Here is a 54,596-nt window from a genome sequence, read left to right on the forward strand (position 1 = left end):
TCATGGGGATGACGGCGGTGGAGACCGTCGTCGTCGGGGCGCTCGGCGCGGTCACCGGCATCGCCGGCGGCTACCTCGTGCTGCGCTGGATGACGGCGACCACCATCGCCGAGGTGATGCCGGAGATCGGGGTCAGCGCGACCCTCTCGAGCACGACGCTGCTCGCCGCGCTCGGCCTCGGGGTCGTCACGGTTGCGCTGGCTCCGGTCTTCACGCTGCGCCGGATGCTGCGCACCGACATCCCGGCCGCGCTGCGCGTCATGGAGTGAGGGCGCGCGGCAGGGTGCAGGATGCGATCAGCGGCTGTCGGGCGCCCGCCCGAACCGGCGTACCTCCTGTGGCCACCCGCACGCCTCGGCGATCCGGCCGGCCCACTTCCTGGCGGTCGCCTGGTCGGGCACGTCCACCACGGTGAGCCCGCCCAGCCACTCCTTGGTCTCGGAGAACGGCCCGTCGGTGAAGATGACCGTGCCGCTGGTCGCGTCGGCGCTGAACGCCGGCTCGGTCTCCTCGAGGCCGCCGGCGAAGACGTACTGACCCGCCGCCTTGATCTCGTCGATGACCGCCATCGCGAGCGGTGCGCGCGAATGGAACCACTCCTCGGAGTGGTCGCCCACCCACTGCTGGTTGAAGTAGATGAGGTACTCGGTCACGGCTGCTCCTCGCCTCGGCGGCGGACCCGGCGCCCGCCTCGCCTACGCTACGAACGGCGCACGCCGGATGCGACACGGTCGAGCCACGAACCTCGCACGCGCGTGCGCGGCACGAGCCTGGAGGAGGCGCCATGACTGCGGACCGGAGCCGGCACTGGGACGCCGTCTACACCAGCAAGGCGGACGTCGAGACGAGCTGGTACCGGCCCCGTGCGCGGACCTCCGTGCGGTTGCTGGCGCAGGCCGTCGCCGCGACCGGCGCCGTCCCGGGGGCGGTGGTCGACGTCGGCGCCGGCACCTCCACCCTGGTCGAGGAGCTCCTCGACGACGGCTGGTCGCCCGTCACGGCGCTCGACGTGTCCGAGGCGGCGCTCGAGCGGACTCGCGCCAGGGTGGCGGAGCGTGCGGACCGGGCGGACGTCCGCTTCGTGGTGTCCGACGTCCTGGAGTGGCGCCCGGCCGGTGGCTTCGACGCCTGGCACGACCGGGCCGTCTTCCACTTCCTCACCGAACCCGGCCAGCAGGCGCGGTACGTCGCCACGGCCGCGCGGGCCGTGCGCACCAACGGGGTGCTGGTCATCGGCACGTTCGGCCCGGAGGGGCCCGAGCAGTGTTCGGGCCTGCCGGTCGCGCGTCACGACGTCGCGGCGATCCAGGAGCTCTTCGCGCCCGACTTCGAGCTGCTGAGCGGCGAGACCGAGGTGCACCGCACGCCGTGGGGTGCCGAACAGCAGTTCACCTGGGCGAGCCTGCGGCGAGGCTGACTCGCCGCTCCCGCGTGGGTCACGCGTCGCCGAAGAGGCGTGCGATGAAGGCCATCGAGTCCTCGATGGCGGCGTAGGGGACGTCGAGGTGCCCGGTGTCGGCGTAGAAGTGGTACTCGACGGTGTTGCCGGCGTCCCGCAGGGCCTCGGCCAGGCGCTGCCCGGTGCCGGGGACGCAGAACTCGTCGGCCCCACCCTCGGCGAGGAAGAGCGGGCGGTCGTAGTGTCCCCGGGGGACCTCGAGGGCGTGGAAGTCCACGGTGGCGGCCAACCGGGCGGCGGCCTCGGCATCACTGGCCTCGCCACGACCCAGCGCGAGCAGCGGCTTCCCGATGAGCTCTGCGAAGACGGCGAGGACGGTGCCTGGTTCGTGGAGGTAGCTGGTGCGCCAGGCGTCCAGGAGGACCCGGCCGTCGGCGTTGAGCCAACCCTCGATCTCCACGTCGGGGTCGTGGTAGCTGGCGGCGTGGAGGACGAGCGGGGTGAGGATGCGTCCGAAGTCGCTCGTGGCCGCAGAGAGCGTGTCCCACTCGGTAGGCGGGGCGGTGGCCACGGCGCCGCGGTAGTCCAGCTCGGGTGCGACGCCGGTGGCCTCGGCGGCGGTGAACAGGGTCGCGAGGCCGCCCTCCGACTGTCCGACGGCCACCCAGGTCGCGGAGCACTCGGGGTGCGTCTCCCGGGCCGCGCGGACCGCGTCGATCTGGCTGGCCGCGAGGCTGGGGCCGTGCAGGTAGGGGTGGGGTCCGGCTGCCCCCAGGCCTTCGTAGTCGGTGCACACCACGGCGTAGCCCGCGTCGAGGAACCGCGGGGTGCTGCCGCACACCGGGTGACCCAGCACCTCGGCCATCGGCCGCAGCGACGGCGCCGCCTCGGGGATGATCCCCACGGTGCCGTGAGCGTAGGAGACCACGGGCCACCCCGTCGCGGGCGCCGCACCGGCGGGCAGGTACAGCACGCCGCTGACCGCCACCGGCCGGCCGTCGTGCCCGACGGTGGCGTAGAGCAGGCGGACCGCGCGATGCGCACCGGGGACCCCGAGGGCGCCCTCCAGCGGCTCGGACCTCAAGACCGAGCCACGCGGCGTCTCGCCCAGGTCGTCGTCCCAGGCGTAGAAGTCGCTGGCGGGGGGCAGGTGCTGGTCCCTCATGGATCTCCCTGTCTCGGTCGCGCTGGGCGGCTGGTTGTACAAGCGTACAAGACGGTCGGCGCGAGCGTTGTACGTATGTACAACGACCTGCCTATGGTGGAGTCGAGCCCTGGCCGCGGAAGGAGGAGCCGGTGACCGGAGTGCACGAGGCGAGCGGCCGGAGCAAGCGCCGAGATGCCCTGCTGGACGCCGCCGTCGACCACGTCATCGATCACGGTCTCGCGGGGCTGTCCATCCGCAACCTCGCCGACGCGCTCGGCGTCGCTCACAACACGCTGACCTACCACTTCGGCAGCCGCGCGGAGCTGCTCCAGGCACTGTTCAGTCGGCTGGCCCAGCGGATCCGGCGCACGAGCGCCGTGGGCGGCAGCGACCCTGCCCACCTCGACGCGGTCGCCCGCTCCGAGATCACCGCAACCTGGCAGTGGCTCAGCGCCGACGAGCGCCGCGGCATGTGGACCACGTTCTTCGAGGTCTTCGTCCTCGCCATCCGTGAACCCGACACCTACCGCGGCGTCCTCGACCACCTCGCCGAGGACTGGGTGAACCCCCTGGCGGACCAGATGCGTGCCGCCGGCTTCGCCGACGACGCCGCACGTGCCCGCGCCACCCTCGTCGTCGCGGCCGTACGGGGTCTCGTCCTCGAGCTCCAGTCCACGACACCGGACCAACACGACCGCGTCGACGGGGCGATCGACGCCCTCCTCGACGTGGTCGGCGGGTGGGTCAGCGAGCTCGGCCCCTCCGAGAGCGGGTGACCGGGTCGGCGTACCCGTGAGCGGCTGCGCGTGGCCCGCGCCGGCGGCGGGGCCCGTCGCTGCAGGTCAGGCGGTCTCGGGGAACTTGATCCCGGTGTTCGCGTGGCAGCGGTAGCCGTTGGGGTTCTTCGCGAGGTACTGCTGGTGCACGTCCTCGGCGTAGTAGTACGTCGGGGCCTCGCGGATCTCGGTGGTGACGTCCCCGAGGCGGCGGCGGCGCAGCTCCGCGCCGTACACCTCGGTGAGCTCGCGGGCGACCCGCTCCTGCTCCGGGGTGGTGAAGTAGATCGCGGAGCGGTACTGGGTGCCGACGTCGTTGCCCTGGCGGAAGCCCTGGGTCGGGTCGTGCACCTCGAAGAACGTCTTGACCAGGTCGGCGAAGGAGACCCGCGCCGGGTCGAAGACGATCCGCACGGCCTCGGTGTGGTTGGTCGCGCCGGTGCAGACCTCCTCGTACGACGGGTTCGGGGTCGTGCCGCCGGCGTAGCCGACCGAGGTGGACCACACGCCGGGGACCTGCCAGTAGATCTCCTCGGCGCCCCAGAAGCAGCCCAGGCCGAACAGCGCGACCTCGTAGCCCGCAGGGATCTCCTCGGTGAAGACCGGCGCGTCCAGGACGCGGTGCCGCTCCGGGAGCGCGAAGGTGCGCTCGCTGCGGCCGGGAAGGGCCTGGTCGGGGGTGACCAGCTGGGCCTTGCGGGTGAGGAACACGGGCTCTCCTTCTGTCGGAGTGACGATCCACAGTCTCCAACACCGGCCGAGTCCGTGGCGTTCCCGGTCAGCCGTGCTCCGCGCAGTAGGCATCGCGGGTCGAGGGGTCGGTGCCGGCGAACATCGCCCGGATCATCAGCGCCTGGCTCGCGGCGTACGCCTCGATCTGCTGCTCGACGGCCTGGCGCTGCTGCCGGGTGCGCGCGGTCACCAGCTCCTCCGCGTGCCGCCACACCCCCTCCCGCCAGCCGCGCATGATGACCCCCGCCGCGGTCTCGTCGAACGGCCCGGCGTCGATGTCGTCGAAGGCCGGGTCGAAGCGCCGGGCCTCCTCGGCGAAGACCGGCGCGTAGAGCGAGTCGAGCCGCGCGTTGTAGGCGTCGTGGTCGGGCTTGTGCGTGGTTCCGTCGGCGGCGGTCAGGCCGGTGCGGGCCAGGACGTAGGCGAAGTCGCGGTTGATGTGGGCGTTCATCGCGAGCATGAAGTTGCCGAGCCCGGTCATCGCGTGGTCGTCCTCGGCCCGCAGCGCGATCTGCCACGCCAGCGGCACGCGGTCGGTGTCGCCGGCCTCCCACGCGTCGAGCGTGCGGAAGTAGAGGTGGGCGAAGACCGCGTCGACCTGGGCCAGCCAGACCCGGTCGTCGAACCAGCCGGTGTCGATCGCGTCGCGCACGTTCTGCGTCACCCGCAGGTAGCCAGGCTGAAGACCGCCCGGTGGGAGCAGGACGCCGCGTAGTCGTGCAGCCGCGCCCGCATCCGGGCGATGGTGTGGTCGATGCACCGGGGCGAGCCGTCGGCGCAGATCCGCCCGGCGTACGGCGTGTGCGGCACGGGGTACGCCGGCAGCGCCGCGATCACCGGGTCCAGCGGCTGTGGCCCGACCGGCGGCACCGGGTCCGCCAGGGCCCGCGCCGGCAGCAGGAGGAGGACGACCAGGAGCAGCACCGAGACGGGTCGCATACCCGCCCAACGACCCCGCCCGGGTCGGGCTACTGACTTCGCTAGCCTCGGGACCATGAGCAGCCAGCAGCACCGGACCAAGTCCGGCTTCGAGACGCGTGCGATCCACGCGGGGTACGAGCCCGACGCCGCGACCGGAGCGGTCATCCCGCCGATCTACGCGACCAGCACCTTCAAGCAGGACGGGGTGGGCGGCCTGCGCGGCGGGTACGAGTACAGCCGCTCCGCCAACCCCACCCGCACCGCGCTCGAGGCGAACATCGCGGCGTTGGAGGAGGGGGAGCGCGGCTTCGCGTTCGCCTCCGGCCTGGCGGCCGAGGACACCCTGGTGCGGGCGCTGTGCCGACCCGGTGACCACGTGGTGATCCCCGACGACGCGTACGGCGGCACCTTCCGCCTCTTCGACAAGGTCGAGCAGGTCTGGGGCCTGGCGCACAGCCCAGCGCCGGTCTCCGACGCAGAGGCGGTCGCCGCGGCGATCCGGCCCGGGGAGACGCGGCTCGTCTGGGTCGAGACCCCGACCAACCCGCTGCTGAACATCGGCGACCTCGAGGCGCTCGCCGCCGTCGCCCACGACGCGGGGGCGCTGCTGGTCGTGGACAACACCTTCGCCTCGCCGTACCTCCAGCAGCCGCTGACCCTGGGCGCGGACGTCGTCGTACACTCGACCACCAAGTACTGCGGCGGGCACTCCGACGTCGTCGGCGGCGCCCTCGTGGTCAAGGACCTCGACCTCGCCGAGCGGGTCGGCTTCCACCAGAACGCGATGGGCGCGGTCGCGGGGCCCTTCGACGCCTGGCTGACCCTGCGCGGCCTGAAGACGCTCGCGCTGCGCATGGAGCGGCACTGCGACAACGCCGAGCGGGTCGTCGACTTCCTCACCAGCCACCCCGCGGTCGGCGACGTGATCTACCCCGGCCTGGAGACCCACCCCGGCCACGAGGTCGCACAGCGGCAGATGCGCCGCTTCGGCGGCATGGTGTCCTTCCGCGTGCACGGCGGGGAGGAGCAGGCGCTCGCGGTGTGCGACCGCACCGAGATCTTCACGCTGGGCGAGTCGCTCGGCGGCGTCGAGTCGCTGATCGAGCACCCCGGCCGGATGACCCACGCCAGCGTCGCCGGCACCGACCTGGAGGTCCCGCCGGACCTGGTCCGGCTCAGCGTCGGCATCGAGACCGCCGATGACCTGGTCGCCGACCTCGAGCGCGCGCTTGGCTGAGCGCGACGAGGTCGCGCTCTGCGTGGACTTCGGGTCCACGTTCACCAAGGCCGGCCTCGTCGACCTCCGGTGCGGGCGGATCGTCGCGCGGGCCGAGCACGCCACCACGCTCCCCGGGCCCGACGGGACCGGCGACATCTTGGACGGGTACGACGCGTGCGTGGCCGCCCTCGCCGACGCAGATCCCCGGGCGCTGGCCGCCGAGGTGCTGGCCTGCTCCAGCGCCGGCGGCGGCCTGCGGATCGCCGTGGTCGGCAACGAGGAGCTGGTGACCGCCGAGGCCGGCCGCCGGGTCGCGCTCTCCAGCGGCGGCAAGGTCGTCGCGGTGCTGGCCGCCGCGAGCCGTGCGGCCGACAGTGCGGCCTGGCGCACCCTGAGCCACACGACCCGGCCGGACGTCGTGCTGCTCACCGGCGGCACCGACGGCGGCAACAGCGAGGTCCTGCTCGAGGCGGCCCGCGGACTGGTCGCGGGCGGCTGGACCGGCCCCGTGGTGGTCGCCGGCAACGTCGACGCGCGGGCCGAGGTGGGTGCGATCCTCGGCGCCGTGCCGCACGTGCTGGCGGACAACGTGGTGCCGCAGATCGGGGTGCTCGCCCCGGAGTCGGCGCGGACCGCCGTGCGGGAGATGTTCCTGGCCCACGTGATCGGCGGCAAGCACCTGAGCGCCCGGTCCGACTTCGCCGGCATGGTGCGCGGCGCCACGCCCGACGTGGTGCTCACCGGCGTCGAGGTGCTCGCCACCGGGGTGGGTGACGTCGTGGTGGTCGACGTCGGCGGCGCCACCACCGACGTGCACTCGGTGGTCGAGCTCGACCCGGACTCGGTGGGCCGGGAGGTGGTCGCCACCACCCGGGTCACCCGCACGGTCGAGGGCGACCTGGGGATGCGCTGGTCCGCGCTGAGCACCGTCACGGACCTGCCGGAGCTCGCGGACGCCGCCCGGCGGCGTCACGACGACCCGGCGTTCCTGCCGGACACCGACGCGGAGCGCGACGCCGACGAGCAGATCGCCCGAGCCGCCGTCGGGCTCGCCCTGCGGCGCCACGCCGGGCGCTCGAAGGTGGTGCTGAGCCCGGAGGGGCGGGTCGTCGAGCGCACCGGCAAGGACCTGCGCCGGGTCGGGCTGCTGGTCGGCTCCGGCGGCGTGCTGCGCCACGGCCGGCCCGGCGTGGCCGGCCGGGTGCTCGCCGGGAGCACGGGTGACGTCGGCGGCGGCTGGCAGCTGCCCAGCCACCCGCGGGTGGTCGTCGACGACGACTACGTCCTGGCCGCGGCCGGGCTGCTCGCGGCGGCGCACCCGGAGGCGGCGTACCGCCTCGCGATGACGCTCACCGGGCCCGACGCTGGATAGCCTGTCGCCGTGAGCAACGACGCTGACGGCCCCGCGGTGCCGGACCGGCCCGCGGCCCGCCCCCAGGGCCGGCGTCGACTGCCCTCGATCAGCCTGCGGCCGCGACCCGCCGAGGACCCCGAGGGCACCGAGGAGGGCATCGCCTCCCGGATCGCCCACCAATGGGCCACGATGCGCGACGAGCGGCGCGCGCAGCCGGCGCCGATCGTCACCGGGCCGTCGAACTTCAGCCGCGCCCAGGTGCCCTGGGGGATCGACCTCGCCGCGGCGTGGGCGTGGCGGTTCCTGGTGATCGCCGCAGCCGCCTACGTGCTGCTGTGGCTGGTCGCCTTCTTCGCCGTGGTGACGATCCCGCTGATCGTCGCGCTGCTGATCGCGGCGCTCGTGGTGCCGGTGGTCGACGGCCTGCACCGGGTCGGGCTGCCGCGCGGGCTCGCCGCGCTGCTCGTCGTGCTCGCCGGGATCGCGTTCGTCGTCGCGTTGCTCACCTTCGCGGGCCAACAGGTCGCGACCGGCGCCCAGGACCTGGCCGACCAGTCCGCCAAGGGCCTCGGCGAGATCAAGGACTGGCTGCGCGACGGGCCGCTGCACGCCAGCGACTCGCAGATCAACGACTACATCCAGCGGGCTCAGGACGGGCTGGAGAACACCGGCAAGGGGATCGACCTCGGCAGTGTCACCGAGGTCGGCACCGCGGTCGGGCACATCTTCGCGGGCCTCTTCATCGTGTTGTTCTCGACCTACTTCTTCCTCGCCGACGGGGAGCGGATCTGGGCCTGGATGGTGCGGTTGGCGCCGCGGGCCGCCCGGCAGCACGTCGACAGCTCGGGCCGGGTGGCGTGGATCTCGCTCACCCAGTTCGTGCGCGCGACGGTGATCGTCGCGGCCGTGGACGCGCTGGGCATCATGGTGGTCGCCGGCATCCTGGGGTTGCCCTTCGTGCTCGCGCTCGGGGTGCTGGTCTTCCTCGGCGCGTTCGTGCCGATGGTCGGTGCCACCGTGGCCGGCACCGTCGCGGTGCTCGTCGCCCTGGTCGACCAGGGGCCGATCACCGCGCTGTTCATGCTCGGCGGGGTGATCCTCGTGCAGCAGCTCGAGGGGCACGTGCTGCAGCCGTTCCTCATGGGCCGCTGGGTCTCGCTGCACCCGCTGGGCGTGATCGTCGCGATCGGCTGCGGTGTGCTGGTCGCGGGGATCGCCGGTGCGCTGGTCGCCGTACCCCTGGCGGCGGCACTGAACGCCGTCGTCCAGCACCTGGCCGTCAGCACCGACATCGGGGAGGACGACCCGGTCGAGGAGCTCGAGGAGGACTACGAGGAGATGGGCGCGTCCGCGGACGTCCCGGAGGAGGACGGGCGTGATGACTGAGGTCCCGACGGTCGGGCTGGCCGACATCGAGGAGGCCCGCCGGGTCCTGGCCGGCGTCGCGATCCAGACCCCGATGGAGGAGTCCCGCTGGCTCTCGGCGATCGCCGGCGGGCCGGTGTGGCTCAAGTGCGAGAACCTCCAGCGCACCGGGTCCTTCAAGCCCCGCGGCGCCTACGTGCGCATCTCCCGGCTCACCCCCGAGGAGCGGGCCCGCGGGGTCGTGGCGGCCTCGGCGGGCAACCACGCGCAGGGCGTGGCGCTGGCCGCGCAGCTGCTCGGCATCAAGGCCACCGTCTTCATGCCCGAGGGGGCGCCGATCCCCAAGGAGAAGGCGACCCGCGGGTACGGCGCGGAGGTGCTCTTCCACGGCCGGTACCTCGAGGACGCGCTGGCCGAGGCGACCGTGTTCGCCGAGCGCACCGGCGCGGTGCTGATCCACCCCTTCGACCACGCCGACGTCGTCGCCGGCCAGGGCACGGCCGGCCTCGAGATCCTCGAGCAGGCGCCCGACCTGCAGACGGTGCTGGTCCCCACCGGCGGTGGTGGGCTGCTGGCGGGGGTCGCGATCGCGGTGAAGGCGCGGCGCCCCGACGTCCGGGTGATCGGGGTGCAGGCGGCCGGCGCCGCGGCGTACCCCGGCTCGCTCGCCGAGGGGCACCCCGTCGCCCTGACCTCGATGAAGACGATGGCCGACGGCATCGCCGTGGGCCTCCCGGGGCAGGTCACCTTCGCGGCGGTGCGCGACCACGTCGACGAGATCGTCACGGTCTCCGAGAACTCGCTGTCCCGCTCGGTGCTGGCCGTGCTGGAGCGCGCGAAGATGCTGGTCGAGCCCGCCGGAGCGGCCGCGGTCGCCGCCGTGCTGGACCGGCCGGACATCTTCGCGACCCCCGCGGTGGTCGTGCTCTCGGGCGGCAACATCGACCCCCTGCTGCTCGGCAAGGTGATCCGGCACGGCATGGCGGCCGCCGGCCGCTACCTGAACCTACGGGTCTGCATCCCCGACCTGCCGGGCGGGCTCGCGCAGCTGCTCACCGACATCTCCGCGGTCGGAGCGAACGTGCTCGAGGTCGCGCACGAGCGGATCTCACCCACGCTGAACCTCGACGAGGTCGAGGTGCACGTCCAGCTCGAGACCCGCGGGGAGCCGCACACCGCGCAGGTGCTGGCGCGCCTGCGCGAGCGCGGCTACCGCGTGTACGAGTAGCCGAGGTCGCTCACCCCTCGTAGGGGACGGCGTCGACGATGACGACCTGGAGCTCCTTGCCGTTGGGCGCGAGGTAGCTGACGGTGTCGCCCTTCGCCTTGCCGTTGATGGCCGAGCCGAGCGGGGACTGGGGGGAGTAGACGGTGAGCCCCTCGGGCTCGATCTCGCGAGCGCCGAGCAGGAAGGTCTCGACCTCGTCCTCGGCGTCGCCGACGAACCGGTAGGTGACGACCATCCCGGGCTCGACGACGCCGTCGTTCGGCGGGGTCTCGCCGACCTCGGCGCGGCGCAGCACGTCCTCGAGCTGGCGGATCCGCCCCTCGACCTTGCCCTGCTCCTCGCGGGCGGCGTGGTAGGCGCCGTTCTCCTTCAGGTCGCCCTCGTCGCGAGCGGAGCTGATGCGCGCGATGATCTCCTGGCGGACCGGGCCCTTGAGGCTCTCCAGCTCGGCGCGCAGCTTGTCGTAGGCGTCCTGGGTCAGCCAGACGGTGCCCGGCTGTGCTGCCTGTGTCATCGGGTACTCCTGCTTGCTTCGAGGTACGACGGACCAGCTCGTCCGCCGGGTCAGGGGATGTCCCCCCGGAACGTCCGGGTGTGGGCGTGTGCGAATACGCGCGGGGGCCTCTCCCTGGACGGCCCTGCGGGACATCAGGTCGTCGAGTCTAACAACGGACCCGTGAGTTCGCAGGTCGACGACCCGGTCGAGGGCTCAGCGCGGCCGGTTCTGGCCGGGTGCGGTGCACCCGACCAGCTCGACCGAGGTCGCCCGCCGCTCGGTGCGCACGGTCTGCTCGGTGCGCCCGCTCGTGGCCGGGGTGAACGACAGCTCACCGACGACAGTGTGGTCCTCCGCGAAGGCGCGCAGCAGGCACGTCGCCTCGACGTCGTCGTCGGCCAGGGAGATGCGCACGGTCGCCGCGACCTCGTGCTCGCCGACCACGTCGTAGCCGACCATCGCGGACTCGACCTCCGGGGTCGACTGGGCCCAGATGGTCCACCCCAGCCAGCCGAGGAACGCCGCCGCCAGCGCCACGCTGGCGCCGAGCAGGACCCGCCGCCGCCAGGGTGCGGGCGCGCCGTACCGGTCGGCGAGGTCGGTCGGGGCGCTCACCCCCGAATCGTCCCACCCTAGGATTGCCGGGTGACGCAGCACCCCACCCACCACCAGGCTCACCGCCCGGCACGACCGCCCGACGGCCCCCGCGCCGGCCTCCGCCTGATGCACGTCCACGCCCACCCCGACGACGAGTCGTCCAAGGGCGCCGCGACGACGGCGCGCTACGTCGCGGAGGGGGTCGACGTCCACGTCGCGACGTGCACCGGCGGTGAGCGCGGCTCGATCCTGAACCCGAAGATGGACCGGCCCGACATCCTGGCGAACATCACCGAGATCCGCCGCCAGGAGATGGAACGGGCCCGTGACATCCTCGGGATCCGGCAGGACTGGCTGGGCTTCGTCGACTCCGGCTGGCCCGAGGGGGACCCGAAGCCGCCGCTGCCGGACGGCTGCTTCGCGCTGGTGCCGCTGGAGGAGGCGATCGCACCGCTGGTGCGCCTGGTGCGGGAGTTCCGCCCGCACGTGATGACGACGTACGACGAGCGCGGGGGCTACCCGCACCCCGACCACGTGAAGTGCCACCAGGTCAGCGTCGCGGCGTTCGAGGCCGCCGCCGACCCGGAGCGGTTCCCCGAGCTGGGCGAGCCCTGGCAGGTCCTCAAGCTCTACTACCACCACTCCTTCAACCGGCCCCGGATGGTGGCGATCGACGAGGCGATGCGTGAGCACGGCCTGGAGTCGCCGTACGCCGAGCGCCTCAAGGACTGGAAGCCGGAGCCGGAGTGGGATGCCCGGATCACCACCCGGGTGCCGTGTGCGGACTACTTCGGGGTGCGCGACCAGGCGCTGCTCGCGCACGCCACCCAGATCGACCCGGACGGGTTCTGGTTCGCCATCCCGCGCGAGCTGCAGGAGCGGGTCTGGCCGACCGAGGACTACGAGCTGGTCGTGAGCCACGTGCCCGCCCCGCCCCCCGAGGACGACCTGTTCGCCGGCATCACCGACCAGCGCTGAGCGGGGCCGGTCGGCGGCGGGCGGGGGGAGTGCGACAATCGTGGCCATGCAGCTGCTCACCCTCGCTCCCGACCTCCTGACCTTCGTGGTCTCGCTCGCCGACGAGGTGCCCCAGGACGACGACGTCAAGGCGGGCTGGCTCGCGTTCGGGATCTTCATCGGCCTGATCGTGGCCGTGGCGCTACTCGGCTCCAGCCTGGTCAAGCAGCTGCGCAAGGCGCAGGCGGCCAAGGCCGCCGGGGTCTACGGCCCCGTCGACGACGACGCTCCGGCCGAGACGCCCGCCGACCAGCAGTCCTGACGGCTCGACTCCTCGAGGCTCAGCGGCGGACCAGCCGCACCAGGCAGTCCCAGGCCGTGCGCACCGGCCCCTCGCCGGGGCCGTTGCCGACGGTGCGGGCGGCGCGCTCCGCGCGGACCACGTCGTACGCCGCCCCCTCGAGGTCGGCGAGCACGTCCTCGGCGGTCATCAGCACCGCCGGGTCCTGCGGCCCGCCGGTCCCCTCGGCGAGGTTCGTGCTGTCGTGGGCGACCAGGAAGAACGTGCCGCCGGGCACCAGCGCGTCATACGCCGCCCGCACGGCCGCGCGTCGTTGGGCCGCCGCCAGCTGGAGGTAGGCCAGCACGACCAGGTCGTACGCCGAGGTCTCGCTCCAGGTGGTGGCATCGGCGCACACCCAGCGCACCGCGGTGTCACCGGCGAGCGTGCGGCCCTTGTCCAGCGCGACCTGGGAGAAGTCCGCAGCGGTGACCTCCCAGCCGCGTCGGGCGAGCCAGATGGCGTTGCGGCCCTCGCCGGCAGCGAGGTCGAGCGCCCGCCCGGGCGGCAGGTCCGCCAGCTCCGTGGCGACGAACCGGTTGGGCTCGGCCGACCAGACCAGCTCGCTGGCGGCGTACCGCTGGTCCCAGTCCCGCGCGTCCATGCCGTGATTCAAGCACGCCGCCCGAGGTCGGCGGGACGGCCCGCGGTCGCGCTGTCGTAGGCGGCCCAGGGGACGTCCGTGGGCAGCAGCAGCACCGGGCACGGTGCGTCGTGCAGGACCGCGCGGGTGACCGGCCCCAGTCGGGACCCGAGCGCCCGGTGCACGCCGTGCCGGCCGAGCACCATCAGCCGTGAGGTGCGGGCGGCCGCCAGGAGCGCGGGCAGGGGCGGGCCGTGCCGCACGTCGACGTCGAGCGGGACGCCCGGCGGCAGCACCCGCAGCACGCTCTCCAGGTCCTCGCGGGCCCAGGCCTCCCACTCCCGGCCGACGCGCAGGACGACCGCGTCGTCGTACGGCTGGGGGAACGACCAGGTGTGCAGCACGTGCAGCGGTGCGCGGTGCTCGCGGGCCAGGGCGACGGCGGCGCGGAGCAGGCCGGCGCTGTGCTCGGTGGCGTCGATGCCGACGGTGATGGGTCGGCTCTCGTGCTGCGGCGACGCCCACGCCGGTGGCACGCAGGCCAGCGGGATCTGCGCCCGGCGTACGGCGGCGCCGTCCAGGGAGCGGGTCAGGCTGCGGATCAGGTGCAGCAGGTCCCGACGCTGCAGGACGACGACCCGGGCGTCCTGGCTCGCATCCAGGACCCCCTCCACGGCGGGTCCGCGCACGAGGGCCCCGGTGACCTCGATCGCCGGGCCGAGCACTTCCTCGGCGCGCAGGACGGCGCGGCGGAGCACCTCGCTCGCCCCGGTCTGGGTCACCGGCGGCCCGGTGAGCGAGGGACCGGGCGCGTAGGCGTGCACGAGCCGGACCGGGCTGCGGTGGAGCTCCGCCTGGGTCGCCGCGAAGCGTAGTGCGGGGTCGAGGTCGCCGTCCGGCACGCTGACGACGACCGGGGCTGCGCTCATGGTGCCCTCCTCCGAGCTGGGTGCCCCTCCGAGCGTGCGCGCGGCGCGGTCCGACCGGCAGGGCCGGAGGTCCCTTCAACCCGTGCTCAGCGCCGACGGACGGCCAGCCACAGGCCGATGCCGGAGAGCCCGACCACGATCAGGCCGGCGACCAGCAGCCAGGTGCCGAGGGTGCCGAGCACCGGGACCTCGGCGCCGATCGCCACGTCCGCGGCGACCGGGGTGGTGCCCTCGCCGTTCATCACGACCAGCGTCCAGTCGCCGTCCTCGGGCTCCCAGGTGACCTGCTGCGGCCCGCGCCCGCGCGCGGAGGCCACCCAGAACCCCGCCGCGGTCGGGGCGACGGCCGGGGAGCCGCCGTCGACGAAGGAGAGGGACGGCTCGCCGTTCTCGTCGAACGGGTCGACGACGGTCGACTGTGCGACGTCCGTGAGGTACCGGTCGACGTCCGCGGTCCGCGCCACGCCCAGGAAGACGCCGTTCGGGGTGGCCGGGTCGGCGGTGGCGGTCATCGTGCCGAGGAGACGGTGCGGCAGGTCCAAGGTGGTCGAGTCGCTCCGGATCTCCGCGCTCTCGGAGCGTACGGCGTACCCCGGCGACTGCCAGGCGTGCGCGCTGCTCATCACGTAGCCGTCGTCGTCGCGCAGCGTCGCGTCCGCCAGGCGGAGGGCGCCGCCACCGACCAGCATGCCGACCCCGAGCAGCAGGAACAGCGCGGCCGTCACGGTCGCGAGCACCCGGCCGGTCCGCCACGGGCGCCGTGGGGCCGCGTGCACCTCGGGGAGGGACTGGGGGCTGGACACGCTCATTCGTCGTTCATCTCGTCGACCATCCGTCGCCACGACCTTCGCGCGGATCGGGCGTCCTACGCCGTCCAGCGTGCTGCGGCGCCGACGCGCGGAGCAGGGGAGAAGGTCACGCCACGGCAGGGGACTTGGCCACGCCGGGTCGCCGGCCGTGGCCCGGTCAGGCGGCACTGACGCCCCGAGCGACCGCGTACGACGCCGATCAGGATGCGTTGCCACCCCGGTCGGCGGCACGCGGCGCGGGGCGCCAGTACCACCCGGTCCGGTCCACACCCGTCGCTCCGGTCAGCGACGGGAGGAACCACCCCGACACCACGCCCAGCAGGCCACCGGCCACGACCCCTGTCACGGTCCCGAGGACCAGGACCGACCAGACCGGCCAGGTCGTGTCCGGCGCTGTGGCGCCGAGGAAGATCACGGTCATGGCCACCGGCCACGCCGCAGTGTTGGCCGCGACCCACCGCCACGGGTGCGGCACCGTCCCACGTAGTGCGATCGCCTGGGCCGCGCCGAGCGCCGGGCCCATCGCCAAGCCGAGTCCGGCGGCCCCGAGCAGGATCAGCGCGAGCGGTGGCTGGTCGGCTCCCGAGCCGCCGCTGCCGAGGGCCGCGGGCGCCGAGGCCCCCGCCCACCCCAGGCCGGCGACGAGGACGGTCGCGACGAGGTACCGCCGCCGGGTCAGCGTGGGAGCCAGCCGGACCAGCACGTGCGACTGGGCCCAGCCCAGTGCCGTGCCCTCGACCAGGCCGCCGGCCACCACGACCGCCAGCCCGGCGGCGGTGCCGAGGGGGTCGGCGAACCGGGCCGCACCGGCGGCCGCGGTCATGCCGACCCCTTCGGCGAGCGCGCACGCCGCCACCCAGGCGGCGTACGGCGTCGCCGCGCGGGTCCGGGAGGCGAGCACGGCCTCATTCCATCCCGGAACCCGCGCGGCTGATCAGGGGCTTAGGTCACCACTCTCAGCGGACGTCGGACCGGGGGCCGGTCGCCTGGGCGGCGAGCACCGCGCGAGCGGCCTCCCAGCGGGCGACCGGGACCCGGAACGGCGAGCAGGAGACATAGTCGAGGCCGACCTCGTGGAAGAAGTGGATCGACTCCGGGTCACCGCCGTGCTCACCACACACCCCCAGGTGCAGCCCCGGCTTGGCGCGGCGGCCGAGCTCGGCCGCGGTCCGCACCATCGCGCCGACGCCTTCGGTGTCGATGGACTCGAACGGCGAGGCGGTGAAGACGCCCTTCTCGAGGTAGGCCGCGAAGAACTCCGACTCGACGTCGTCGCGCGAGAAGCCCCACGTCATCTGGGTCAGGTCGTTGGTGCCGAAGGAGAAGAAGTCGGCCCAGTGGGCGATCTTGTCGGCCGTCACCGCCGCGCGCGGGATCTCGATCATGGTGCCGATCGGGATGTGCAGCTCGACGCCCTGCTCGTCCAGCACCGAGGCGACGACCTCCTCCAGCTGGGCGCGCACGAGCGCGAGCTCACGCTCGGTCGACACCAGCGGCACCATGATCTCGGGCCGTGGGTCCCCGCCGGCGAGCACCCGCGTCGCCGCGGCCTCGGCGATCGCCCGGGCCTGCATGAGGAACAGGCCGGGGATCGTGATGCCGAGCCGGACGCCGCGCAGGCCGAGCATCGGGTTCTGCTCGTGCAGCCGCTTGACCGCCTTGAGCAGCTTGTGGTCGTGCTCGTCGACGACCTGCCGCTCGTCCTCGAGGGCGACCCGCACCGAGAGCTCGGTCAGGTCGGGGAGGAACTCGTGCAGCGGCGGGTCGATCAGCCGCACCGTCACCGGAAGCCCGTCCATCGCCTCGAAGATCTCGGTGAAGTCCTGGCGCTGGAGCGGCAGCAGCTTGTCGAGGGCTGCGGCCTGGCCGGGCTCGTCCTCGGCGACGATCAGGTGCTCGACCAGTTCCCGACGGTCACCGAGGAACATGTGCTCGGTGCGGCACAGGCCGATGCCGGAGGCGCCGAAGCGGCGCGCCCGCTGGGCGTCCTCGGGGGTGTCGGCGTTCGCCCGCACGTCGAGACGGCGTACCTCGTCGGCGTGCCTGAGCAGCCGGGCCACGGCGGACGCGACCGGGTCGTCGACGTCCTCGCCCTCGAGCTTGCGCACGACGGCAGAGTCGCTGACCGGCACCTCGCCGAGGAACACCTCGCCGGTGCTGCCGTCGATGGAGATCACGTCGCCCTCGTTGACGACCGGACCGTTGCGGACGATGAACCGGCGGTTCTCCGGGTCGACGTCCAGGGCCTCGGCGCCGCACACGCAGGTGCGGCCCATGCCGCGCGCGACGACGGCGGCGTGGGAGGTCTTGCCGCCCCGGCTGGTGAGGATGCCCTGGGAGACGACCATGCCGTGCAGGTCGTCGGGGTTGGTCTCCTTGCGGACCAGGATCACCTGCTCGCCCCGGCCGGCCCACTCGACGGCGGTCGCGGAGTCGAGGACGACCCGGCCGACGGCCGCGCCCGGCGAGGCGTTCATGCCGGTCGCGACCGCGCGGCGCGCGGGGTCGGGGGCGAACCGCGGGAACATCAGGGCGGCCAGCTGGTGGCCGGTGACGCGCAGCATCGCCTCGTCGCGGTCGATGAGCAGCTCCTCGGCCATGTGCACGGCGATCCGGACGGCCGCCTCGGGCGTGCGCTTGCCGACCCGGGTCTGCAGCATCCAGAGCTTGCCGTCCTCGATGGTGAACTCGATGTCGCACATGTCGCGGTAGTGCTTCTCGAGCGTGGCCATGATCTCCATGAGCTCGCGGTACGACGCGGGGTCGATCTGCTCGAGGTCGGCGAGCGGGACCGTGTTGCGGATGCCCGCGACGACGTCCTCGCCCTGCGCGTTGGTCAGGTAGTCGCCGTACACGCCGGGCTCGCCGCTCGCGGGGTCACGTGTGAACGCCACGCCGGAGCCGGAGTCCACGCCGCGGTTGCCGAAGACCATCGCCTGGATGTTGACGGCAGTGCCGAGGTCGTCGGCGATCCGCTCCTGGCGGCGGTAGAGCGCGGCGCGCGGGGTGTTCCACGACTTGAAGACCGCGAGGATGCACAGCCGCAGCTGCTCGGCCGGCTCCTGCGGGAAGTCGCTGCCGGTGTGCTCGCGGATGACGACCTTGTACTCGTCGACCAGCTCGTGCAGGTCGGCCACACCGAGCTCGGTGTCGGCGATGACGCCGCGACGCTTCTTGAGCGCGTCGAGCCGGTCGGAGAATGCGTCGTGCTCGATGCCGAGGACGGTGCCGCCGAACATCTGGAGCAGGCGGCGGTAGGAGTCCGCGGCGAACCGCTCGTCCCCGCTCTGCTGCGCCAGGCCGACCACGGACTCGTCGTTGAGCCCGACGTCGAGCACGGTCTCCATCATCCCGGGCATCGAGAACTTCGCACCGGAGCGGACGGAGACGAGCAGCGGGTCGGCCGGATCACCGAGGCGCCGGCCCATCCGGTCCTCGAGCGCTCGCAGGTGCTCGGCGACCTCGGCCGCCAGGCTGTCCGGTTCCCTGCCCTCGACGAGGAAAGCTCGGCACGCCTCCGTCGAGATCGTGAACCCGGGGGGAACCGGCAGACCGAGGTTGGTCATTTCGGCCAGGTTGGCGCCCTTGCCGCCCAGCAGGTCCTTGAGTTCCCTATTTCCCTCTGCGAAGTCGAACACGAACGTTGTCATGGACCGAGGGTGGACCTGCCCTTCGATCGAAAGCGAGGGGCGAAGGTCCCGGCGGGACCGATGGTGACCGGTGGCCCGGGGCGGTGGGCCCTTGGTCCCTACGGGCGGGAGGCCGAGGTGCCCGACCGTGGGAGGCGAGAGATCGGAGACCCGATGCACACCACTCCTGCTCCTGTCGTCGTCGCGGTCGGTCGGAAGTGCTCACTCGTGGCGATCGACTTCGCCGCTGCCGAGGCGCTGCGACACCACCGCGGGCTGCACCTGGTGCACGGCATGGACGTGGCGGCACTCGGACCGGATGCGGACAGCGCCGAGCTGGCCCGGGTCGAGGAGGAGGCCGGTGCGGTCCTCGGCGCTGCCGTCCGCCACGCGATGGCCGTCGTCGGTGGGCTGGTGCCGGTGACCTCGACGCTCTCCGAGGCGCCGGCGGTGTCCGCGGTCTACGCATCCGCGCACGACGCCCCCCTCGTCGTGGTGGGGCGGTGCCCGGAGTCACGGCTGACCCACCCCTACGTGCGCTCGGTGACGGGCGCCGTCGCGGCCCGCGTGCACGTGCCGGTGGTGTCGGTGCCCGACGACTGGGAGGACGACGATGCGCCACCGCACGTCGTGGTCGGGGTCGACCACCCCGAGCAGAGCGTGCCCGTGCTCCACGAGGCCTTCCAGGCCGCGCGGGACCGCCACGCGCTGCTGACCGTCGTGACCAGCCGGTGGGACCCGGCGGCGTACGTGCTGGACCCGGCGGCGTACGCCGCGGACCACGCCTGGCCGGAACGGCTGCGGGCCGGGGTCGAGGCGGTGCTGCCCGCGCTGCGGGCGGAGTACGACGAGGTGCCGGTGGAGATCCACGTCCGCAAGGCGCGGCCCGGCGAGGTGCTCATCGACGCGTCCCGGCACGCCTGCCTCCTGGTGCTCGGGCGCCACGACCCGGTGCTGCCGCGGGACTCCCATCTCGGCCCGATCGCACGCTCGGTGCTCGCGGAGGCGGCCTGCCCGGTCCTGCTGACCACGCCGCGCCGGCCGGCCCGGGTCCGGCGGGCGATCCATCTCGACCCACAACCGGCCTGACGTCTCCCGCGGGCGCCGTGCCGGATCCCCGCGCGCGTCGCCGGGTCGGCGGTGTGCCAGCAACCGTTCGGCGGGTGGGTTGGGTTGCCTGGGCACCGCTGGCCGGGCGGGACCGAGCCGGATCGACCCGCCGGCGCTCAGCTCCCGAGCGGGACGATCGCGACCGTGCAGGCGGACCGCTCGACGACGACCGGCGCGACCGAGCCGTAGACGAGCTCGTTGAGGAACGGCTTGCGCCGGTGGCCGACGACGACCAGTGCCGCGTCGTGGGAGGCGCGGATCAGTCGCTCGTCGACCATGCCGCGGGTCAGCTGGAGCTGGACCTCGACGCTGGGGTGCGCCTCGGTGTGTGGGCGGACCGCGCGGTCGAGCACCAGCCACTCGTCGTCCAGGCCGGGCTCACCGGGGGCGACGTCGCGGGCGCCCTCGGCGATCTTCACCGCGTCCCAGAAGCAGTGGAAGACCCGCAGCGGCAGCTTGCGCGTCTCGGCGAGGTCGAAGGCCAGGTCGAGGACGGCGGCGTCGCCGGGTTCGCCGGCGACCCCGGCCAGCACCCGGGCGGGACCGTCCGCGTGCTCCGGGTCGGGACGCACTACGACCACCGGGCAGGTCGCGTGCTTGACGAGCGCGCTGCTGACCGAGCCGAGGAGCAGGTGCCGCACCGGACCCAGGCCGCGGGTGCCGACCACGAGGAGCCGCGCCTCCGCGGACGCCTCGAGCAGCATCTGCCGTGCGTCGCCGAGCCGCACCAGGTGGTGGATCTCCACGTCGGGGTGCTCGGCACGGACCGGGGCGGCGGCCTGCTCCAACAGCACCCGGGCGTCGTCCTTGAGCAGCGCGGCCAGCCGATGGTGGTCGACGCCGGCCGCCTCCATCCAGCCGGTACCGGCCGGGGCCGGCGTCGGACCGACGTGCACCAGCACCAGTGGCCGGCCCTCGACGGCGGCCTGCTCGGCCGCCCAGCTGACGGCGTGGGTCGCGGAGGGGGAGCCGTCGACGCCGACGACGACGGAACCCGCGGGCGCGTGGGTGGTGGTCATGCCTCCACCATCGCCCAGCCGTCAGGGACCGGCCACGGCCGGAGGGCTCGGGGCCCGGGGACCAACGGCCCGGTCGGCGCCGGTCGGGGCTCGTTCGCCCGGTCTCTGCCCGGTCTGTGCCCGGTCAGTGCCCGGGCGCCTCGGCCACCAAGACGTCGGCCAGCGGGCGCCGAGGCGTCCGCGGCAGCGGGCTGCGGGCGATCTCCTGCCAGCCGATCCGGACCAGCAGCTGTGGGTGCAGCAGCCCGCCGAGCAGCTCGTGGTGGAGCGCCGTCCGGGTCTCGTCGACCTCGATCACCTGGCTCAGGGGCACCACCGAGAGGCCGTCGTTCATCGCATGCAGCCACAGCTGCCCGAGCGCCTCGCCGGTGCGCAGCCACGCCTCGGCGTCGTCGGTGTCCGTGGCGATCATCAGCAGGCCGTCGGAGGTCTCGATCGCGCCGCGAACATCGCCCTCGGCCGGCTCCTCGACGAAGCGGGAGGAGCGGCTGGGCGGCTGCGCTCCGGGTCCCGGCAGCAGGTCGCTGGGGATGCCGTCGACCTCGCTGCGGTCCAGCCAGGAGCGCTGCTCGTCGGCCAGCCGCCGATCGGCCTTCACGAGCGTCGTCGCCCGGCTGACCAGTAGCTCGACCCGGACCCGGTCGGGTGCCGCCGTCACGGGGACCACCCGGACCTGGTCCACGCCCACTGACGCGGCCAGCCTGGCCAGGCGCTCCGGAGGGACCGGCCAGGAGGTGAAGCGCCGCCGATCGGTACGCCGCTCCTGCAGTGCCTGGAGATCCTGGACAGCCTCGTAGAGCTGGCGGCCCGGGCGCAGGTGCAGCGTCGCGAGCAGGTCGGGGTCGCCGGGGTCGGGCAGCCGGGTGATCTCGGCCGACCAGCCGTGGGCCCGGGCGGCCACGGTGGCCTGGTGCAACGCCGCGCCGCAGCTGATCGTCAGGTTCCGGCCGTCCGGGTCGGCCACGGCGAGCTGGCGCGCCCGGTCGGCGTACAGATCCACGCGCGCAGCGGAGGCGCGCCACCGCCAGGGCTGGGTGTTGTGGATGCTGGGCGCGCGCAGGGCCGCCTCGGCGACCCGCAGGCCAGCCGTGGTGTCCGGGCGCGCCGCACTCCCGGCCCCTGACGTCACGGCCGCCTCCTGGGTTCTGGACATGGGTGCACCCCCCTCGAGTGCTCAACGATGGGCGCCACCGGGGCACGGGACCAGAGACCTAGGTCCCGAGACCTGGTGAGCGGGAACGAAAGATGGAAGGAGCTCAGTCGACCCGGACCTCGATCACGCCGGGCACGGTGTGGGCCACCACCTGCGCGAGCGAGCGCTCGGGCGCGCCGCTGGGCCCGGAGACGCTGACGATGCCCTCGGTGACCTCCACGAGCCAGTCGGGGTGCCCCAGGGAGCGCAGCAGCTCGTCGATGTCCGCGGCGATCACGTCGTCGGCGCGGGCCAGGACCTGGACCACGTCGCTGCGGCTGACGACCCCGACCAGGCGGCCCTCGTCGTCGACGACCGGCAGGCTCTTGACCGCCGTCGAGGTCATCACGTCCACGGCCCGCGCCAGGTCGTCGTTGCGACGTACCGACACCGGGTGCCGGGTGTAGACCTCCTCGACCGTGCGCGGCGGGAAGACGGGCTCGATCGTGACCGGGCGCTCCTGGGCGCGCGGGTCCGGGGCGACGACGTCGCGGATCAGGTCGGCCTCGCTGACCACGCCCTGCAGGCGGCCGGCGCCGTCGACGACCGGCAGGCAGGTGATCCCGAACTCGGCCAGGCGCGAGAGCGCCGCCTTGACCGTGGTCGAGGGACGCACCGTCATCGGCTCCGGTGTCATCAGGTCCTGCACCAGCATCGTGCTCTCCCTCCTTGGATTCGGCCTCGGGTCCAGCCTTGGGTCCGGCCTTGGATCCGACGGGTCCGTCGGTCCTGTCTCCAGCCTCCGGTGTGCGGGGCTGCGGACCCAGGGACAAAGGTCCCCCGGACCGGGGGCCATCGACAGGCAACATCGAACGCCGCGCCACCTAGGTTGAAGAACATGGAGGACCACGGCACGAGCGGGAAGATCACCGTCTACCTGCTCGACGACCACGAGTTGGTGCGCCGGGGCATCCGGGAGCTGCTGGAGAGCGAGGGCGACATCGTCGTCATCGGCGAGTCCGGCCTGGCTGCCGAGGCCGCGCGGCGCATCCCCGCCCTCCGCCCCGACGTCGCCATCCTCGACGGTCGGCTGCCCGATGGCTCCGGCATCGACGTGTGCCGCGACGTGCGCTCGGTCGACCCGGGCATCGCGGCGCTGATCCTCACGTCGTACGACGACGACGAGGCGCTGTTCTCCGCGATCATGGCCGGTGCCGCCGGCTACATCCTCAAGCAGGTCAAGGGCACCGACTTCGTCGAGACGGTCCGTCGGGTGGCCGCCGGCCAGTCGATGCTGGACCCGGCGGTGACCGCCCACGTCCTCGACCGGCTGCGCGCCGGGCCGCGGATGGACCCCTCGATCGAGCAGCTGACCGCCCAGGAGCAGCGCATCCTCGAGCTGATCGGCCAGGGCATGACGAACCGGCAGATCGCCGCCCACCTGTGCCTCGCCGAGAAGACCGTCAAGAACTACGTCTCCTCGATGCTCGCCAAGCTCGGCCTCGAGAGCCGCACCCAGGCGGCCATCTTCGCCACCAAGCACCTCGGGGTCTGACCCGGCGGGAGGGTCGCGGGTCGACGCCGGCGGGTCAGGTGCCGTGGGCGCCGTAGAGGCGCCGGCCACTGACCTCGTGGACGTCGACGCGGACGAACAGCGTGCGGGTCCCGCTCGGCCACACCTCCAGGCCGATCAGCATGTCCGGGACGTCGTGGGCGTCGACGAGCTCGGCGGTGCCGACGACCACGACGCTCCACCCGGCCCGGGTGGTGGGGTCGATCTCGTCGACCTCGACCACGACCCGCTGCCCGTGGCACTCGCGGGCGAGCGTGGAGTCGGGGGTGGTGCGGAACCACACGGCGCCGGCGACGACGGTGTAGTTGACCGGTACGACGGCCACGCCCTCCGGGCCGATCCACGCGACGCGTGCGATGTGAACCGACTCCAGGAGGTTCCAGCAGTCGTAGGAGAGGAGGGTGGCCAACCGGCCCTCGGACTCGGGTCGTGTCGTCATCTCGATCCCTCCATCGTGCTGGAGATGGTGCTGGGCGCCCGGCCCTGAGGGCCCGGTGCTCCCCCAAACCTGCCGTGTGTGGGCGGACACCTCCCAGGCCGTAGCGACCCCGTCTTGCGGGACCTTGGTCCCTGGGCGGGAAGGGAGTTGATAGCGTTTCGGGAGGCCCGAGCTGACAGGGAGGGTGGCATGCAGCTGCCGCGGCACGCGGGGTCGCCGGACGACCCCGTCCACCTCGGCTCGGAGCTGGCCGGGACCGGGTTCGACGAGCTCCTGCGCGAGGTGCTGCTGCGGGTCCACGGGGTGCTCGACGACCGGGCCCGGTGGCGCCTGCTCCTCGACGCCGTGGTCACGATGGCGGCCGACCTCTCCCTCGACGACCTGCTCACCCGCATCGTGGAGATCGCCAGCGACCTGGCCGGTGCCCGCTACGCCGCGCTCGGAGTGCTCGGCGCCGGTGAGGACCGGCGGCTCCAGACGTTCGTCACCCACGGCGTGACCGGTGCGCAGCACCACGACATCGGCGATCTGCCGACCGGTCACGGTCTGCTCGGCCTGATCATCGACCAGCCCGAGCCGTTGCGCCTCCACGACATCGCCGAGCACCCTGCGTCGTACGGCTTCCCGCCGCACCATCCGCCGATGCGGTCCTTCCTCGGCGTCCCCGTGCGGATCCGCGACAAGGTGTTCGGGAACCTCTACCTCACCGAGAAGGTCGGCGACGGCGACTTCACCGAGCAGGACGAGGAGATCGTCGTGGCCCTGGCCGCGGCCGCCGGCGTGGCGATCGAGAACGCCCGGCTGCACGAGGAGTCGGCACGCCGGGAGCGGTGGCTCGCGGCGACCGCGGAGATCACGGCCCGGCTCGCCGGCCCGGGCGGGCACGAGGACGCCCTGCAGATCGTCGCCGACCACGCGCGCGAGCTCGCCGTGGCCGACGTGGCCTGGATCGTGGCGGGGCCGGGGGTCGAGGCCCTGCGGGTGCGCGTCGTGTCCGGCGAGAAGGCCGACCCGGTGGTGATGGACAACGTCGACCTCGAGACCTCGCTGACCAGCAGCGTCGTGCGGACCGCGACCCCGGTCGCCGTCGAGGACATCGGTGCGGACCCCCAGGCCGTGAACGTGCCCAAGGCGCTCGGGTGGCCGCGGATCGGCCCCGCGATCATCGTGCCACTGCGCGGCACGACCGCGGCCCAGGGCGTGCTCGCCCTCGGCTGGAAGCCGGAGAACCTGATGGCCTTCCACGCCGTCGACCCGACGCTGCCGGCCAGCTTCGCCGAGCAGGCTGCACTGGCTCTCGAGGTGACCCAGGCCCGCGAGGACCGACAGCGGCTGGTGCTCTTCGAGGACCGCGATCGCATCGGCCGCGACCTGCACGACCTGGTGATCCAGCGGCTGTTCGCGGTCGGGCTGAGCCTGCAGAGCAGCGCGCGCGCGGCCGGCTCGCCGGAGCTCACCGCGAAGCTGGACGCCGCCGTGGACGACCTCGACACGACCATCCGCGACATCCGGCGCACGATCTTCGCGCTCGGCTCGGCAGAGAACGCCTCGGACATCCAGGCGGAGGTCACCCGGATGGTGGACCGCGCGGCAGGGACGCTGAAGTTCCGCCCCGCGCTGCGCTTCGAGGGCCCGGTGCGCACCCGGGTCGGCACCGAGGTGGCGCCCGACGTGCTCGCCGTGCTCACCGAGGCGCTCTCCAACGCCGCCCGGCACGCACGAGCCACCTCGGTCTCGGTCGAGCTGGCGGTCCTCGACGGGATCCGCCTGACCGTGACCGACAACGGGCGCGGGATGCCCGAGGACGTGCCCCAGAGCGGCTTGTCGAACATGCGGCAGCGCGCCGAGCGGCGCGGCGGCCGCTGCACGATCACGTCACGGCCCGGTGAGGGCACGACCGTCGAGTGGTGGGTCCCCTCCTGACCGCGTCTCGCGTCGGCTTCGTCGCCGCGCGGGCCGCGGTGGTCGCTCGTGGGGTCGGTGCTCCGACGATGTGGTTGCGAGGCTGCCCTTCGGGCAGATGATGGCGACCTCTTAGCTGGCCGCTACGTCGGCGTCACCGGTCCGCCAGCGGCGGGCGGCCTGCGCGACCTCCCGGGCCCAGGTCACCGCATGGTCGAGCTCGCCGGCCACGAGCGGGCCCTTGACGTCGTGCACGAGGAACGGCGTGGGCCGGGAGACGAGGTGGTAGCCGCGCCGGGCGAGCAGGTGGCAGGCCCGCGTGGAGGCGGCCTTCGGGAGGCTGCGCACCTTGGTGACCCGGGTGTCGAACGCGGCCGCCGCGCGGCCGCGGGCCTCGTCGCGCGGTCCCATCGCGCCGATCCATTCCCGGATGCCGGTGCTGGCGAGCTCCGGCCTGGCACCCTGGCGCACCGCGTCCTGACGGGTCGACGGCCGGCTCAGCGAGAAGGCGTGGGTCGGCGCGCCGACCACGAGGAGGTCGAAGGTCGCGTCCTTGGCCGGCGGGGCATGCCGGACGTCCACGAGCTCGGTGACGACACCTTCGGCACGCAGGCCGTCGGCGACGGCCGCGGCCACGTCCTGGGTCGAGCCGAACATCGACTCGTAGACGACCAGGGCCCGGAGCGTCGCGGGCGCAGGCTGCTCGGTGACGGCGTCCGGGTGGGGCTGGGTGCTCATCGTGATGACTCCTGCCGGCGGTCGGTTTCGTCAACTTTCAATGTGTGCACGAAGACTCCGTCGCCGCACGGGCCGAGGGACCACCGGGTGCGGGCCCTAGGTCCCTGTTGCCGCCCGCCGGAGACGCGGAGATTGGCAGGAAGAGGACCGGAGCAGAGGAGGCCGCCGATGTCCGCCGCCGGCGCGCGCGGCGGCGCCTGACCGGGAGTAGGACCGAGGAGGAGACGACATGCTCGAGATCGAACCCAGGAAGGTCCTGCTCTGCGTGGGCGACGAGGACGTCGACGGGGCGCTCGGGTACGCCGTCGCCGAGGCCCGCCGTCGGGAGGTCGGGGTGCACCTGCTGCACGCCGTACCCGGGATGTCCGTGGGCGCCGACCCGACCGCGATGGTGATCGAGGGTGACGCCCTCTGCGCCCAGGGCGGGCGGATCCTGACGGCCGTGGCCGGGCGGCTGGAGAAGGAGCTGGGCGAGCTGCCGGTGAGCACCGAGCTGCAGACCGGCCCGGTCGTCCGGGTGCTCACGGCGGCGAGCCGGCACGCGGGCGTGGTCGTGCTGCAGCGCCAGCGGATGGGACGCCCCGGCCGGATCCCCACGCTGTCGGTCACGAACGCCGTGGCCGCGCACGCCGCCGTCCCGGTCGTGGCGGTCCCGGCGAGCTGGGAGCCCGACGCCGAGCGCGACCCGGTCGTCGTCGCGGGCCTCGGCGACGCCGAGCTCGCGCCGGACGTGGTGCGCACCGCGCTCGCCGAGGCCGCCCGCCGTGGCGGACGGGCCCGGCTGCTGCACGCGTGGCACTACTCCGACGCCTACGACGACCTGGTCTTCGCCGGGGCTGGAGCGGAGGACCACGAGGCCCGCCTGCTCCGCGAGCTGGAGGCCGGCCTGGCACCGCTCCTCGCCGAGCACCCGGACGTGCCCGTGGAGCTGGTTCCCGTCCACGCCCGCCCGGCCGACGTCCTCGTGGCCGAGTCGCACACCGCTGGGGTGGTCGTGCTCGGTCGGCACCGCTCCTCGATGCCGTGGGGGCCGCACCTCGGCTCGGTGGTGCGGGCCGTGCTGCGCGAGTCGCGCTCGCCGGTGCTCGTGGTCGACCCCTCCCCGGCGCGCACCGAGTAGGTCGACTCGGCGCGTCCTGCCTGCGCGGGCGGCTCGGCAGTGTCTCCGTGGCCGGGTTGCGCGTGGTCGGGGCGGGGCCGGCGGTGTGCCAGCAACCGGTCGGGGGTCGGGTTCGGTTGCCTGGGCACCGCTGGCCGGCCGCCGGCTCGCCCGCCCTCCGGCTCGCCCGCCCGCACCACCCCCGGCCAGGAGCCGCCGGCCCGGTCGGGCCGAAGGGCCCGGGCGCGGCGGGCGCTCGGCCCTGCTGCCGAGCCGGGTCGCGCACGACGATGAGGGCAGACGGAACGACCGTCAGGTTCGCCAGAGCCGGACACCAGGGAGGTCAGCCATGACCACACAGCCACGTCCCGTGGTCATCGGGGTCGACGGGAGCGACGCGAACGCCGGTGCGCTGCGCTACGGCGTCGAGGAGGCCAGGCGGACCGGGGCGATCGTGAAGCTGATCCACGTGGTTCCCGACTACGTCCCGATCTCCCCGATGATGCCGCTGACGCCGTCCGAGCTGACCGAGACCGGCACCGCGGTGCTCACCCACGCGGAGGCCCAGGTACGCGAGCTGGCTCCCGACCTGGTGGTCGAGGGCTGGCTGCACCACGGCACCCGGCCGGTGCAGCTCGCGAACGCCGCCGAGGACGCCCAGGTGGTCGTGGTCGGCCGGGACAACCGGCCGCTGCTGGAACGGCTGCTGCGCGGCGACACCGCCGCCGGCGTCGCCGCCCGGGCCTCGGTGCCGATGGTGCTGGTGCCCGCCGACTGGACCCCGGCCCCGCCGCGCGGCGTGGTGCTGGTCGGCGTGAAGTCGCCGTCCCACTCGACGGCGCTGCTCGGCGACGCGATGGCGCTCGCCGCCGAGCGCCGGGCGAAGCTCGTGGTCCTGCACGCCTGGAAGCTGCCCAGCGGGTACGACGACATCATCGAGTCCCGGGTCGCCGCCGACGACTGGCGGCGCCAGTCGTTCGACGAGATGGCGGCGCTGCTGGCCGAGTGGCGCGTGACCTTCCCGGAGGTCGAGGTCGAGGTCCGGGTCGTCCACGACCATCCGAGCTTCGCGCTGGTCGAGGGCTCGCTCGAGGCCGACGTCGTCGTGCTGGTACGCCGCGCCCACGGCGTGCCCGCGGCCACCCACCTGGGTGGTACGGCGCGCGCGGTGCTGCGCTCGGCGCACTGCCCGGTCCGGGTGGTCCCGCCGAACGCGGTCGGTCCCGTTCCGGGCCTGGTGCTCGAGCAGGCCGGGGCGATCCGGAAGTGAACGGTCCGGCGGGCGCCCTGGGGCTGACCGCCGCCGAGGCCGCCGAGCGGTTGCGCGAGCACGGGCCGAACCTCCCGCCGCGGGCCCGCCCGCGGCGGCTCCTGGGCCGGATCCTGGACCAGCTGCGGGACCCGATGATCCTGCTCCTGCTCGGGGCGTTCGTCGTCATCGTCGCGCTCGGCGACGTGGCCGACGCCTCGATCATCGCGGCCGTCGTCGTGCTCAACACCACCATCGGCGTGGTGCAGGAGGTGCGCGCGGCCAACGCGCTGGCTGCGCTGGACCGGATGGCCGCCCCGTGGGCCACCGTGCTGCGCGACGGCGAGCTGAGCCGGATCCCGGCGCCCGACGTGGTGACCGGCGACCTGATCCGGTTGGAGGCCGGCGACGTGGTCCCCGCCGACGGCGAGCTCGTCGAGGCCGCCGGGCTGCAGGTCGACGAGTCCGCGATGACCGGGGAGTCGGTGCCGGTCATCCGCGGCCCGGGCGAGGAGCTGCTCGCCGGCACCGTGCTGACCCGCGGCAGGGGCTTCGCGACCGTCAGCCGCACGGGCGGCGACAGCGGTCTCGGCCGGATCGCCGCGCAGATCGCGGCGGCCGGGGTGCGACCGACGCCGCTGCAGCAACGGTTGTCGAAGCTGTCGCGCCAGCTGGTCGTGCTGACCCTCGCGATCGCGGCCCTGGTGCTGCTGCTGGGTGTGCTGCGTGGCGAGCCGCTCGACGACATGGTCATCCTCGCCGTCAGCCTCGCCGTCGCCGCGATCCCCGAGTCGCTGCCGGCGGTGGTCACCATCGCGCTCGCCCTGGGTGCCTACCGGATGGCCCGCCGTTCGGCCCTGGTCCGGCGACTGCCCGCGGTCGAGACCCTCGGCTCCGTCACGGTCCTCGCCTCGGACAAGACCGGCACCCTCACCGAGGGCCGGATGGTCGTCCAGGAGCTCTGGTCCCCGCACGGGACGTGGCGGGTGACCGGGCAGGGGTACGCCGTCGACGGCGCGCTGGTGGCCCAGGGCCCCGACGTCGTACCGGCCGAGCTGGACGCGCTCGCCCGTGACCTGGTCCTCTGCAACGATGCCCGGCTCGGCGGACCCCGCGACGGCTCCTGGGAGGTGGTCGGCGACCCGATGGAGGCGGCCCTCCTCGTGGCGGTGGCCAAGCACGACCCGGCCGCGCTGGACGCGGCCGCCAGGTGGGAGCGCGTCGACGAGACGCCGTTCGACAGCGAGACCAAGCGGATGACCACCGTGCACCGGTCCGTCGACGGCGAACGGCCCTGGCTGGTGGTGTGCAAGGGCGCCCCCGAGGCGGTGATCGGGCTGCTCGCCGACCGCGCGGTCGCCGCTGCGGCCCACGAGGCGGCGACCGCGCTCGCCGAGCGCGGCTTCCGAGTGCTCGCCGTGGCCGACCGGAGGGCACCCGAGCGCCCCGACGGCACCGACCACGGGCTGGTGCTGCGCGGCCTCGCCGCGCTGGCCGACCCGCCGCGGACCACCGCGGAGGAGGTCGTGCGGGCCTGCCGGGAGGCCGGGATCCGGACCGTGATGATCACCGGAGACCACCCCGCGACGGCTCGCGCGATCGCCGACCAGCTGACGCTCACCAGGGAGGGCCCCGAGCTCGCCGAGGGCGCCGAGATCGGCCGCGGCGAGCACGCCGGCCGGGTGGACCGGATCGGCGTGTACGCCCGGGTCCGGCCCGAGCACAAGGTCGACATCGTCGACGCCTGGCAGCGCCGCGGCGACGTGGTCGCCATGACCGGCGACGGGGTCAACGACGCGCCGGCGCTGCGCCGCGCCGACATCGGGATCGCGATGGGCGATCGTGGCACCGAGGTTGCGCGCCAGGCCGCCGACCTGGTGCTCGCCGACGACGACCTCCGCACGGTCGTCGTGGCCGTCGGCGAGGGCCGACGGATCTACGGCAACATCCGGCGGTTCCTCCGCTATGGGCTCTCCGGCGGCTTCGCCGAGGTGCTGGTCCTGATGGCCGGCCCGTTCGTCGGGATCCCGATCCCACTGGGACCCGGGCAGATCCTCTGGATCAACATGATCACCCACGGGCTGCCCGGAGTCGCGTTCGGCGGGGAGCCACCGGACCCGGCCGACATGAAGCGCCCCTCGCCGTCGCCGGAGCAGTCGGTGCTCGGTCGGGGCCTGCTGCGCCAGATCCTGGTCGCGGGCACGCTGATCGGGATCGTCGCCCTCGCCGCCGGCCTGCTGGCGCCCGACAGCCACCGCCAGACCTGGGTGTTCCTCACCCTCGGGCTCGCCCAGCTGGGCGTCGCGCTGTCGCTGCGCGCCCCCCGCGGCGGCCTGCAGTGGCGCTCGCGCGGGCTCGAGGTCGCGGTCCTGATCGCCGCCGCGCTGCAGGTGCTCGCGGTCGCGTGGTCCCCGCTGCGCGACCTGCTGCGCACCGACACGGTGCCCGCGGCCGACGCGCTGCTCGTGCTGGCGCTCAGCGCCGCACCGGGTCTCGTGCTCGGGTTGTGGCAGCGGTTCAGTGCTCGCTGGGGTTCAGCCAGCGACCGGTGATCTCGTCGACGTCGATGACGACGGTCGCCGACCGGGGCCCCCGCGGCCACGGCTGAGGTCCGGCCTCGTCCTCGCGCTCGCCGTACCGCACCTCGGCACGGCCGCGCGCGAGCACGCTCCAGCCGGTGTGCGTGGCCTCGTCGATCCGGTCGACCTGGAACGCGACCCGCTCCACGTCGGCCTTCTGCACCATCGCGGAGTACGCCGCCGTGCGGATCTTGATGGTCCGGCCGTCGACCACGAAGTTCACCGGCACGACCACCGGGCCTCCGGTGGTCGACCAGGCGATCCGGCCCACCGGCGCCGTCGTGAGCAGCTGCCAGCACTCCTCGACCGGCAGGTCCACGAGCTGTCCACGGTCCGTCCTGTCCATGACTCCTCCTCCGTCGTGCCCGGTACCGAGTAAACCCGACCCGTCCAGCCGGCCGCGGGTACCACGGCCCCTGGGCGGAGGACCTACGTCTCTCCCGTGCTCCGAGGACGCGGAGCATGGTGGGCGGTGAGGGCGAAGGAGGTCGGTCATGGACGAGACCGAGATCGGTGTCCTGGTGGCGGTCGGACCCGGCGGGATCGGCGCGGGCGCCCTGGAGGTGGCTGCCTCCGAGGCGATCCGTCTCGGCGTGGGCGTCGAGCTGCTGCACGTGGCCCACCAGCTGGTCGTGCCCGTGCCCACCCAGCTCCGGCCCGAACAGGCCGTCGACCGGGAGCTGACCCGCGTCGGTCGCGAGGCGCTCACGGTGGCCGCCGAGCGGGTCCGGGGTCTCGTCGAGGGGCGGGTCCCGGTCACCACCGAGATCGTCGACGGCTCCGCGCCGCGCACCATCGTCGAGCGCAGCGGCGAGATGCGGCTGGTGGTCCTCGAGGCCCGCGAGATCGGGGCGGTCGGTCGACTCGTGACCCGCTCGGTCTCCACCCACGTGGCCGCGCACGCGCGTGTCCCGGTCCTGGTGGTTCCGCGCGGCTGGTCCGCTTCGGTCGGCGGCGACCTGCCCGTCACCGTGGGGGTCGACGAGCCGATCGACGCCAAGCACCAGGTGCTCGAGGCCCTGGAGCTCGCCCGGGACACCGGGCGCCAGGTGGTCGTCCTCCACGCCACCTGGATCGCCGAGCCCTACCAGGGGGCGGCGCTCGCCGGCTATCCGCGCAAGCAGTGGCTCGACGACGCCCGCGCCGAGCTCGAGACGGCTCTCGGCGACGTGACGACCACCGCGGACTCGGTGACCTGCGACGTCCACTGGGCGCGCCCCGTCGAGGCGCTGGTCCGCGCGACGCAGCGCTCGTCCGTGCTGGTCCTCAACCGCCGCTCGGCGGAGCGCCCACTCGGGCCGCACCTCGGCCCGATCACGCGCGCGGTCCTCCACCACGCCGAGTGCCCTGTCCTGGTCGTCGATCGGGGGTACTGAGCGGGGCGCCGAGGTGGAGCGACGGGCCGATGAGCGTGCGGGGCCGGGCCCAACGGGGCAGCCCGGCCCCGCCGGTCGGCGCACCGAGGGCGCCGGTCGACAACTGAGACGAGGTGCCAGATGAGCAGCCCGGTCCTGACGTTCCTGGGTGCGGCCGAGTCGGTGACCGGCAGCAAGTTCCTCGTGGACACCCACAGCTCGCGCACGTTGGTCGACGCGGGGCTCTACCAGGGCCTGGCCGACCTGCGCCGCCGCAACTGGACGCCGTTCCCGGTCCCGGCGTCCGGGCTCGGGTCGGTCGTGGTGACGCACGCGCACCTCGACCACTGCGGCTTCCTCCCGCGCCTGGTGAAGGAGGGCTTCGACGGCCCGATCCTCTGCTCACCCGACACCGCGGAGCTCGTGGAGATCGTGCTGCGCGACAGCGCCCACCTGCAGGAGGAGGACGCGCGCCAGGCCAACGCGGGCGGCTACTCCAAGCACCGTCCCGCGCTGCCGCTCTACGACCTCGAGGACGTCGAGCGCACGCTGCCGCTCCTGACGCCGACGGACTTCGGGACCGCCGTCGACCTGGCCCCCGACGTCCGGGCGGAGCTGCGCCCCGCCGGCCACATCCTGGGGTCGTCCACCGTGCTCCTCGACGCCGCCGGCCGGCGCACCCTGTTCAGCGGCGACCTCGGCCGCGACCACCACCCGATCCTGCGTGCGCCCGCCGACCCACCCGCGGCACACGTGGTCGTCGTGGAGTCGACGTACGGCGACCGGCGCCACCCCGCCACCGACGCCGAGGTGCTCGCATCGGCCGTGCGCCGCACCATCGGCCGCGGTGGGACCGTGCTGGTGCCGGCGTTCGCAGTCGACCGCACCGAGCTGGTGCTGCTCGAGCTGCACCGGCTGATGGAGGCCGGCGAGGTGCCGCGGGTCCCGGTCCACCTCGACAGCCCGATGGCGTTGCGAGCCCTGACCGTCTACCGCGAAGCCCTCGACACCGGGTCCGTGCAGCTGCGCCCCGACCTGGACCAGGTCCGCGCCGCCCTCGGCGCGATGCACGTCGATGCCGTCCCGGACGTGGCCGGGTCGATGCGGCTCAACCGGCCCGGAAAGCCCTGCATCGTGGTCTCGGCGTCGGGCATGGCCACCGGCGGCCGCGTCGTGCACCACCTCGCGCACCAGCTCCCGGACCCGCGCAACACCGTCGTGCTCACCGGCTACCAGGCCGTCGGCACCCGCGGGCGCCAGCTCCTGGACGGCGCCCGCCAGGTGAAGATGCACGGGCGCTACGTGCCCGTCCGGGCCGAGATCGTCGATGTGCCGTACTTCTCGGTGCACGCCGACGCCGACGACATCGTCGGCTGGCTGGGCCGCGCCCCCGAGCCGCCCGAGATCGTGTACGTCGTGCACGGCGAGCCGGCCGCCTCGGCGGCGCTGGCCCGGCGGATCACCGAGGACCTCGGCTGGCCGGCGGTGGTGCCGCGGCTCGGCGAGCGGGTCCGGCTGGACTGAGCCCGCGCGGCCGATGATGACCGTCGCCCGAGTCCGAGGGACCTTGGGCCCTGACCCCGAGACGAGCAGTGGGGGTTCCCTTGACCCACGACCCACACGACGACCCGCACGACGGGCGGAGGCGACACGATGACACAACAGCAGCTCACCGAGGATCAGCCGATGGTGGAGCTCACCGTCGAGGAGTGCTGGGACCTGCTCTCGCAGACCGAGGTGGGCCGCCTGGCCTACCGCCTGGTCGACGAGATCCACCTGATACCGATCAACTACGCGGTCGAGGGGCGCACGATCCTGTTCCGCACGGCCGAGGGCAACAAGCTGCTGGCCGCCGAGATGCACTCGGAGGTCGCCTTCGAGATCGACTGGGTCGGCGACGACTCCGCCTGGTCGGTCATGGTGCGCGGCCACCTGCGCCACCTCGACGAGGGCGAGCAGCACCGGCTCTCCGGGCTGCGGATCCACCCGTGGATCCACTCGTTCAAGTACGACCACGTCGAGCTGGCGCCCGCGATCGTCACCGGTCGCCGGTTCCTGCTCCACAAGGAGGACGACGAGGACGACTGACCGATCCGGTCAGCGCGGCCGCTCCATCTCCGGGCGGTAGCTGCCGTACCGCGCCGCGCCGTTGAGCGCGGCACGTTCGAGCAGCGCGGCCTGGGCGGCGTCCCGGTTGCGCTCGTCCCCGCCCCACGCCTCGAGCACCGGCGCCTGCAGCGCCCGGCCGAAGGAGAAGCTCAGCTGCCAGGGCTGGGAGCCGTGCCGGTTGATCGCGTCGAGCCGGGCGGTGGCCTGCTGGTGCGTCTGACCGCCGGAGAGGAACACGATGCCGGGTACGGCGACCGGCACCGACTCACGCATCGCGGTGACGGTCCGGGTCGCGATCGTCTCGTCGTCGACCTGGTCGGGGCACTCCGCGCCCGGCAGCACCATGTTCGGCTTGAGGAGGGTGCCCTCGAGCAGCACCCGCTGCTCGGCCAGCTGGTCGTAGACCGCCCACAGCACGGCGACCGTGACCTCGGCGCACCGGTCGATGGTGTGCGACCCGTCCATCAGGACCTCGGGCTCGACGATCGGCGCGAGACCGGCCTCCTGCGCGAGCGCGGCGTAGCGGCCCAGTGCGTGGGCGTTCGCCTCGATGCAGGTCCGCGTCGGCCGGCCCTCACCGACCTTGATGACCGCGCGCCACTTGGCGAACCGGGCACCCAGCTCGACGTACTCGGCGCAGCGCCGCCGCAACCCGTCGAGCCCCTCGGTGACCACCTCGCTGGGGAAGCCGGCCAGGTCGGCCGTGCCGGCGTCGACCTTGATGCCCGGGATCATCCCGGCGCCGGCGACCAGCTCGCCGAACGGGACCCCGTCGTCGGTGCGTTGGCGCAGCGTCTCGTCGTAGAGGATGACCCCGCTGATGTGCTCGGACAGGCCGGGCGCCGTCAGCAGGAGCTCGCGGTAGGCGCGGCGCACCGGCTCGGTCGACTCGACGCCGATCGCCGCGAGCCGCTTGGCGATCGTCGGGGTGCTCTCGTCGGCGGCGAGGATGCCTTTCCCGGGCGCGACCAGCGCCTCCGCCGTGCTGACCGTGGAGCTGCGCGTCATCGCCACCGCCTCCTCGCCCGCCCGCCCGGGCCGGCCGGACGCTGCGGGTCGGCTTGAGCGCCCGGTCCCCTCCAGGGTGGCTCAACTGCCGGGCGAGCGCCACGGACGAAGGTCTGCGCCACCGGGGGATCTTCGGCCTCGGGTCGCCGCAGGCCCGTGGTGACGAGCATCCCCCGGGTCGCGGGACCTTGGCCTCTGCGCGGTGGAGCCGCCGGCGCGGACGCTCGGAGTGACGGGTCGGACGTGGCCTGTCGACCGGGCGCGACGACGGGAGGTCCGATGCCCACACCGACGTCCACACCGACGCCGGCACCCACACCGACGCCGGCGCCGGCGGACGTGCTGCTGCGCGACGGCACGATCGCGGTGATCCGACCGCTGTGCCCCGGGGACCTCCCCGGGCTGCTCGAGCTCCACGAGAGCGTGTCCGACGACAGCCTCCGGCTGCGGTTCTTCAGCCCCAGCCGCTACGCGGCGAGGGAGTACGTCGAGCACCTGCGAGATGCGCCGGACACCCGCGCCCTGGTGCTCGAGCGGGACGGCCGGATCTGCGCGCTCGCCACGGCCGAGCCGGTCGAGCCGGGGGCGGCCGAGGTGGCCTTCCTGGTCGCCGACGACCTGCACGGCCTGGGCGTGGGCAGCCTGCTGCTCGAGCACCTCGCCGCGGTGTGTCGGGAGTGCGGCGTGCGGCGCTTCCTCGCGGAGGTGCTGTGGGAGAACCGCGCCATGCTCGACGTCTTCATCGACGCCGGCTTCGCGGTGGTCCGGCGCAACGAGGGTGCCAGCGTCGCGGTGGAGATGGACACCGTGGCCTCCGCCGAGGCGGTCGCCGCGGCCGATCACCGCGAGTGCCAGGCGGAGACCCGCTCGCTGCAACCGTTGCTCTACCCGCGGTCGGTCGCCGTGGTCGGCGCGCGCGCCGACGGCAGCGGCGTGGGCGCGGCGATCCTGCGCTCGGTGGTGGCGGGTGGCTACGCCGGCGACCTGTACGTCGTGCATCCGCGGGCCCGGGAGGTCGAGGGCGTCACCGCCGTACGCCGCCTGGGCGAGCTGGCGACGCCGGTCGACCTGGTCGTGATCGCGGTGCCGGCCACCCGGGTCCTGGCCGCGCTGGAGGATGCCGCCGACGCATCCGTCCCGGCCGCGGTGATCGTGACCTCGGGCTTCAGCGAGATGGGGGAGGAGGGGACCCGGCTCCAGCGGCAGATCCTCGCGCTCGCGCGGCGGCGCAGCGTCCGGGTGGTCGGCCCCAACTGCCTCGGCCTGATGAGCCTGGATCCCGAGGTGCGCCTGAACGCCACGTTCAGCGGCTCGGTGCCGCCGCCGGGCGGCCTGGCCGTGGCCTCCCAGTCCGGGGGAGTGGGCATCGTGCTCGCCGACACCGCCCAGGAGCTCGGGCTCGGGGTGGCCTCCTTCGTCTCGCTCGGCAACAAGGTCGACGTGTCCAGCAACGACCTGCTCGCCGCCTGGCGTGCCGACCCGCGGGTGACGGCCGCCGCGCTCTACCTGGAGTCGTTCGGCAACGCCCCGAAGTTCGCCCGCTTCGCCCGCCGCTTCGCCGAGCGCAAGCCGCTCCTGGCGGTCGTGGGCGGTCGCTCGTCGGGTGGCCGGCGGGCCGGTGCCTCGCACACCGCCGCCGCGGCGTCCTCGTCGATCGCCGTCGACGCGCTCTTCGCGCAGGCCGGCGTGATCGGCTGCGACGGTGCCGACGACATGGCGGAGACGGCGCTGCTGCTGGCCGAGCAGCCGCTGCCGCGAGGCCGCCGGGTCGCCGTGCTCACCAACGCCGGCGGGACCGGGGTCCTCGCCGCGGACGCTGCCGACGCCTTCGGCCTCGCCGTGCCGGAGCTGTCCGCGCGCCTGCGCACCGAGGTCGCCCGGCACATCGTCGGGACCACCGGCACCGGCAACCCGGTCGACACCGGCGCGGCGGTCCCGGCGCGCGACCTCGGCGCGGTCGCCGACCTGCTGCTCGGGTCCGACGAGGTCGACGCGGTGCTGGTGCTCCTGGTCGCCACCGGCGCCAACGACGCGGTGGCCGGCATGCACGCGGTCGCCGCGGTCCGCGAGCGGCACCCGGACAAGCCGTTGGTGCTGGTCCCGATGGGCGGGCTGCGGATGCCCGCCGCCGGGCTGGCCGGGGTCACGACCTATCGCAACCACACCGCCGCGCTGCGCGCGCTGTCCCGGGCCGTGCGGTACGCCGAGTGGCGCGCGCACCCGCCCACGGACGCCGTCGCCGTCGACCGGGACCGCGCCGAGGACGCGCGGCTGGCCGCCGCCGCGCTGCTCGGCGCCGCGACCGACGAGCTCGGCTGGCTCTCGGTCGCCGACGCGACCGGGTTGCTGGCGGCGTACGGCCTGGACCCGCTCGGCGAGGTCGTGGTCGGTGCCGACGCGGCCGTCGAGGCAGCGGGCTGGCTGGGCTACCCGGTCGCGGTGAAGGTCGCCGGCCGGGAGGTCCCGCACAAGAGCGAGCGCGGCCTGGTCAAGGTCGGTCTCGCCTCGCCGGAGGAGGTCGCCGCGGCGATCGCCGGGTTCGAGCAGGAGCTGGGCGAGACCGCCGTGCCGGTCCTGGTGCAGAACGTCGCCTCCGGGGTCGAGATCGCCCTGGGCGTCGTGCGCGACCCCCGGTTCGGTCCGCTCGTGATGGTGGCCGCCGGTGGGGTGGCCGTCGAGGTCTGGAAGGACCGCACGTTCCTGCTGCCGCCCGTCACCCGCAGCGACGCGCAGCGGGCGGTCCGGTCCCTGCGGATCTGGCCGCTGCTCGAGGGCTACCGCGGGTCGCCGCCCGCGGACGTCGACGGCCTCGTGGACCTCCTGGTCGAGCTCGGCGCGCTCGCCGAGGACGTCCCGCAGATCGCCGACGTGGACCTCAACCCGGTGCTGGTCGGGCCGGAGTCCTGCGCGGTGGTCGACGTCAAGGTGCGCCTGGACCGCAGCGCGGTTCCCGACCCGGGCATCCCGCGCCGGCTGCGCCCCGGCAGCTGAGGCGGGCGACGGCGGGGTGGGCGGGCCCTAAGCCCCTGTCCCGGCGCGGGCGGAGGGTCCACCCTGGAGGTGGGACCTCTCGAGGAGGTGCGTGCGATGCCGGATCCGGAGCACACCACCGAGCACACCGCGGTGCTGGTCGGAGTCACCGACGAGGAGGACGTCCACGCGGCGCTGGTGTTCGCCGTCGCCGAGGCTCGCTGGCGCGGGGCCGGGATCCACCTGGTCCACGTGACGCCCCGGGTGCCGCTCGGGCCGGTCGGTCAGGACGAGGTCGACGGCGCTGGTCGCGACCTTCTCGAACGGACCGCTGCGGCGGTGCGCGCCGAGCTCGCCGGGGGACTCGAGATCACCACCGAGCTCGTCCACGGGTCGGTTGCGCCGGCCCTGGTCGACGCATCGGTCCGGGCCGGGCTGGTCGTCGTGCAGCACCAGCGGATGGGCCGGCCGGGGCTGGTCGTCACCCTGTCGGTGACGAACCCGGTCGCGGCCCTGTGCGGGGTCCCCGTGGTGGCGGTGCCCGCCGCGTGGCGCGAGGACCATGCGGGCCCGATCACCGTCGGCGCCGACGACGGCGACGGCGCCCCGGTCGTGGTCGGTGCCGCCCTCACCGAGGCCCGCATCCGCGGCTGCGGCGTACGCGTGCTGCACGCCTGGCACTACCGCGACCCCTATGACCAGCTGGTGTTCGACGAGCCCGCGGGGGAGGCGCACACCGACGAGCGGCGCCGGCTCCTGGCCGACCAGCTGGCCCCGGTGCTGAGGGTGTACGACGACGTGCCGACCGAGTTGGTCGTCGTGCACGAGCGCGCGGCCGAGGCGCTGGTCCGGGCGGGTGAGCGGAGCTCGCTGCTGGTGGTCGGGCGGCACCGGCACACGATCCCGCTGGGCCCCCACCTCGGCTCCGTGGTGCGCGCCGTGCTGCGGCACGCGACCTGTCCGGTGATGGTGGTCGACCCGGTACCGCGGACCGGCTGAGCGGGACCGGGCGCGACCCGATCGCGCCCCTGAGCCTTTGGTCCTCGGGTCCCGGCGCCCGCCGTGTCGCGTGGCCCGGGCCACCTCGGGGCCAAGGTCCCCGACGGTCGTGGCCCCGGGCCCTGAGCGGGCGCGTCCTGCCGGGACGACCCTGGGGTGTCGGGGTCCGGGCCCTCCGGGCCCCTCCGGGGAGGGCGTGATGGAGCTGCCGACCGGGTTCGACGCCGAGGACCTGGGCGAGGTCCTCGACGCGCTCCCGTCGCTGGTCGCGTACGTCGACGCCGCGGGCGGTCTGCGCTACGCGAACGCGGCATCCCGGTCCTGGCTGCACCGGACACCCGCTGAGGTCGTCGGGCGCCCGGTGGAGCAGCTGCTCGACGAGGCCGGGTGCGCGTCGACCCATGACCGGCTCCTCGCCGCCCTCGCGGGCACCACCCAGCGCTTCGAGCGCTCGCTCCCGCTGGACGAGGGTCGGGTGCGGCACGCGCTGATCGAGATGGTCCCGCGGTGTCGCGGGGACCGCTCCGACGGGTGCTACGTGCTGGTCACCAACATCACCCGGCGCGTCGAGGCCGAGGCCGGGCACGCCGCCAGCGTGGTGCGCTCGGCGCTGCTGACGGAGCGGAACGCGCGGGCGGCCGGCGTCAGCGACTCGGCACTCCAGGAGCTCTTCGCGATCGGGCTCCAGCTCGATCGGATGGTGCGCCACCCCGAGTCGGCGACCGCCGAGGCAGCCCCGATCCTCGAGCACCTCGCGCGCACCGTCGACGCCCTGCGCGGCTCGGTGCGGCACCTGATCGTCGAGTCCCAGCCGGGCTCCACGTCCGGGGCGGTGCGCTACGTGGTCGAGCTGTGGTCGGGCGGCCCGGTCGGCTTCGAGGGGCCGGTCGACGACCTGGCGCCGGAGGTGGCGCACGAGCTGCTCGGTGCGCTGAGCGAGATCCTCGCGGCCGCCGCCCGGCACGACCCCGAGGGGATCGCCGTGCACGTGCGGGTGGCCGGTGGAGTGCTGGTGGCGGTCGTGACGGTCCAGGGCGGCCGCCGCGGCGACGGCCCCGTGGGCACCGACGTCGAGGCCCTCGGGCCGCGGACCCTGCGACCGGGCGCGACGATCACCGTGGTCGGTGACGACCTCGCGCGCACCCTGATCACCTGGCGCCGCCCGGTCGGCTGACCCCGCAGCGGAGCGGCGGGTGTCGCCGCCGACCGCGCCATCCCCTGTCGTGGCACGGCCGGCGGCCGCCTGAGGGGGCGGCGCCGGCGTTGCCCAGAGGAACATGGCGACGTCTACTCCAGCGTCGGCCGGCTACCGCCCCGTGCGGCGAACCTATCGGCGTACGTCGGTCGGCCACCCGGGCAGAAAGGAGCGTCCTGCCGGGACCTTCGGCCCGTCCTGTCTCGCCCGTCGCTCGACCACGACCGCTCGACCACGGCCCAGCGACCCCGGCAGACCGCCGGGCGCCGGCGCCCCGAGGGGACCCCGAGGTCAGCCGGTGCTGAGCCCGAACCGGCGCAGCAGCGAACGCGAGTCCGCGGCGTGCCGCAGCGGCCGGACGCCGGCGACCTCGGCGTAGGACCGCGACAGCGAGTAGTGCGTGAGCCGGGCGCGGACCACGACGTTCCGCAGGTCGGGGTGCGCGACGACGGTGAGCACCCGGTTGCCGTGGGCGCCGTCGTCCTCGTCGGCGGTGACGACGACGGCCAACCGGCCGGCCGCCCAGTCCGGCCCGGCGAGGACGCGGCGGACCCGCTTGCGCAGCCAGGCATCGGCCCGGCTGAGGTCGCAGTCGTGGCCGTCGTTGCACAGGTCGGGGATCACCATGCCGACCGCCGGCAGCTGCCCGGCGTCGACCTCGCGCCCGAAGCGGCGCAGCGGTACGTCGTGGCGCCGGCACAGCCGCCGCTCGTGGGCGAAGTACGCCCACGGGTTGTGCTTGACCGCGTACGTGCCGCTGCTCTCGAGCTGGCACCGCGATCCCATCGCCTCGGCGTACAACCGGGCCGTGCTGCCCGACCGCACGGCGCGCCCGAAGACGCTCGGGCCGGACAGCGGGTGCGCGGCCGGGGCCGCGTCGTCGCGGACGCCGAACGTGTCGCCTCCGGCGATCGCGAGGTAGTTGGGCAGCGAGGGGTGGGTCACGCCGTGGTAGCGGGTCGCGTAGCCGTACCGGCGCGCCAGCCGCGCGGTGTAGGGCATCTGTGCGCGCATCTGCTGCAGCGAGTGGTTCTCGACGACGAACACCAGCAGCTTCGTGACCGGCGTGCCGGCGCGGGCCGCGACCGGCCGCTCCGCCGACGCAGCCGGCCCCCCAGCGGCAGCCAGCGCCCCGACGGGCACCAGCGGGAGGGCCAGCACGGTCGCGAGGCCGAGGACGAGCAGTGGTGGGGCGAGACGACGGACCATGCCCCCGAGGCTACGACGGCGCCTGGCCCAGGCCGCGTCCCACGCCCGCGGCGGCGACCAGGAGCCCGGCCAGCAGGCGGGCGCGGTGCCGCCGGAAGTCCGCGACGACCACCCCCATCGCGGCGACCGTCGCGCCGTCGACCTGCACCGGCACCGCCACCGAGGACGCGCCGAGCGTCATCTCCTCGGTCGTGGTCGCGTAGCCGTCGCGCCGCACCCGCTCGAGCTGGCCGGCCAGCACCCGCCGCGAGGTCACGGTGTCCGGCGTCACCGCGGCCAGCTCGCCCAGCACCCGGTCCCGGACGTCGGCGGGGGCGTGCGCCAGCAGCACCTTCCCCACGCCGGTGGCGTGCAGCGGCAGCCGGGTGCCCATCCGGCTGATCGCGCGCGGCCTGCTCGATCGGCTGTTCACCCGGGCCTACCTGCCCGGTGTCGACGAGGCGGCCGGGCCGCTGCTCTCCGCCGTCGACCCGGGCCGCCGGCACACGCTGGTCGCGGGCCGCGACGAGCAGGGCCTGGTGTTCGACATCCGCCGGCAAGGCCCGGACGAGACGGTGTTCCTCGACCACACGCCACACTGAGGGCATGGCGGACCTGTTCTGGCCCGGCGACGAGCGCGCCGGCCACCACTTCTCCTCGGCGTCGTTCCTCTGGGCGATGGTCTCGATCGAGGGCGAGTGGCTGGGCCGGGACCTCGACGTCCCCGACGACCTCGCGGGCCTGACGCACGACGCCGAGGCCGGGGGCAACCCGGTCATCCCGCTCGTGCGGATGCTCCGCGACCAGCTCGACGAGGACGCCGAGCGGCTGCACCGGGGGTTCACCAGCCAGGACGTGGTCGACTTGGCGCTGATGCGGATGGCGGAAGCCGCCGTCTCCGACCTGCGGCTGGACCTCGAGGGCGTCGTCGAGGATCTCGTCCGCCTGGCCGAGGAGCACCGCGACACCCCCATGGTGGCGCGCACCCTGACCCAGCACGCCGTGCCGCCCACGTTCGGGTTCCGGGTGGCCACCTGGTTGACCGCCGTCCTCGATGCGTACGACGACCTGGCCCGGCTGGGCTTCCCGCGCCAGCTCGGGGCGCGGCGGGCACCCGCGCGGCGCTGGTCGAGCTCGGCATCGACCCGCCCGAGGACGACCCGCCGTGGCACACCACCCGGGCGCCGATCACCCGCGTCGGTGACGCGCTGGCCGGGTGCACGGACGCGTGCGCCCGCGTCGCGAACGACGTGCTGACCATGTCGCGCCCCGAGATCGGCGAGCTCTCCGAGGGCAGCGGCGGTGGGTCCTCGACGATGCCGAACAAGGCCGACCCGGTGCTGTCCGTGCTGGTCCGGCGGGCCGCGCTGACCACCCCCCAGCTCGCCACCACGCTGCACCTGGCCGCGGCCCAGCAGGTCGACGACGGCGCCGACGGCGGCTGGCACGCGGAGTGGGCGACGCTGCGCGACCTGGCCCGCCGTACCCTCGTCGCGGTCTCCCAGACCGCCGACCTGATGGCCGGCCTGCAGGTCCACCCCGACCGGATGGCGGCCACGCTGGCGGCGGCCGGCGACGCGGTGCTCGCCGAGCAGCGCAACATGGCGGAGGTCGCCGGACGCCCACCCGCCCCGTCGTACCTCGGCGACGCGGACCGCCAGGTCGACCGCGCCGTCGCGCGTGGCCGCAAGCTCCTCGAAAGGGACCGATGAACCCCACCGTCACCGCGGTCCGGATGACCCTGACCCAGCACCGTTCGGACCTGCCGCTGCTCGTGCTCGGCCCGTCGCTCGGCACCACGGCCACCACGCTGTGGAGCGCCTGTGCGGGCCACCTCGCCGACGCCTTCGACATCCTCGCCTGGGACCTGCCGGGCCACGGCCACAACCGGGCCGCCGCAGAGGCGTTCACGATGGCCGGGCTCGCCGCAGGCGTGCTGCACGTCGTCGACGAGGTGCTCGCCGAGCGAGGCGAGCCGGGCGGTTCGTTCCACTACGCCGGCGACTCGGTCGGCGGCGCCGTCGGGCTGCAGCTGCTCCTCGACGCCCCGGAGCGGGTCACCGCGGCGGTGCTGCTGTGCACCGGCCCGCAGATCGGCACCGCCGAGTCGTGGACCGAGCGGATCGAGAAGGTGCGGTCCTCGGGCACCTCGAGCCTGGTGTCGGCCTCCGCCGAGCGCTGGTTCGCGCCGGGGTTCCTCGAGCGCGACCCCGAGTGCGGGTCGGCGCTGCTGCACGCACTCCAGGACGCCGACGACAAGGGCTACGCCCAGGTGTGCGGTGCGCTGGCCGACTTCGACGTGCGCGACCGGCTCGGCGAGATCGCGGCTCCGGTGCTCGCCGTGGCGGGTGCGGACGACGTCGTCTGCCCGCCGGAGCTGCTCCAGTCGGTCGCCGAGGGGGTGCAGCGCGGCCGGGCGGTCACGCTGGGAGGGGTCGCCCATCTCGCGCCGGCCGAGGCGCCCGACGAGGTGGCCCGGCTGCTGCGCCGGCACCTGCTCGGCGAGCAGCCCGTCGACGCCCGGCCGGTGCCGAGCGACGAGCGGTACGCCGCCGGGCTCGCCGTACGCCGCGAGGTGCTCGGCGACGAGCACGTCGACCGGGCCACCGCGGCCGTCACCGACCTGACCGGGGACTTCCAGGAGCTGATCACCCGCTACGCCTGGGGCGAGATCTGGACCCGGCCCGGCCTGGACCGGCGCAGCCGCTCGATGATCACCCTCACCGCGCTGGTAGCCCGCGGCCACCACGAGGAGCTCGCGCTGCACCTGCGCGCCGCCCTGCGCAACGGCCTCAGTGTCGCCGAGATCAAGGAGGTCCTGCTCCAGACCGCGGTCTACTGCGGCGTCCCCGACGCCAACACCGCCTTCCGGATCGCCCAGGAGGTGCTGGGGGAGGACGGCGCCGGCTCGCTGTAACGCCCGGTTACCCTGCCCACCGGCCCAGCTGCAGCACGGTGGGAGGAAGGGGTAACAGGGCGTTACAGGTGGACACGCGCCCCCTGCTGAGCGGCCCCGGTGACGATCCGCTCGATGATCACGGCGACGTTGCGCACGGCCGGGGAGGACTCGTCCCGCCGCCCGGCCAGCGCCAGGTCGATCGTGGGCGGGTCGGTGAGCCCGACGTACGACACCCCCTCGAGGCCGAGGCTGCGCACCGGCTCAGGGACCAGCGCGACGCCGAGGCCGGCCGCGACGAAGACCACCATCGTGGCGGTCTCGGCCACCTCCAGGAGCGAGGTGGGCACGAACCCGGCGTCGGCGCAGGCCTGGAGCACCCGCTCGTGGATGGACGACCGGTGCGCCGACGGGTGCACGACGAACGACTCGCCGGCCAGCTCGGCCAGGTCGATGCGGCGCTGTCCGGCGAGCGGGTGGCCGGTCGGTACGACGGCCACCAGCGGCTCGGCCCGCAGCGTGCGGACCACCAGCCCGTCGCCGCCGAGCGGATCGGGCCGCAGCAGGGCCAGGTCGAAGGTGTGGTCGGCGAGCCCGGCCAGCAGCCGGGGGCTGAGCGACTCGCCGCGCAGCTGCAGGTCGACGTCGGGGAGCGCGCGGTGCACCTCGTGGGCGACCCGGGGGAGCACGTCGTACGTCGCGGTGCCGACGAACCCGACCGAGACCCGCCCGGCCCGGCCCGAGGCGAGCAGCGCGAGGTCCTCGCGGGCCCGGTCGACTCCGGCCAGGATCCCGCGGGCATGCTCGGCGAACCGGCGGCCGGCCTCGGTGAGCTCGACGCGCCGCGTGGTGCGGCGGAACAGCTCGACGCCGAGCTCGCGCTCGAGCTGCTTGACCTGCTGGGAGAGCGCCGGCTGGGCGACGTGCACCCGCGCGGCCGCCCGGCCGAAGTGTCGCTCCTCGGCCAGCGCGAGGGCGTAGCGCACGTGCCGCAGCTCCATGGCCACAATCCTATCGGCCGTAGCGATGAATCGAGCACCAATGAGTATTGGACCCGATAGATCACCCGGTCTAGCGTCGGGAGCATGAGCACGCCTGCGTTCGTGTACGCCGCCGTCCGCACCCCGTTCGGCCGGCTCGGCGGGGCCCTGGCCGGGGTCCGCCCCGACGACCTCGCGGCGACCGCGGTGACCGGGGCGCTGGCGCAGGCGCCCGACCTCGACCCGGCCGCGATCGCCGACGTGGTGTGGGGGTGCGCCAACCAGGCGGGCGAGGACAACCGCAACGTCGGCCGGATGGCGGTGCTGCTCGCCGGCCTGCCCGTCTCGGTGCCGGCCGTCACCCTCAACCGGCTGTGCGGGTCGTCGCTGGACGCCGCGATCGCCGGATCACGGTCCATCGAGTCCGGGGACGCCGAGGTCGTCCTGACCGGCGGCGTCGAGTCGATGAGCCGGGCGCCGTGGGTGCTGCCCAAGCCGGAGCGTGCCTACCCCGCGGGCAACGTCACCGCCGTCTCCACCACGCTGGGCTGGCGTCTGGTCAACGAGCGGATGCCCGCGGAGTGGACGGTCTCGCTGGGCGAGGCGAACGAGCTGCTGGCCGAGAGGTTCGAGGTCTCCCGGGAGCGTCAGGACGAGTTCGCCGCCCGGTCGCACCGGCTGGCCGACGCCGCCTGGACGTCCGGCTTCTACGACGACCTCGTGGTGCCGGTCGAGGGCGTCGACCTCGACCGGGACGAGGGCATCCGTCCCGGATCGAGCGCCGAGCGGCTCGCCGGACTCAGGCCGGTGTTCCGCCCAGAGGGCACCATCACTGCCGGCAACGCCTCGCCGCTCAACGACGGGGCCTCCGCCGTGCTGCTCGGCTCCGAGGCGGCCGCCGCCACCATCGGACGCGACCCGGTCGCGCGGATCGCCGGGCGCGGCGCGAGCGCGGTGGAGCCGCAGTGGTTCGGCTACGCGCCCGTCGAGGCCGCCGACCGGGCGCTCGCGCGAGCCGGCATCGGCTGGGCCGACGTGCGCGCGGTCGAGCTCAACGAGGCGTTCGCCGTACAGTCCGTGGCCTGTGTGGATGCCTGGGCGGAGCAGGGCCTCGATCCAGAGGTCGTCAACGCCAAGGGCGGCGCGATCGCCATCGGCCACCCGCTCGGCGCCTCCGGCGGCCGCGTCCTCGGCACCCTCGCCGCCCGGCTGCGCGAGTCCGGCGAGCGCTGGGGCGTGGCCGCGATCTGCATCGGGGTCGGCCAGGCCCTGGCCGTCGTCCTGGAGAACGTGTCCACGCAGACCGGGGCGCGGGCGTGACCGCCACCATCTGCGCCACGGCCGCGGAGGCGGTGGCCGACATCCGGGACGGCGCCGTCGTCCTCGTCGGCGGCTTCGGCATGGCCGGGATGCCGGTCGAGCTGGTCGACGCCGTCATCGAGCAGGGCGCCACCGACCTCACCGTGGTCTCGAACAACGCCGGGAACGGCGACACCGGCCTGGCCGCGCTGCTGGCGAAGGGCCGGGTCCGCAAGGTCGTCTGCTCGTTCCCACGCCAGCACGACTCGTGGGTCTTCGACGAGCTCTACCGCACGGGCCGGATCGAGCTGGAGCTGGTGCCGCAGGGCAACCTCGCCGAGCGGCTGCGCGCCGCCGGTGCGGGCATCGGCGCGTTCTTCACCCCGACCGGCGCAGGCACCCCGCTGGCCGAGGGCAAGGAGACCCGCGAGATCGACGGGCGCCTGCACGTGCTGGAGCTCCCGATCCGCGGCGATGTCGCCCTGGTCGCGGCGCACCGGGCCGACCGGATGGGCAACCTCGTGTACCGCAAGACCGCTCGCAACTTCGGCCCGGTGATGGCGACCGCCGCGAGCAGCACGGTGGTCCAGGTGCGCGAGGTCGTCGAGCCCGGCGCGCTCGACCCTGAGGCGATCGTCACGCCGAGCATCTACGTCGACAAGGTGGTGGCGGTGTGAGCGGCGGGCAGGCACTGACCCGGGACGACATGGCGGCGCTGGTCGCGCGCGACATCCCGCCCGGCTCTTACGTCAATCTCGGCATCGGCCTGCCCACGCTGGTCGCCGACCACCTGGCACCCGATTCGGGCGTGGTCCTCCACACGGAGAACGGGATGCTCAACATGGGCCCGGCGGCGACCGGCGACGAGGTCGACCTCGACCTCACCAACGCCGGCAAGGTCCCGGTCACCGAGCTGGCCGGGGCGTCGTACTTCCACCAGGCCGACTCGTTCGCGATGATGCGCGGCGGGCACCTCGACGTGTGCGTGCTCGGTGCCTTCCAGGTCTCCGCGGCCGGCGACCTCGCCAACTGGCACACCGGCGCTCCGGACGCGATCCCTGCGGTCGGTGGCGCGATGGACCTGGCGACCGGCGCCAGGAGCGTGTTCGTGATGATGACGCTGTTCGCGAAGGACGGCTCGCCGAAGCTGGTTCCGCAGTGCACCTACCCGCTGACCGGCGTCGGCTGCGTCAACCGGGTCTACACCGACGTCGCCACCTTCGAGATCACGCCCGACGGCGTCCGGGTGTGCGAGACGTTCGAGACCTCGTACGACGAGCTGGCCGACCGTCTCGACCTGACGCTGCTCCCGCCGCAGGGCTGACGCTGGTACGGCACCCGGCGGGCTGCCGCCCGGGTGCCAGACTGGCCCCATGCCGGCCCACCACCTGCGCCACCTGACGTCCCCGGTCTTCGACGCCGCCCAGCGGGTCGGCGCCGCCCCGCAGACCCCGCGGCACGTCACGTTGGCCGGCGGCGACCTGCGGCTGGTCGGGTCGGCGCGGGTCTACGTCTGTGGGATCACGCCGTACGACGTCACCCACCTGGGCCACGCCTCGACGTTCGTGTGGGCGGACCTGCTCGCGTCGGTCCTGGACGGCACCGGGGTGGACGTCAGCACCTGTCGCAACGTGACCGACGTCGACGACGTGCTGCTCGAGGCGGCCCGGCTGCGGGGCAGCCACTTCGACGAGCTGGCGGTCACCCAGGAGGCCGACTTCGACCGGTCGATGCGCGAGCTCCGGGTGGCCACGCCGGCGCACCAGCCGCGCGCCCGGCACTACGTCGACGCGGTCGTCCAGCTGGCGCAGGCACTCCTCGACGCGGGCGCGGCGTACGAGCGCGACGGGACCGTGTGGTTCCGCGGCCGCGACGTCGTGGCGCGCACGGGCCTGGAGCGCGACCGGGCGCTCGCGCTCGCCGAGGCGTACGGCGACCAGCCGGGCGAACCGGCCAAGGACGACTCGTTCGACGTGGCCGTGTGGCGGCCCTCCGCGGACCAGCAGCCGGCCTGGGCGAGCCCGTGGGGCTGGGGCCGGCCGGGCTGGCACGCCGAGTGTGCCGCGATGGCGCTGGCCGTGCACGGCCCCAGCGTCGACGTGCTCGTGGGCGGGGACGACCTGGTCTTCCCGCACCACGCCTACCAGGTCGCGATGGCCGAGGCGGTCAGCGGCGTCGCGCCGTTCGCGCGCGCCCAGCTGCACGTGGGCGAGGTCCGCATCGGGGGCCAGAAGATGGCGAAGTCCTCGGGCAACCTGGTGCTGGTCGACGACCTCCTCGAGCACCTCCCGCCCGCGGCACTGCGGCTGCACCTGCTGCACCGCCGCTACGCCGAGCCCTGGGACTTCGAGGCCGCGCAGCTGGCCGAGGCCGAGCAGCTGCTGGAGTCGCTCTACGCCGCGGCCGGCCGGGCCGGCGCCGGCGACCCGACCGCGCCCCTCGAGGCGCTGCGCACCGACCTCGACGTCCCCACCGCCGTCGCCACCGCCCTCGACCAGGGCGGGGAGTCCGCGCGCCGCCTGATCACCCAGCTCCGCCTCGGCTGACGATAGTCCCTGACGTTTGTGTGGTCTGGGAGCGCGCCCACACCGCGCAAACGTCAGGGACTATCGTCAGCGGAGGCCAGTGTGGCAACGGCCAGGGAGACCGAGCCGCGGTCGGCACGATTGACCCGGTCGCCGAGCCGCGTCAGGGTGGTCGGACCCCAGCTCTCGGAGGCTGTCGATGCCGTCATCACCGCCCCTGGTCGCGCTGCGCACCTACGCCGCGATCCGGATCAGCATGGTCACCGTCATCGTCGGCCTCGGCCTCTCGGTCGCGCTGGAGATCCGGCGGGTCGACGGATGCGTCCAGCGCTCGCTGAGCGCGTACTACTACACGCCCGTGCGCCCGGTCTTCGTCGGCACGCTGATCGCTCTCGGGGTGGCGATGATCGCGTTGTGGGGGAAGACCCCAGCCGAGGACGCGTTCCTCAACCTCGCCGGGATCCTCGCCGCGGTCGTCGCGTTCGTGCCGACCCTGGACGCCAACTCCTGCGGGCTCCCGACGGGGATGCGGGCCGCCGCCCTGGCGCCGGGGCCCGGGAAGTCGCTCGACGACGCCCTGATCGACGCGAACGCCCCCGCCGTGCACAACAACTTCGTCGTCCTGGTCGCCGTCATCGTGATCGCCTTGGCCGGTACGGCGGTCGCCGCGATCGCCCGGGTAGGGCGTGGCGGCAGTGTCGCCTCGACCCCCCGCCGGCTCGGGTACGCGGTGACCTGGCTAGGCGCCGGGGCGGCGGTCGTGGTCCTCCTGGTCGTCTACCGCGGCGCGGACGACAACGACAGCTTCTTCAACCACGGGCTGCACTCCTGGTCGGCGGTCGCCCTGTTCGCCTTCGTGGTGCTCGCCGTCGTCGCGGCGGCCGTGAAGAAGCGCGCCGAGAGTGGCGCCCCCACCGGGTGCGAGGTCACGTACTGGCTCCTGGCCGTCGCGATGGTCGGATCCGCCCTGGTCATCGGTCTCACCGGCGGCTCCGCGGACGCCGACGGCTGGTACGGCCGGCACAGCACCTTCTTGGTGGAGGCGGTGCTGATCGTGCTGCTCGCGGGGTTCTGGATCGTGCAGACGATCGACCGGCGCCACGAGGGCGCGCCGACGTACTGAGCCCGCAGGTCACCCGGCCCGGTCCGGCCCCGCCTCCGATTCAGCCGGCTCGGCGGTGGTCGCGTTGCGCGGCGCGCGCGGATCGGGAGGATGCGTCCGCCGGTCCGCTGCGCGGACCTCGACCCGGACGCTCGCTCACGCGCGGGAGTGCGGGCGGAAGTGCGGGCGGAAGTGCGGGCGGTGGTGGTGGTCGCCCGTGAAGATCAGGCCGGCGGAGGCGAACGTCCCGATCACCAGCACGCTCACGACCGCCGTCGCCGCGCCGATGAACCCGAGGATGTAGTTGAGCTCGATCACGATGGCACTCCTTCTGGCAGACGTTGTTGAAACCATACATCCCGTTTCTAATAGCGGGCCGGGGCGTCCGCGCACGGGGCCGCGATCGTCCGGCCCATCGGAAGCCGTACGGGAGGCCGGTCAGGGCCGAGCCGTCCTCCTCAGGTAGGACGCCGCTACCGGGATTGCTGAGTACGTTGACCTCGTGAGCCAGTTCCGGCGGCAGCTCTCGACGTACGGTCTCGACGCCCTCCTCGACGCCCTCCTCGGCGTGGCCGCCGTGTGGAGTGCCGTCGGCACCCTGCGCCGCGACGATCGGTACCTCCCGGCCGGGGCCGCGGCGTGGTGGGAGGCCGCGGCGATCGCCGCGATCATCCTCGTCCTCGTGCTGCGCCGTCGGTTCCCGTTCGGTGCGCCTGCCGGTGTCTGGCTGACGTGTGCGGCGCTCTCCTTCGCCGACGGGCGGATGATCCCCAGCCAGGCCGGCCTCTTCGTCGCCGGGCTCGGCGCCGCGCTGCTTCTCGGCAACCAACGCAACGGAGTGCAGGCGCGGGTCGGCCTGGCCATCGTGGTCGGCAGCGGCGCGATCGTCATGTACAACGACCCCACGCACTCGTCCGGTGCCCTGGTCTCCACTCCGCTGCTGTTCGCGATGGCCTGGCTGGTCGGCTACGCGCTGCGCGAGCGCACCGAGCGGACCGAGGCCGCGGAGGAGCGCGCCGCTCGTGCCGAGCGCGACCGCGAGGTGGCGGCGCGCGTGGCCGTGGCGGAGGAGCGCGGCCGGATCGCGCGGGAGCTCCACGACGTCGTGGCGCACGCGGTCAGCGTGATGGTCCTCCAGGTCGGCGCCGTCCGGCACCGGATGTCCGACTCCGACGCGGAGAACCGCGAGGCGCTCGAGAACGTCGAGCGGGCCGGGCGGGCCGCCCTCGCCGAGATGCGCCGCCTGCTCGGGGCGATGCGGCGCGACGGCGAGCAGCCCGAGCTGGTGCCGCATCCGGGCCTGGCCGACCTGGACAGCCTGCTCGCGGACGTGCGGGCTGCCGGGCTGCCCGTCCGGCTGCAGGTCCACGGCGAGCCGGTCGAGCTGCCGCCGGGGCTCGATCTCTCGGCGTACCGCATCGTGCAGGAGGCCATCACCAACACCCTCAAGCACGCCCGGGCGCACCGCGCGGACGTGGACGTGTACTACGAGCCCCACGACCTTCGGGTGGAGGTCCGCGACGACGGCCGGGGCTCGACGTCCGGTGCTGGGCTGGGGCACGGGCTGGTGGGCCTGCGCGAGCGGGTCAAGATCTACGGCGGGGAGATGACGGCGGGCCGAGGTCCTGCCGGAGGGTTCGCGGTGCGCGCACGGCTTCCGTTGGACGGTGACGGGTCATGACGATCCGGGTGCTGGTCGTCGACGACCAGTCGATGGTGCGGGCCGGGCTGCGGATGCTGCTGGCCGACGAGCCGGACATCGAGGTGGTCGCGGAGGCCGGCAACGGCCGGGAGGCGGTCGCCCAGGCTGCGCGCTTCCACCCGGACGTCGTGCTGATGGACATCCGGATGCCCGAGCTCGACGGCCTCGAGGCGACCCGCCGGATCCTGGCGGCCGGCGACACCGCGCGCGTGCTCGTCCTCACGACGTTCAACCTCGACGAGTACGTCTACGAGGCGCTGGGCGCCGGCGCCAGCGGGTTCGTGCTCAAGGACGACCCGCCCGAACAGCTGATCGCCGCCGTCCGGACCATCGCCGACGGCGACGCGCTGCTCTCGCCCACCGTCACCCGCCGGGTGATCCGCGAGTTCACCCGGCTGCGCCGGCAGCCGCCGCCCGCGGCGGTGGCGACGCTGACCGGCCGCGAGCTGGAGGTGTTCCGGCTGATCACCCAGGGCCTGTCCAACGCCGAGATCGGGCGGGAGCTGTTCATCAGCGACACCACCGTGAAGACCCACGTGACCCGGCTGTTCCAGAAGCTCGATCTGCGCGACCGGGCCCAGGCGATCGTGCTCGCCTACCAGACCGGCATCTTCGCGCCCACGGACCGCTGAGGCCGCTCCCGGGGTCCGACCAAGGTCGGACCCCGGGTCATGGGGTGGTCGTGGCACGAACGCGACCTGACGACGACGCGCCCGGCCGGTCGCACTCCTAGCGTCGAGGCATCACCTCAACCAGGAGCTCTCGCCCATGATCACCATCGAATCCCTGTCGAAGAAGTACGGCGGCCGCGCCGTCGTCGACGACATCACCTTCACGGCCCGACCGGGCCGCGTCACCGGGTTCCTCGGCCCGAACGGCGCCGGCAAGTCGACCTCGATGCGCATGATGGTCGGCCTCACCCGGCCGACGTCCGGAGCCGCCGCCATCTCGGGTCGCCGGTTCACGGACCTGCCCAACCCCGGCCGCGAGGTCGGCGTGATGCTCGACGCCTCGGCGCAGCACGCCGGTCGCACCGGCCGGGAGATCCTCACCCTGGCCCAGCAGCTGATGGGCCTGCCGGACGACCGCGTCCGGCAGATGCTCGACCTCGTCAGCCTCACCGAGGCGGAGTCGGAGCGGCGTGTCGGCAGCTATTCGCTCGGCATGCGCCAGCGTCTCGGCATCGCCGTCGCCCTGATCGGCGGGCCGTCCGTCCTGATCCTCGACGAGCCGGCGAACGGTCTCGACCCGGCCGGGATCCGCTGGATGCGCGACCTGCTCCGGTGGTACGCCGACGGGGGCGGAACGGTCCTCCTCTCGTCGCACCTGCTGCACGAGGTCGAGGTCATCGCCGACGACATCGTGATGATCGGGCGCGGTCGCATCGTGGCCCAGGGCGCCAAGACGGAGCTGCTCGAAGGCGCCGGGACGATCGTCCGCTCGCGGGACATGGCCGCGCTCGAGCGCCTGCTGCGCGAGTCGGGCCTCGTCACGACACCCGGGCGGGACGGTGCGCTCCGCGCCGACGCCGACCTCGCCGTCGTCGGGCTGCTCGCCCGCGACGCCGGCCTCGCCCTCACCGAGCTGCGCACCGCCGACGGCGGCCTCGAGGAGCTCTTCCTCCAGCTCACCGCCGACACCCAACGAGAAGGGAACGCAGCATGACCACCACCGCCCTCGACGCCGCTCTGGAGCAGCACACTCCCGTCCATCGGGTGCCGCTGTCCCGCGTGACCCGCGTCGAGCTCCGCAAGATGTTCGACACCCGCTCGGGCTACTGGCTGATGGCGAGCATCGTCATCGCGGCTCTCGGCTCGACGGTGGCGATCATCCTGTTCGCCCCCGACGAGGACCTGACCTACTACACGTTCGCGCAGGCCATCGGCTTCCCGATGACGGTGATCCTGCCGATCATCGCGGTCTTGTCGATCACCGGTGAGTGGAGCC

General features: G+C 74.1%; 57 protein-coding genes (2 of these 57 running past the window's edge). 34 read left to right on the forward strand and 23 right to left on the reverse strand.

The window, feature by feature from the left end; all coding sequences use genetic code 11:
• Positions 1-269, forward strand: partial view of an ABC transporter permease gene (locus NOCA_RS06345; RefSeq protein ID WP_011754441.1) — the final stretch only. Its footprint begins 2,152 nt before the window's first position; only the last 269 of its 2,421 coding nucleotides appear in the window; its start codon lies off the left edge, out of view; the stop codon is at positions 267-269.
• A gap of 27 nt (positions 270-296) precedes the next feature.
• On the opposite strand, the gene NOCA_RS06350 is transcribed toward NOCA_RS06345, so the two are convergent.
• Positions 297-653: a YciI family protein gene (locus NOCA_RS06350; RefSeq protein ID WP_011754442.1), complete on the reverse strand. Its 357-nt coding sequence runs from the start codon at positions 651-653 to the stop codon at positions 297-299.
• A gap of 131 nt (positions 654-784) precedes the next feature.
• Here NOCA_RS06350 and NOCA_RS06355 point away from each other — a divergent pair, with 131 nt between their 5' ends.
• The gene (locus NOCA_RS06355; RefSeq protein WP_011754443.1) at positions 785-1,417 is read left to right on the forward strand and encodes a class I SAM-dependent methyltransferase; all 633 of its coding nucleotides are present in this window, start codon (positions 785-787) and stop codon (positions 1,415-1,417) included.
• A gap of 19 nt (positions 1,418-1,436) precedes the next feature.
• On the opposite strand, the gene NOCA_RS06360 is transcribed toward NOCA_RS06355, so the two are convergent.
• On the reverse strand, positions 1,437-2,564 hold the full coding sequence (locus NOCA_RS06360) for an alpha/beta hydrolase family protein (RefSeq protein WP_011754444.1): 1,128 nt from the start codon (positions 2,562-2,564) through the stop codon (positions 1,437-1,439).
• A gap of 131 nt (positions 2,565-2,695) precedes the next feature.
• On the opposite strand from NOCA_RS06360, the gene NOCA_RS06365 reads away from it, so the two are divergent.
• On the forward strand, positions 2,696-3,322 hold the full coding sequence (locus NOCA_RS06365; RefSeq protein ID WP_011754445.1) for a TetR/AcrR family transcriptional regulator: 627 nt from the start codon (positions 2,696-2,698) through the stop codon (positions 3,320-3,322).
• A gap of 66 nt (positions 3,323-3,388) precedes the next feature.
• Here NOCA_RS06365 and msrA read toward each other — a convergent pair whose 3' ends face one another.
• The 3 genes from msrA to NOCA_RS25515 form a co-directional block, all read right to left on the reverse strand.
• Positions 3,389-4,033, reverse strand: coding sequence for a peptide-methionine (S)-S-oxide reductase MsrA (msrA, locus tag NOCA_RS06370; protein WP_011754446.1), 645 nt, complete (start codon positions 4,031-4,033; stop codon positions 3,389-3,391).
• A gap of 67 nt (positions 4,034-4,100) precedes the next feature.
• Positions 4,101-4,718: a DUF5995 family protein gene (locus NOCA_RS06375; RefSeq protein WP_049774242.1), complete on the reverse strand. Its 618-nt coding sequence runs from the start codon at positions 4,716-4,718 to the stop codon at positions 4,101-4,103.
• A complete protein-coding gene (locus tag NOCA_RS25515; protein ID WP_049774243.1) occupies positions 4,715-4,993 on the reverse strand; it encodes a hypothetical protein in 279 nt (92 codons plus the stop codon). The genes NOCA_RS06375 and NOCA_RS25515 overlap by 4 nt, the downstream gene beginning before the upstream one ends.
• A gap of 55 nt (positions 4,994-5,048) precedes the next feature.
• On the opposite strand from NOCA_RS25515, the gene NOCA_RS06380 reads away from it, so the two are divergent.
• From NOCA_RS06380 to ilvA, 4 genes are read left to right on the forward strand one after another with little or no spacing between them, the layout of a single operon-like run.
• On the forward strand, positions 5,049-6,212 hold the full coding sequence (locus NOCA_RS06380) for a cystathionine gamma-synthase (protein WP_011754447.1): 1,164 nt from the start codon (positions 5,049-5,051) through the stop codon (positions 6,210-6,212).
• On the forward strand, positions 6,175-7,566 hold the full coding sequence (locus tag NOCA_RS06385) for a glutamate mutase L (protein ID WP_049774245.1): 1,392 nt from the start codon (positions 6,175-6,177) through the stop codon (positions 7,564-7,566). Before NOCA_RS06380 ends, NOCA_RS06385 begins: the two co-directional genes overlap by 38 nt.
• 9 nt (positions 7,567-7,575) lie before the next feature.
• Positions 7,576-8,934: an AI-2E family transporter gene (locus NOCA_RS06390; RefSeq protein WP_011754449.1), complete on the forward strand. Its 1,359-nt coding sequence runs from the start codon at positions 7,576-7,578 to the stop codon at positions 8,932-8,934.
• Positions 8,927-10,141: a threonine ammonia-lyase gene (ilvA, locus tag NOCA_RS06395; protein ID WP_011754450.1), complete on the forward strand. Its 1,215-nt coding sequence runs from the start codon at positions 8,927-8,929 to the stop codon at positions 10,139-10,141. The genes NOCA_RS06390 and ilvA overlap by 8 nt, the downstream gene beginning before the upstream one ends.
• 10 nt (positions 10,142-10,151) lie before the next feature.
• On the opposite strand, the gene greA is transcribed toward ilvA, so the two are convergent.
• Both greA and NOCA_RS06405 read right to left on the reverse strand, forming a co-directional pair.
• Positions 10,152-10,655 (reverse strand): transcription elongation factor GreA, encoded by a 504-nt coding sequence (gene greA, locus NOCA_RS06400; protein WP_011754451.1) that lies wholly within the window; start codon positions 10,653-10,655, stop codon positions 10,152-10,154.
• Positions 10,656-10,850: 195 nt separating this feature from the next.
• Positions 10,851-11,252, reverse strand: a complete 402-nt coding sequence (locus tag NOCA_RS06405) for a DUF4307 domain-containing protein (RefSeq protein WP_041546295.1) — start codon at positions 11,250-11,252, stop codon at positions 10,851-10,853.
• A 30-nt stretch (positions 11,253-11,282) separates the two neighbouring features.
• Between NOCA_RS06405 and mca the strand changes: the two genes are divergently transcribed.
• Positions 11,283-12,212, forward strand: coding sequence for a mycothiol conjugate amidase Mca (gene mca / locus NOCA_RS06410; protein ID WP_011754452.1), 930 nt, complete (start codon positions 11,283-11,285; stop codon positions 12,210-12,212).
• Between the two features lie 46 nt (positions 12,213-12,258).
• Positions 12,259-12,513, forward strand: a complete 255-nt coding sequence (locus NOCA_RS06415) for a hypothetical protein (RefSeq protein WP_041546297.1) — start codon at positions 12,259-12,261, stop codon at positions 12,511-12,513.
• Positions 12,514-12,532: 19 nt separating this feature from the next.
• Here NOCA_RS06415 and NOCA_RS06420 read toward each other — a convergent pair whose 3' ends face one another.
• The 5 genes from NOCA_RS06420 to ppdK all read right to left on the reverse strand — a co-directional run bounded on the left by NOCA_RS06420 (position 12,533) and on the right by ppdK (position 18,502).
• Entirely contained in the window at positions 12,533-13,135 is a 603-nt protein-coding gene (locus NOCA_RS06420; protein ID WP_011754454.1) for a class I SAM-dependent methyltransferase, read from the reverse strand.
• 8 nt (positions 13,136-13,143) lie between these two features.
• Entirely contained in the window at positions 13,144-14,043 is a 900-nt protein-coding gene (locus tag NOCA_RS06425) for a universal stress protein (RefSeq protein WP_041546299.1), read from the reverse strand.
• 86 nt (positions 14,044-14,129) lie between these two features.
• Positions 14,130-14,852, reverse strand: coding sequence for a hypothetical protein (locus NOCA_RS06430; RefSeq protein ID WP_011754455.1), 723 nt, complete (start codon positions 14,850-14,852; stop codon positions 14,130-14,132).
• Positions 14,853-15,051: 199 nt separating this feature from the next.
• A complete protein-coding gene (locus NOCA_RS06435; protein ID WP_011754456.1) occupies positions 15,052-15,753 on the reverse strand; it encodes a hypothetical protein in 702 nt (233 codons plus the stop codon).
• A gap of 55 nt (positions 15,754-15,808) precedes the next feature.
• Positions 15,809-18,502 carry a pyruvate, phosphate dikinase gene (ppdK, locus tag NOCA_RS06440; RefSeq protein ID WP_011754457.1) on the reverse strand — a complete coding sequence of 898 codons (2,694 nt, stop codon included), beginning with the start codon at positions 18,500-18,502 and terminating at the stop codon, positions 15,809-15,811.
• 153 nt (positions 18,503-18,655) lie between these two features.
• On the opposite strand from ppdK, the gene NOCA_RS06445 reads away from it, so the two are divergent.
• Positions 18,656-19,570: a universal stress protein gene (locus NOCA_RS06445; RefSeq protein WP_011754458.1), complete on the forward strand. Its 915-nt coding sequence runs from the start codon at positions 18,656-18,658 to the stop codon at positions 19,568-19,570.
• 137 nt (positions 19,571-19,707) lie between these two features.
• Here NOCA_RS06445 and NOCA_RS06450 read toward each other — a convergent pair whose 3' ends face one another.
• The 3 genes from NOCA_RS06450 to NOCA_RS06460 all read right to left on the reverse strand — a co-directional run bounded on the left by NOCA_RS06450 (position 19,708) and on the right by NOCA_RS06460 (position 22,457).
• Positions 19,708-20,610, reverse strand: a complete 903-nt coding sequence (locus tag NOCA_RS06450; protein WP_011754459.1) for a universal stress protein — start codon at positions 20,608-20,610, stop codon at positions 19,708-19,710.
• Positions 20,611-20,734: 124 nt separating this feature from the next.
• Positions 20,735-21,763 carry an Acg family FMN-binding oxidoreductase gene (locus tag NOCA_RS06455; protein WP_011754460.1) on the reverse strand — a complete coding sequence of 343 codons (1,029 nt, stop codon included), beginning with the start codon at positions 21,761-21,763 and terminating at the stop codon, positions 20,735-20,737.
• Between the two features lie 103 nt (positions 21,764-21,866).
• Complete coding sequence (locus tag NOCA_RS06460) at positions 21,867-22,457, reverse strand: CBS domain-containing protein (RefSeq protein WP_011754461.1); 591 nt, start codon at positions 22,455-22,457, stop codon at positions 21,867-21,869.
• Between the two features lie 183 nt (positions 22,458-22,640).
• Between NOCA_RS06460 and NOCA_RS06465 the strand changes: the two genes are divergently transcribed.
• Positions 22,641-23,297: a response regulator gene (locus tag NOCA_RS06465; RefSeq protein WP_011754462.1), complete on the forward strand. Its 657-nt coding sequence runs from the start codon at positions 22,641-22,643 to the stop codon at positions 23,295-23,297.
• Between the two features lie 34 nt (positions 23,298-23,331).
• On the opposite strand, the gene NOCA_RS06470 is transcribed toward NOCA_RS06465, so the two are convergent.
• Positions 23,332-23,754: a pyridoxamine 5'-phosphate oxidase family protein gene (locus tag NOCA_RS06470; protein WP_011754463.1), complete on the reverse strand. Its 423-nt coding sequence runs from the start codon at positions 23,752-23,754 to the stop codon at positions 23,332-23,334.
• Between the two features lie 189 nt (positions 23,755-23,943).
• Here NOCA_RS06470 and NOCA_RS06475 point away from each other — a divergent pair, with 189 nt between their 5' ends.
• Positions 23,944-25,677, forward strand: a complete 1,734-nt coding sequence (locus NOCA_RS06475) for a sensor histidine kinase (protein WP_011754464.1) — start codon at positions 23,944-23,946, stop codon at positions 25,675-25,677.
• A 111-nt stretch (positions 25,678-25,788) separates the two neighbouring features.
• Here NOCA_RS06475 and NOCA_RS06480 read toward each other — a convergent pair whose 3' ends face one another.
• Positions 25,789-26,394, reverse strand: coding sequence for a flavodoxin family protein (locus NOCA_RS06480; protein WP_011754465.1), 606 nt, complete (start codon positions 26,392-26,394; stop codon positions 25,789-25,791).
• Positions 26,395-26,623: 229 nt separating this feature from the next.
• Here NOCA_RS06480 and NOCA_RS06485 point away from each other — a divergent pair, with 229 nt between their 5' ends.
• From NOCA_RS06485 to NOCA_RS06495, 3 genes are all read left to right on the forward strand, one after another.
• Complete coding sequence (locus NOCA_RS06485; RefSeq protein WP_011754466.1) at positions 26,624-27,514, forward strand: universal stress protein; 891 nt, start codon at positions 26,624-26,626, stop codon at positions 27,512-27,514.
• Between the two features lie 328 nt (positions 27,515-27,842).
• The gene (locus NOCA_RS06490; protein WP_011754467.1) at positions 27,843-28,763 is read left to right on the forward strand and encodes a universal stress protein; all 921 of its coding nucleotides are present in this window, start codon (positions 27,843-27,845) and stop codon (positions 28,761-28,763) included.
• Entirely contained in the window at positions 28,760-31,294 is a 2,535-nt protein-coding gene (locus tag NOCA_RS06495; RefSeq protein ID WP_011754468.1) for a cation-translocating P-type ATPase, read from the forward strand. Before NOCA_RS06490 ends, NOCA_RS06495 begins: the two co-directional genes overlap by 4 nt.
• On the opposite strand, the gene NOCA_RS06500 is transcribed toward NOCA_RS06495, so the two are convergent.
• Positions 31,260-31,667: a pyridoxamine 5'-phosphate oxidase family protein gene (locus NOCA_RS06500; protein ID WP_011754469.1), complete on the reverse strand. Its 408-nt coding sequence runs from the start codon at positions 31,665-31,667 to the stop codon at positions 31,260-31,262. The genes NOCA_RS06495 and NOCA_RS06500 overlap by 35 nt on opposite strands.
• Before the next feature lie 148 nt (positions 31,668-31,815).
• Between NOCA_RS06500 and NOCA_RS06505 the strand changes: the two genes are divergently transcribed.
• The 3 genes from NOCA_RS06505 (at position 31,816) to NOCA_RS06515 (ending at position 34,764) form a co-directional block, all read left to right on the forward strand.
• Positions 31,816-32,697 carry a universal stress protein gene (locus NOCA_RS06505; protein ID WP_011754470.1) on the forward strand — a complete coding sequence of 294 codons (882 nt, stop codon included), beginning with the start codon at positions 31,816-31,818 and terminating at the stop codon, positions 32,695-32,697.
• 120 nt (positions 32,698-32,817) lie between these two features.
• Complete coding sequence (locus NOCA_RS06510) at positions 32,818-34,200, forward strand: MBL fold metallo-hydrolase RNA specificity domain-containing protein (RefSeq protein WP_011754471.1); 1,383 nt, start codon at positions 32,818-32,820, stop codon at positions 34,198-34,200.
• Between the two features lie 129 nt (positions 34,201-34,329).
• Positions 34,330-34,764, forward strand: a complete 435-nt coding sequence (locus NOCA_RS06515) for a pyridoxamine 5'-phosphate oxidase family protein (RefSeq protein ID WP_011754472.1) — start codon at positions 34,330-34,332, stop codon at positions 34,762-34,764.
• Positions 34,765-34,773: 9 nt separating this feature from the next.
• On the opposite strand, the gene NOCA_RS06520 is transcribed toward NOCA_RS06515, so the two are convergent.
• Positions 34,774-35,793 carry a class I fructose-bisphosphate aldolase gene (locus NOCA_RS06520; protein WP_011754473.1) on the reverse strand — a complete coding sequence of 340 codons (1,020 nt, stop codon included), beginning with the start codon at positions 35,791-35,793 and terminating at the stop codon, positions 34,774-34,776.
• Positions 35,794-36,072: 279 nt separating this feature from the next.
• On the opposite strand from NOCA_RS06520, the gene NOCA_RS06525 reads away from it, so the two are divergent.
• The 3 genes from NOCA_RS06525 (at position 36,073) to NOCA_RS06535 (ending at position 40,936) form a co-directional block, all read left to right on the forward strand.
• Complete coding sequence (locus NOCA_RS06525; protein WP_083768079.1) at positions 36,073-38,784, forward strand: bifunctional acetate--CoA ligase family protein/GNAT family N-acetyltransferase; 2,712 nt, start codon at positions 36,073-36,075, stop codon at positions 38,782-38,784.
• 96 nt (positions 38,785-38,880) lie between these two features.
• Positions 38,881-39,762 carry a universal stress protein gene (locus NOCA_RS06530; RefSeq protein WP_011754475.1) on the forward strand — a complete coding sequence of 294 codons (882 nt, stop codon included), beginning with the start codon at positions 38,881-38,883 and terminating at the stop codon, positions 39,760-39,762.
• Between the two features lie 199 nt (positions 39,763-39,961).
• Positions 39,962-40,936: a PAS domain-containing protein gene (locus tag NOCA_RS06535; protein WP_041546306.1), complete on the forward strand. Its 975-nt coding sequence runs from the start codon at positions 39,962-39,964 to the stop codon at positions 40,934-40,936.
• A gap of 312 nt (positions 40,937-41,248) precedes the next feature.
• Here the strand turns inward: NOCA_RS06535 and NOCA_RS06540 are convergent, their stop codons facing one another.
• The gene (locus NOCA_RS06540; protein ID WP_011754477.1) at positions 41,249-42,166 is read right to left on the reverse strand and encodes an alkaline phosphatase family protein; all 918 of its coding nucleotides are present in this window, start codon (positions 42,164-42,166) and stop codon (positions 41,249-41,251) included.
• 10 nt (positions 42,167-42,176) lie between these two features.
• Positions 42,177-42,539 (reverse strand): IclR family transcriptional regulator domain-containing protein, encoded by a 363-nt coding sequence (locus tag NOCA_RS06545; protein ID WP_083768080.1) that lies wholly within the window; start codon positions 42,537-42,539, stop codon positions 42,177-42,179.
• Here NOCA_RS06545 and NOCA_RS06550 point away from each other — a divergent pair.
• From NOCA_RS06550 to pcaDC, 4 genes are read left to right on the forward strand one after another with little or no spacing between them, the layout of a single operon-like run.
• The gene (locus NOCA_RS06550) at positions 42,532-42,747 is read left to right on the forward strand and encodes a hypothetical protein (RefSeq protein WP_193371865.1); all 216 of its coding nucleotides are present in this window, start codon (positions 42,532-42,534) and stop codon (positions 42,745-42,747) included. The two genes, NOCA_RS06545 and NOCA_RS06550, sit on opposite strands and share 8 nt — an antisense overlap.
• A gap of 4 nt (positions 42,748-42,751) precedes the next feature.
• On the forward strand, positions 42,752-43,402 hold the full coding sequence (locus NOCA_RS27910; RefSeq protein ID WP_197687679.1) for a lyase family protein: 651 nt from the start codon (positions 42,752-42,754) through the stop codon (positions 43,400-43,402).
• Between the two features lie 2 nt (positions 43,403-43,404).
• Complete coding sequence (locus tag NOCA_RS27915) at positions 43,405-43,857, forward strand: hypothetical protein (RefSeq protein ID WP_197687678.1); 453 nt, start codon at positions 43,405-43,407, stop codon at positions 43,855-43,857.
• Complete coding sequence (gene pcaDC / locus NOCA_RS06560; RefSeq protein ID WP_011754479.1) at positions 43,854-45,062, forward strand: bifunctional 3-oxoadipate enol-lactonase/4-carboxymuconolactone decarboxylase PcaDC; 1,209 nt, start codon at positions 43,854-43,856, stop codon at positions 45,060-45,062. The genes NOCA_RS27915 and pcaDC overlap by 4 nt, the downstream gene beginning before the upstream one ends.
• A 62-nt stretch (positions 45,063-45,124) precedes the next feature.
• Here the strand turns inward: pcaDC and NOCA_RS06565 are convergent, their stop codons facing one another.
• Positions 45,125-46,042 (reverse strand): LysR family transcriptional regulator, encoded by a 918-nt coding sequence (locus NOCA_RS06565; protein ID WP_011754480.1) that lies wholly within the window; start codon positions 46,040-46,042, stop codon positions 45,125-45,127.
• A gap of 84 nt (positions 46,043-46,126) precedes the next feature.
• Here NOCA_RS06565 and NOCA_RS06570 point away from each other — a divergent pair, with 84 nt between their 5' ends.
• The 5 genes from NOCA_RS06570 to NOCA_RS06590 all read left to right on the forward strand — a co-directional run bounded on the left by NOCA_RS06570 (position 46,127) and on the right by NOCA_RS06590 (position 50,968).
• Entirely contained in the window at positions 46,127-47,341 is a 1,215-nt protein-coding gene (locus NOCA_RS06570) for a thiolase family protein (protein ID WP_011754481.1), read from the forward strand.
• Positions 47,338-47,997 (forward strand): 3-oxoacid CoA-transferase subunit A, encoded by a 660-nt coding sequence (locus tag NOCA_RS06575; RefSeq protein ID WP_011754482.1) that lies wholly within the window; start codon positions 47,338-47,340, stop codon positions 47,995-47,997. Before NOCA_RS06570 ends, NOCA_RS06575 begins: the two co-directional genes overlap by 4 nt.
• Positions 47,994-48,644 carry a 3-oxoacid CoA-transferase subunit B gene (locus NOCA_RS06580; RefSeq protein ID WP_011754483.1) on the forward strand — a complete coding sequence of 217 codons (651 nt, stop codon included), beginning with the start codon at positions 47,994-47,996 and terminating at the stop codon, positions 48,642-48,644. The genes NOCA_RS06575 and NOCA_RS06580 overlap by 4 nt, the downstream gene beginning before the upstream one ends.
• A 49-nt stretch (positions 48,645-48,693) precedes the next feature.
• A complete protein-coding gene (locus tag NOCA_RS06585; RefSeq protein ID WP_011754484.1) occupies positions 48,694-49,866 on the forward strand; it encodes a cysteine--tRNA ligase in 1,173 nt (390 codons plus the stop codon).
• Positions 49,867-50,044: 178 nt separating this feature from the next.
• Complete coding sequence (locus NOCA_RS06590; RefSeq protein ID WP_011754485.1) at positions 50,045-50,968, forward strand: hypothetical protein; 924 nt, start codon at positions 50,045-50,047, stop codon at positions 50,966-50,968.
• Positions 50,969-51,103: 135 nt separating this feature from the next.
• Here NOCA_RS06590 and NOCA_RS27435 read toward each other — a convergent pair whose 3' ends face one another.
• On the reverse strand, positions 51,104-51,265 hold the full coding sequence (locus NOCA_RS27435; RefSeq protein WP_011754486.1) for a hypothetical protein: 162 nt from the start codon (positions 51,263-51,265) through the stop codon (positions 51,104-51,106).
• Positions 51,266-51,449: 184 nt separating this feature from the next.
• On the opposite strand from NOCA_RS27435, the gene NOCA_RS28180 reads away from it, so the two are divergent.
• The 4 genes from NOCA_RS28180 to NOCA_RS06610 form a co-directional block, all read left to right on the forward strand.
• Positions 51,450-52,628: a sensor histidine kinase gene (locus NOCA_RS28180; protein ID WP_011754487.1), complete on the forward strand. Its 1,179-nt coding sequence runs from the start codon at positions 51,450-51,452 to the stop codon at positions 52,626-52,628.
• Positions 52,625-53,281: a response regulator gene (locus NOCA_RS06600; RefSeq protein ID WP_011754488.1), complete on the forward strand. Its 657-nt coding sequence runs from the start codon at positions 52,625-52,627 to the stop codon at positions 53,279-53,281. The genes NOCA_RS28180 and NOCA_RS06600 overlap by 4 nt, the downstream gene beginning before the upstream one ends.
• A gap of 136 nt (positions 53,282-53,417) precedes the next feature.
• The gene (locus tag NOCA_RS06605; RefSeq protein WP_011754489.1) at positions 53,418-54,314 is read left to right on the forward strand and encodes an ABC transporter ATP-binding protein; all 897 of its coding nucleotides are present in this window, start codon (positions 53,418-53,420) and stop codon (positions 54,312-54,314) included.
• Positions 54,311-54,596: the 5' portion of an ABC transporter permease subunit gene (locus NOCA_RS06610; protein WP_011754490.1), read on the forward strand. It continues 512 nt past the right edge of the window; 286 of the gene's 798 nt are visible here — the first part of the coding sequence; its start codon is at positions 54,311-54,313; its stop codon lies off the right edge, out of view. Before NOCA_RS06605 ends, NOCA_RS06610 begins: the two co-directional genes overlap by 4 nt.

It is taken from the genome of Nocardioides sp. JS614, assembly GCF_000015265.1.
Classification (GTDB): Bacteria; Actinomycetota; Actinomycetes; order Propionibacteriales; family Nocardioidaceae; genus Nocardioides.

Coding starts and splice junctions, on each gene's coding strand:
- NOCA_RS06355 (WP_011754443.1), top strand. CDS start 785: ATGACTGCGGACCGGAGCCGGCACTGGGACGCCGTCTACACCAGCAAG.
- NOCA_RS06360 (WP_011754444.1), bottom strand. CDS start 2,564: ATGAGGGACCAGCACCTGCCCCCCGCCAGCGACTTCTACGCCTGGGAC.
- NOCA_RS25515 (WP_049774243.1), bottom strand. CDS start 4,993: ATGCGACCCGTCTCGGTGCTGCTCCTGGTCGTCCTCCTCCTGCTGCCG.
- NOCA_RS06380 (WP_011754447.1), top strand. CDS start 5,049: ATGAGCAGCCAGCAGCACCGGACCAAGTCCGGCTTCGAGACGCGTGCG.
- NOCA_RS06385 (WP_049774245.1), top strand. CDS start 6,175: ATGACCTGGTCGCCGACCTCGAGCGCGCGCTTGGCTGAGCGCGACGAG.
- ilvA (WP_011754450.1), top strand. CDS start 8,927: ATGACTGAGGTCCCGACGGTCGGGCTGGCCGACATCGAGGAGGCCCGC.
- greA (WP_011754451.1), bottom strand. CDS start 10,655: ATGACACAGGCAGCACAGCCGGGCACCGTCTGGCTGACCCAGGACGCC.
- NOCA_RS06415 (WP_041546297.1), top strand. CDS start 12,259: ATGCAGCTGCTCACCCTCGCTCCCGACCTCCTGACCTTCGTGGTCTCG.
- NOCA_RS06420 (WP_011754454.1), bottom strand. CDS start 13,135: ATGGACGCGCGGGACTGGGACCAGCGGTACGCCGCCAGCGAGCTGGTC.
- NOCA_RS06425 (WP_041546299.1), bottom strand. CDS start 14,043: ATGAGCGCAGCCCCGGTCGTCGTCAGCGTGCCGGACGGCGACCTCGAC.
- NOCA_RS06430 (WP_011754455.1), bottom strand. CDS start 14,852: ATGAGCGTGTCCAGCCCCCAGTCCCTCCCCGAGGTGCACGCGGCCCCA.
- ppdK (WP_011754457.1), bottom strand. CDS start 18,502: ATGACAACGTTCGTGTTCGACTTCGCAGAGGGAAATAGGGAACTCAAG.
- NOCA_RS06445 (WP_011754458.1), top strand. CDS start 18,656: ATGCACACCACTCCTGCTCCTGTCGTCGTCGCGGTCGGTCGGAAGTGC.
- NOCA_RS06450 (WP_011754459.1), bottom strand. CDS start 20,610: ATGACCACCACCCACGCGCCCGCGGGTTCCGTCGTCGTCGGCGTCGAC.
- NOCA_RS06455 (WP_011754460.1), bottom strand. CDS start 21,763: ATGTCCAGAACCCAGGAGGCGGCCGTGACGTCAGGGGCCGGGAGTGCG.
- NOCA_RS06460 (WP_011754461.1), bottom strand. CDS start 22,457: ATGCTGGTGCAGGACCTGATGACACCGGAGCCGATGACGGTGCGTCCC.
- NOCA_RS06465 (WP_011754462.1), top strand. CDS start 22,641: ATGGAGGACCACGGCACGAGCGGGAAGATCACCGTCTACCTGCTCGAC.
- NOCA_RS06470 (WP_011754463.1), bottom strand. CDS start 23,754: ATGACGACACGACCCGAGTCCGAGGGCCGGTTGGCCACCCTCCTCTCC.
- NOCA_RS06475 (WP_011754464.1), top strand. CDS start 23,944: ATGCAGCTGCCGCGGCACGCGGGGTCGCCGGACGACCCCGTCCACCTC.
- NOCA_RS06480 (WP_011754465.1), bottom strand. CDS start 26,394: ATGAGCACCCAGCCCCACCCGGACGCCGTCACCGAGCAGCCTGCGCCC.
- NOCA_RS06485 (WP_011754466.1), top strand. CDS start 26,624: ATGCTCGAGATCGAACCCAGGAAGGTCCTGCTCTGCGTGGGCGACGAG.
- NOCA_RS06490 (WP_011754467.1), top strand. CDS start 27,843: ATGACCACACAGCCACGTCCCGTGGTCATCGGGGTCGACGGGAGCGAC.
- NOCA_RS06500 (WP_011754469.1), bottom strand. CDS start 31,667: ATGGACAGGACGGACCGTGGACAGCTCGTGGACCTGCCGGTCGAGGAG.
- NOCA_RS06505 (WP_011754470.1), top strand. CDS start 31,816: ATGGACGAGACCGAGATCGGTGTCCTGGTGGCGGTCGGACCCGGCGGG.
- NOCA_RS06510 (WP_011754471.1), top strand. CDS start 32,818: ATGAGCAGCCCGGTCCTGACGTTCCTGGGTGCGGCCGAGTCGGTGACC.
- NOCA_RS06515 (WP_011754472.1), top strand. CDS start 34,330: ATGACACAACAGCAGCTCACCGAGGATCAGCCGATGGTGGAGCTCACC.
- NOCA_RS06520 (WP_011754473.1), bottom strand. CDS start 35,793: ATGACGCGCAGCTCCACGGTCAGCACGGCGGAGGCGCTGGTCGCGCCC.
- NOCA_RS06525 (WP_083768079.1), top strand. CDS start 36,073: ATGCCCACACCGACGTCCACACCGACGCCGGCACCCACACCGACGCCG.
- NOCA_RS06530 (WP_011754475.1), top strand. CDS start 38,881: ATGCCGGATCCGGAGCACACCACCGAGCACACCGCGGTGCTGGTCGGA.
- NOCA_RS06535 (WP_041546306.1), top strand. CDS start 39,962: ATGGAGCTGCCGACCGGGTTCGACGCCGAGGACCTGGGCGAGGTCCTC.
- NOCA_RS06540 (WP_011754477.1), bottom strand. CDS start 42,166: ATGGTCCGTCGTCTCGCCCCACCACTGCTCGTCCTCGGCCTCGCGACC.
- NOCA_RS06545 (WP_083768080.1), bottom strand. CDS start 42,539: ATGGGCACCCGGCTGCCGCTGCACGCCACCGGCGTGGGGAAGGTGCTG.
- NOCA_RS27910 (WP_197687679.1), top strand. CDS start 42,752: ATGGCGGACCTGTTCTGGCCCGGCGACGAGCGCGCCGGCCACCACTTC.
- NOCA_RS27915 (WP_197687678.1), top strand. CDS start 43,405: ATGTCGCGCCCCGAGATCGGCGAGCTCTCCGAGGGCAGCGGCGGTGGG.
- pcaDC (WP_011754479.1), top strand. CDS start 43,854: ATGAACCCCACCGTCACCGCGGTCCGGATGACCCTGACCCAGCACCGT.
- NOCA_RS06565 (WP_011754480.1), bottom strand. CDS start 46,042: ATGGAGCTGCGGCACGTGCGCTACGCCCTCGCGCTGGCCGAGGAGCGA.
- NOCA_RS06570 (WP_011754481.1), top strand. CDS start 46,127: ATGAGCACGCCTGCGTTCGTGTACGCCGCCGTCCGCACCCCGTTCGGC.
- NOCA_RS06585 (WP_011754484.1), top strand. CDS start 48,694: ATGCCGGCCCACCACCTGCGCCACCTGACGTCCCCGGTCTTCGACGCC.
- NOCA_RS06590 (WP_011754485.1), top strand. CDS start 50,045: ATGCCGTCATCACCGCCCCTGGTCGCGCTGCGCACCTACGCCGCGATC.
- NOCA_RS06600 (WP_011754488.1), top strand. CDS start 52,625: ATGACGATCCGGGTGCTGGTCGTCGACGACCAGTCGATGGTGCGGGCC.
- NOCA_RS06605 (WP_011754489.1), top strand. CDS start 53,418: ATGATCACCATCGAATCCCTGTCGAAGAAGTACGGCGGCCGCGCCGTC.